Raw genomic sequence first — 45,536 nt, 5'->3', positions numbered from 1 at the left:
CGGCCACCGTTGATGCTCATGCCGCCATCGGCTTTCTTGCTGGTGTTGAGGGTCAGGTCTTTCCCGGCCTCGACCACGGAGGCGATGTTGGTGCTGTGGTAGCTCTCCTGCTGTTTGCTGCTGCTCTGACCAAAGGAGCCTTTGCCCTTCTTGGACATGAAAGAGGCAGTCTCATCCTTTGCCGACAGCACATTGAGATCGCGAGCAGCATCCAGGGCGACGTTCTGCCCCCCTTTAACCCGGCTGGCCACCAATGTCACGTCCTGGCCTGCCTTGATCGACAGATCACCACCCGCCTCTACCCGTGAAGACTGCTGGCGAACCTGATCGTCAGAACTTCTACCGTTACTGGTTTTGAACGAGCTATGACCCGCATTGGCCGCAGACTCGATGGTCACATCTCGCGCTGCAACCATCGACAAGCTTTGCTGGGTAGCAACCTTGCTCGCCACAACTTGAATGTCTTGACCCGCTGTTGCTTTCAGACTGCCGGCTATCTGGACGTCACTGGCATTTTGTGTGGTCTGACTACGCGTCCAGAGATCCTTCTTGAACTGGCCATTGCTGCTGTTCGCCTGTTCGGTGGACGTAATGGACAGGTCACGCCCAGCGCTGAGCACCGCATCACCGCCTGCGGTCAATGCACTGCCGGTATTTTTCAGGTCCCGGCTTGCAGTCAGGGTCAGATTGTTCGTGGCCTCGATGCGCGCTGCACTATCAACAAAATCGCGTTGCTCATTACTGGTGGAAGTGGAGCTCCGATGACGAGTCAAGGTTCGCTCGTTAACCACGTCCCCATCAGTTGCCGTCAAGACCACATCACGCCCAGCGACAACACCACCGGCCTTGTTCAGCAGATCCTTGCCCGCCGTCAGATTCAGGCCTTTGCCCGCCTCCACCAACCCACTATTGACCAGGTTCGCCCCCGCCACCGCCGACAGGTCATTGGCCGCGCGCAGGGTGCCGACGTTGTTCAAGTCCTTGCCGGCAATCAGGCTCACGTCCTTGCCCGCGATCAGGGAGCCGTTGGGCGCCAGGCGGTTGTTGGCCTGGGCCAGGTACAGCACGGGTACCAGCACCTGTTCGCCGTTCACTTCATGGCTTTCCAGCCAGACGATGTCGTGGGTCAGGGCGGCGACTTGCTCGGAGGTCAGGGTCACGCCCACCGAGAGATCAAGCTGTTGCTTGCTCTGGATGGCGTTGTCCATCAGGTGCTTGAAGAGCTTTTCGTTGCTGTCCTGGCCGTCGATAAAGCGCTGGCCGGTGCGGGCCACCATGGCTTGCTGGATGAGTTTCTGTTCGTAGAAACCGTCCCCCAGGCGCTTGGCGCTTTCATCGGGGTTGTAGCCCAGGTTGGACAGCAGGTAGTCCGAGCTCATGAACTGCTTGAGGTTGGTCAGCGCCGGGTTGGTTTCGATCAGGTACTTGTGCGGCCGGGACAGGCTCGCGGCGTCCGGCAGGCCGGCGATCTGCGCAGGCGTCGGGGCCTGGGCCAAAGTGCTGCCCTGGCCGCTGAGGCGGAACAGGCCGTTGCCGCCGGTGGGCAGGGTGAAGCCCGGCAGCTCCAGGGGGTTGACCTGTTGCTGGGCCAGTTCCGGGGGCAGTTGCGGGTTGATCCGGATCGGCGTCGAGTAGCCGTTGCCAACGCCGGTGTCGGTCAGGGTCTTGCCGGCGCCGACGTACTCGTAGAAGGAGCGGATCACGCTGTTGTCGAGGGTCTGGTCAGCCTTGAGGTTGACCTTGCCACCGGCCTGGATGGTGGCGGCGAAGGATTGGTCGCCGTCCACCACCTTGCTGCTGGAGGACAGCATCACCCCGGTCCAGGCAATGAAGGCGCTGAGGTCGGAGGCGAAGCTGCTCGAAGGCGTCGGGTTGTTGCGGGCGTTGAACGCGGCGGCTAGGGCTGCGGCGGTGCCGGTTTCGTTGACGAAGCTCCAGTAGCGCCGCAGGGTGGTGATTTCCTGGGGTTGCAGGCCCTGGTTGTGGACGGTCTCGGCCTTGATGTTGATGTCGCCGGCCGCGGTAATCAGGCTGCTGGTGTTGGTCAGGGTCTGGGTGTCGATCTGCAGGTCGGCGCCGCTGTTGAGGCTGGCGGCGGCGCTGCTGTTGGTCACCCGCAGGCGGTCGGTCTCGGCCACTTCCCACAGGCCGTTGATGCGGCCACCGCCGCGGTCGTCGCAGCCGGCGACGGGAATCAGGGTGCAGGACAGGCGGGTGATGCTGGCGGCACTCTTTTCGTGCTCGGTGTACTGCAACACGTCCATGACGTTGTTGAGGGTGCTGGCGGCGATGGTCAGCTTGCCCAGGCTTTCGATATCCCCGGAGCGGTTGTCCAGCAGGTCGGCCCTGGCTTGCTGGTCGTCCTTGGCGATCAGCGCGGCACCCAGGCTGTACACCTGGGCATAGCGGTTGGTGAAACTGTTGGTCAGCAACTGCATATTGCCGCCGCTGGAGATCAGGCCATGGTCGTTGACCAGGGTGGCGGCGTTGAGGCTCAGGTCTTCGCCGCTGCCCAGGGTGCCGGGGTTGTGGATGCTGGCGGCATTCAGCAGCAGCTTCTGGCTGGCGGTGATACGCCCGGCGCTGTTCAGCGCACCGTCGATCTTCAGGGTGCCGTTGGCGCCACCGGCGATGCTGGCGCTGTCCGCCAGGTCCAGTTGGGCGGCATGCAGGTCCAGTTGACCAATGCTGCTCAGGCGCCCCTTGCCGCTGTAGTTGCCGTTCAGGTCGAGGTTGAGCGCGGCGTCACTGCCGATCAGGCCGTCGTTGTTCCAGTGGCTGCCGCTGCCGGTCAGGCCGGTGCCCGCCAGGAGCTGGCCGTCGGCGGTCTGGGTCAGGTGGTCGACCTTGACCAGTAACTGATCGGCCTGGATCGAGCTACTGTTGGTCCAGCGCTCGGCTTCCAGGGTCAGTTGGCCGGCGGTCTTCAGGCGGCCGCCGACGTCTTCGAGGTTGGCCATGGAGATGCCGAACACGCCACTGCCGCTGTGCAGCAGGCTGCCGCCGCGGTTGTTGAAGCCGCCGGCGTCGAAGGCCAGGTCGTTGTTGGCGGTTTCCAGGGAGCCGTCGCGGTTGTCGAAGGTGCCAGCGATGCTGAACCGGGTCTTGCTGGCCAGGCCCAGGGCCCGCAGTTGCCCGCGCTGGTTGTCCAGGCTGGCAGCAGCGGTGGCCAGGGTACTGCCGCTTTCGATCAGGCCCTGGCGGTTGTTCAGGGCACCAGCGAGCTCCAGCTCGATCTGCCGGGCGCTGATCTGGCCGGCGCTGTTGTCCAGCTCTCTGGCGCTGATATGCAGAGCCTGCTGGGCGAAGAGCGCGCCGTCGCGGTTGTCGAGGCGGCCATCGGCCGCGGTTTCCAGGGTGGCGCCGCCGTTGAGGGCGGACACCTTGCCGGCCCTGTTGTCGAGGTGGCCCGCCTTGAGCGTCAGGTCGCCCTGCTGGGCAATCACTTGTCCGCCTTGGTTACCGGCGTCGGCCGCCACATCGAGGCCCAGGGTGGTCTTGGCCTGCAGCAGGCCTCTGGCGTTATCCAGACGCTCGGCATTGAGTTGCAGGTCGGCTTCGCGGCTGAGGATCTCTCCGCCATCGCTGTTCTGCACTTCGCCACTGGCGCTGATCAACACCGACTCATTGGCCGCGACCCGGCCCTTCTGTCGGTTGTCCAAGTGTTCGGTGAACAGCCGCAGCCACTGCTGGCTGGAGAGTTCGCCGCCCTGGTTCTCAACCTTAGTGCTGCGCTTGAGCAGCAAAGGGCCAGCGGCGGACAGGGTGCCCTGGTTGTTGATCAAGTGTCCCAGCAGGTCGAGGGTAACGCTCTGCTTGCCGGTGAAGGTGCCGTGGCTGTTGTCCAGGTCGCTGCCGATGAACCCCAGGTCGCCAACGGCGTTGACCGTGCCGCCCTGGTTGCCCAGGGTCATGGCCTGCAGGGTCAGGGTGGCGGCGCTGTCGATGGAGCCGCCCTGGCTGTTGTCCAGCCGGTCGCGCAGCTTGAGGCTTTGCTCGCCGGCGCTGGAGATCACCCCCTGGTGGCTGTTGTCGAGGCTGGCGGCCTTGACGTCCAGGGCCTGCTGGCTGACCAGGCCGCCGCCCTGGCTGTTGTTCAAGGCGTCGCTGAGGGTGACCTCGACACCGCCTTTGAGGCTGGAGACGGTGCCCTTGTTGCTGTTGTTCAAGCCCGTGCCGTTGAGGGTCAGGCCCTGCCAGCCCGACAGCAGCCCGCCCTGGTTGTCCAGCTCAGCGCTGCCGGTGATGGTCAGGGTCTGCTGCGCCAGTACCACGCCGGTGAGGTTGTCCATCCCGGCCAGCACCAGGTTGCTGCTGCCCTGGCTGGACAGCTCGCCACCGCTGTTGCCCAGGTGGCCGAGGGTGGCATTGAGGGACTGCTGGCTCTTGATCAGGCCGCCCTGGCCGTTGCGCACTTGCTCGGCATCGAGTTGCAGGCGCTCGGCGCTCAGCAGCTTGCCCTGACGGCTGTTATCCAGAGCCCCGGCACTGACCTTCACCTGGCGCTGCCCGCTCAGGGTGCCGCCCTGGTTGTTCAGGGTCTGGGTGGTCGTGACCGTCAGATCCCGGCTGGCCACCACGCTCTTGCCGCTGTTGTTCAGGGTATGCGCAGTCAGCGTGACATCGCCGTTCGGGTTGCGGCTGTTGTCGAGGTTGACCCCGGCTTCGATGATGCCCTGATTGTTCAGTTGCCCGCCGCTGCCCAGGTTGATGCTGTTGGCCGCCGCCAGGGTGTTGTGGTTGTTCAGGTCGTCTTGAGTTTGCACCTTGAGTTCGCTGCCGGCGTAGATCGCGCCCTGGGCCTCCAGGCTGCCGGCCTTGATCGCCACCGCGCCCTTCTCGGCAGTGACTTCGGCCATGCGCAACTGGCCGTTGGCATCCAGTTGGATATCACCGCCACTGGCGATCAGCTTGCCGTCGAGCTTCACCCCCACCCCGGCCTCGGTGCCCACCAGTTTGATCGCCCCGGCGTACATGCCGCCCAGGGCTGATGAGTCGATGGCCAGTTGCGGTGCATCCGCCGGGTTGGCGGTGCGGGCCGTGGCGTTCAAGGTCTTGGCGTCGACGTCGTTGGCCCCGGCGATCACCGCCAGGTGCCGGGCCTGGATCTCGGCGTTGATCTTGGCGCTGCGGGTGATGATTTCGAACTGGTCGATATTGCTCGCGTTGAGGCCCGCACCCTCGATGGCGACGCTGCCCTGGTCCACCTGGTAACGCTGGACCTGGCCGTTCTCGATCACCGGCTTGCCGGTGGTCAGGGTGGCTTTCGGGGTGTTGATGAAGCCGCAGCCGTTGCAGCTCACGCCATAGGGGTTGGCGACAATGACATGGGCCGACTGCCCGGCCACTTCGGTGTAGCCCTTGAGCTGGCTGGGGCTGCCGCCGTTGACCTCGTTGAGGATCACATTGGCCGCACGGCCGCCCAGGTTGGGGTTGCCGAGGATGATCCCGCCGAGCTGGGTTTCCTGGGTACGACCGGTGGCGTTGTTGAGGATCAGCCCCTGCTGGCCGACGTTGTAGTCGCTGAACTTGTTGTGCGACAGCCCGCCGCCATTGGGCGTGGCAATGTTGACGATGGGCACGCCATTGCCGGCCTGTCCCAGTGTTGTACCGCTGCCGTTGACCACGATGCCGTCGGCTATCGCCACCACGGGCTGCCAGAACATCACGTTAGCCAGGATGAACGCCAGACCGCGTTTGGACAGCCCCCAGAACGAACCCCGCGCTTGCAAGGTGGCGCAAGGCTGGCGGGCCAGAAAGGCGAACTGACGAGCGTCCATGTCGTATATCTCGGGCAAAGAGCGGAGTTAAAGGAACAGGTCCAGGCGGAAATAGATCGGGGCCTCCCGTTCACTCAGGGCTTCGGGCCGTTCGAGGGAATGGGCAAAGGTCACGCTGGTGGCAAGGTGCTTGCCCCGGGCGAAAAATTCGATGGAGTCGCTGGAGACCCGGCCATGCTGCTCGGCGTTGTAGCGGTCGTTGCGGATCGCGCCGAAGTCATAGCCCAGCCCCGTGCCGTATTCGGCGAACACCGGGCGCAGCCAGTCCCAGCCCACCGGACGAGTCCAGCGCAGGTCGTTGCGCCAGTAGTAGCCGCTGTCGCCATTGAGGCTCTGGTCCTTGTAGCCGCGGATCGAGGACTGGCTGCCCAGGCTCATGCGTTGCGAACTGAACAGCAGGTCCTCGCTGCGCTGGCCGGTGACCAGGCTGCTGAACACCAGGGATTCTTCCCCCAGCTTGAACGGCTGCAGGTAGCTGGCGGTGGCGCTGTACTTGCGATAACGGGCGTTGGCCTGGCGGTTGCCGAAACGGTCGCGCTGGTTTTCACGCTGGGCATCGAAGGCGCCGATGCCGTCCTGCAGCCCCAGGTCGAGGTTGAGAAAGCCGCTGCCGATGCGCCGGCCATGGTTGATGCCGAACTGCGCCTCGCTGAGGCGGTTGCTGCTGTTACTCAGCTTGCTGTCTTCGATGTAGTTGTTGGTGCGCAGGTAGCTCAGGCCGCTGTTCAGCGAGGTCTTGCTCAGGGCGTCGCGATGGATCACCCGCTCCAGGCGCAACTGGTGGTTCTGGCTGTCGCCGGTCTGCTTGAAGTTGAAGCCCACGGCCTGGGCCAGGGAACGGTATTCGCTCTGGCTGTAGCTGTAGCTGAGGTTCCACCAGCCAAACGGCAGGTTGTAATAGAGCATGGCGTTGCGCGAGGTTTTCTGGTGGTCGCTGATGGCGTCGTGGCCGCCGCGCAGCACCAGTTGGTCGGCCAGCCCCAGGGGGCTGTCCCATTCGAAGGAGCTGCCCCACTGCTGCTCGCCGGTGCTCTTCTGGCCCTCGTTGCTGCGTGATAGGCCAACGCGCCAGGGCTTTTGCGCGTTGTTCTTGACCAAGACCTCGCTGCCGCCCACGGCCTGGCCCGGGGCCAGTTCCATCTGCGCCTGGTTCGACGGCAGGCGGTTGAGCTGGTCCACCATCTGTTCGATCTGCCGCAGGTTGAGCAGCTCACCGCTACTGCCGGGGAAGGCCATGTTCAGCTCACGGGCACTGAGCTTGCTGCCTTCGGCGGCCTTGAGCCCTTCGAGCTTGCCTTCCACCACCAGCACTTGCAGTTGGCCGCTGGAGAGGTCTTGCTGCGGCAGGTAGGCACGGCTGGTGACCAGGCCTTTTTCGATATAGCGGTCGGTGATGACCTTGAGCAGTTCATTGAGCTGCGCTACCCCCAGGCACTGGCCGATGTAGGGCTGGAGCAGGCGCTCGCGCTCGGCAGCCGACAGCGAGTCGGCGCCCTTGAGCTGGATGTCCTTGATCGGGAAGCAGCGGCTGTCGGCCGGCGCCGTGGGCGCTACAGGCGCGGCGCTCTTGCCGGGCAGGTCCTTGAGTTCTTCGAGGCGCCGCTGCTGTTCTTCCAGCAGGCGGTTCTGGCGGTCGCGGATCAGGTCCTGGTCGCCGGGGTTGAAAGCCGGGCCCGGCAACGGCGCGGCAGTGGCGCTGGGCAGCGCAGTGACCAGCAGCAAGCAGGACAAGGCACAGCACAACCTCATCCCGAGGGTGGAGAGAGACATATTCGGTCCTTCGAAACGGCAGCAAGGGTAGAGAAAGGGCGCGCGATGTTAATGTGCCACCATTCTGACGTCAATTAAGCGCGAGCATCGTCGATGGATGGCTGGTTTTGCGGGGCACGCGCCCTGCTACAAGGCCGGATGCTAGAGCTATCGGCGGCGCCGGCAAATCAGATCCATCTGAATTGCCGAGTAAGAATTCCTGATCAGGCACGGCAATCAAAGCCGCGGCCACCGGCTCAATCCAACTGAACTTTCCCTGCCTCCGCTGCCTCAACCGGATGACTGCCCGTTCCGAATCACGAGGCCTACGCCATGAAGAACCTGAGCATTCTTACCCTCGCCAGCAGCCTGCTGTTCGCCCTGCCCACCTGGGCCTGCACCCCGGACGAAGCCACCGCCAAGCGCGAACAGCTGGCCCAGGAAGTCAGCAAGATCACCGAGCAGAACCCGGCCAAGGCCAAGGAGATCAACGCCGAACTGCAGAAGATGGACCTGAGCACCTCCAGCAAGGACCTGCCGGACAATTGCCAGTTGATCGACCAGCGGCTCAAGGAACTGGCTACTGCCGAGAAAAAGGCCGAGAGCTGACACCCGCAAAGCAAAAAGCCCGGACCAGGTCCGGGCTTTTCATCTGCATCAGGCGCCAGGCTTATTCAGCGGCGGGGGCCTGTGGCTTGCGGCGCTTGAGCGGCGCCAGGCCATCCTGGCTGACCAGGCTGTCGCTCTTGGGCCGGTTGGCGGTCTTGCGCTTGGTCGGGGCCTTGGCCACGGCCTTTTTCTTGTCGCCCTTGGCGTCGGTCTTTTTCTTCTTCACGCCCACCGCCTTGCCGGAGGCCTTGACCTTCTTCGGCCCGCTGTAGGTGCCTTTGACTTCCTTGATGGTGCGGCGCTCGAAGCTCTGCTTGAGGTAGCGCTCGATGCTCGACATCAGGTTCCAGTCGCCGTGGCAGATCAGCGAGATGGCCAGGCCATCGTTGCCGGCACGGCCGGTGCGGCCGATGCGGTGCACGTATTCGTCGCCGCTGCGCGGCATGTCGAAGTTGATCACCAGGTCCAGGCCGTCAACGTCCAGGCCGCGGGCAGCGACGTCAGTGGCCACGAGGATCTTCACCCCGCCCTGCTTCAGGCGGTCGATGGCCAGCTTGCGGTCCTTCTGGTCCTTTTCACCGTGCAGGACGAAAGCCTTGTAGTCCTGGGCCACCAGGCGGCCGTAGATGCGGTCGGCCATGGCTCGGGTGTTGGTGAAGACGATGGCCTTCTGGTAGGTCTCGTTGGCCAGCAGCCAGTTGACGATCTGTTCTTTGTGCTGGTTGTGGTCGGCGGTGATGATCTGCTGACGGGTGGTTTCGTTCAGCTGGCTGACGCTGTTGAGTTGCAGGTGCTCAGGGTTGTTGAGGACCTTGGCGACCATTTCCCGCAGGCCGGAGCCGCCGGTCGTGGCGGAGAACAGCATGGTCTGCTGGCGGTTCGGGCATTCGTCCACCAGGCGCTGCACGTCTTCGGCAAAGCCCATGTCGAGCATGCGGTCGGCTTCGTCGAGCACCAGCACTTCGACTTCCTTCAAATCCAGGTTGCCGGCGTTGAGTTGCTCCAGCATGCGCCCCGGAGTGCCGATGAGGATGTCCGGCACCTTGCGCAGCATGGCAGCCTGGACCTTGAAGTCTTCACCACCGGTGATCAGGCCCGACTTGATGAAGGTGAACTGGGAGAAACGCTCGACTTCCTTGAGGGTCTGCTGGGCCAGTTCCCGAGTCGGCAGCAGGATCAGGGTCTTGATGCTGACGCGGATCTTCGCCGGGCCGATCAGGCGATTGAGGATCGGCAGGACAAAAGCCGCGGTCTTGCCGCTACCGGTTTGTGCCGTCACCCGCAGGTCACGCCCTTGCAGCGCGAGCGGAATAGCCGCTGCTTGCACCGGCGTCGGCTCGACAAATTTAAGCTCGGCCACGGCTTTGAGCAGGCGTTCGTGCAGGGCGAATTGGGAAAACACGGGTGCTACCTCGAAGATATGCAAAAAAACAGCTGCATAGGGTACCGGTTTCGAGCGCGAAGGCCGAGTTTCTTTGTGCAAACGGTGGCAAAGAGTTGGTTTTTTGTTAACCGATTTGTCCTTAACCGTAACTTTCCCAGGGTTAAATGCTCTAATCCCCCTCCTGTGCCTTATAGAAGAATCGTTTTAGCCCATGGATTTCAAACAGCTCTGGCTCAATACCCAGGATCTCTGGGGAGCACTCGACCAACACCCTCTCCTGCACGCCGGCATCGGCCTGGCCCTGTTACTGGTGGTCGCCCTGCTGGTCGGACGAGTGGCACGCTACCTGGTGCTGCACGCGGTCAAGCTGCTGGGCCGCCAGCCGGCCCTGCACTGGCTCAACGACCTGCGCCACAACAAGGTATTCCACCGCCTGGCACAGATGACTCCATCCCTGGTGATCCAGTTCGGCCTGCACCTGGTACCGGAACTGAGCAAGACCAGCCTGCTGTTCCTCGGCAACCTGGCCATGGCCTTCACCATCCTGTTCCAGCTCCTGGCCCTGAGCGCCCTGCTCAATGCCCTGCTGGACATCTACGCGCGCACCGAACACGCCCGCACCCGCTCGATCAAGGGCTATGTGCAGTTGGCGAAAATGGTGTTGTACGTGTTTGGCGCGATCATCATCGTCGCCACCCTGATCGACCGCTCGCCGCTGTTGCTGCTGTCGGGCCTGGGCGCCATGTCGGCGGTGATCCTGTTGGTCTACAAGGACACCCTGCTGTCCTTCGTGGCCAGCGTACAGTTGACCAGCAACGACATGCTGCGGGTCGGCGACTGGATCGAAATGCCCCAGGTCGGCGCTGATGGCGACGTGGTGGACATCACCCTGCACACGGTCAAGGTGCAGAACTTCGACAAGACCATTGTCTCGATCCCCACCTGGCGGTTGATGAGCGAATCGTTCAAGAACTGGCGCGGCATGCAGCAGTCCGGCGGCCGGCGGATCAAGCGCAGCCTGTACATCGACGCCAGCGGCGTGCGCTTCCTGCATGACGACGAAGAAGTGCGCCTGAGCAAGGTGCGCCTGCTCACCGACTACATCGGGCGCAAGCAGTCCGAGCTCAAAAGCTGGAACGAAGCCCAGGGCAACGTCGCCGCGCTGTCGGCCAACCGCCGGCGCATGACCAATATCGGCACCTTTCGCGCCTATGCCCTGGCGTACCTGAAGAGCCACCCGGAAATCCAGCCGAACATGACCTGCATGGTGCGCCAGATGCAGACCACGGCCCAGGGCATTCCCCTGGAGATCTACTGCTTCACCCGCACCACCGCGTGGGTGGATTACGAGCGCATCCAGGGGGATATCTTCGATTACCTGCTGGCGGTGATGCCGGAATTCGGCCTGAACCTGTACCAGCAGCCCAGCGGCACCGACCTGCGGGCCGGCCTGCTGCCCGCGGTGCTGGGTGCCAGCCATGTGCCGACGGTAGAGAAGCAGGCTCTGTAACCCGGTAGGAGCTGGCTTGCCAGCGAAGGCGTTGGCCGGCCAGACGCAACGCTTGCGGGCCCTTTCGCCGGCAAGCCGGCTCCTACAGGTTAGGGCCTCAGGCGCGGCGCCGCGCCGCGGCGGCTGATCCACACCGCCCCCAGAATCACCAACCCGCCCAGCAACAGCCGTCCCAGGTCTTCGTGCTGGTTCCAGATCAGCAGGTTGATCAACAGCCCCACCGGCACATGCAGGTTGTTCATCACCGCCAGGGTGGCGCCGGTCACCAGGCACGCGCCCTTGTTCCACCAGTACATGCCCAGGGCCGTGGACACCAGGCCGAGGAACAGCAGCACCGCCCATTGCAGCGGCGCGTCGGGCAGGTAGTGGGCCTTGCCGAACAGCAGGAACGCCGGCAACACCACCAGCAGCGCCCCCAGGTAGAAGTAGCCGAAGCGCCGGTAGTGCGGCTCGTCGCTGGGGTAGCGCGCTACCAGATGCTTGTACAGCACTTGCCCGGCGGCATAGGTGAAGTTGGCCAGTTGCAGCAGCAAGAAGCCCATGAAGAAGTCCGGGTTGACGCTGTCGTAGCGGATCACCACCGCGCCTGCCACCGCCACCAGCGCCGCCAGCAGGCCCCAGGGGTTGAAGCGCCGGTTCAGGGCGTCTTCGATCAGGGTCACATGCAACGGCGTGAGGATGGTGAACAGCAGTACTTCCGGCACCGTCAGCACGCGAAAGCTCAGGTACAGGCACACGTAGGTGATGCCGAACTGCAGCGCACCGATCAGCAGCATGCCGCGCATGAAGGCCGGGGCCACCCGGCGCCAGCGGGTCAGTGGAATGAACACCAGCCCCGCCAGCAGCACCCGCACCAGCACCGCGAAGTAACTGTCGACATGCCCGGCCAGGTATTCGCCGATCAGGCTGAAGGAAAACGCCTGGATCAGCGTGACAAAAAGTAGATAGCCCATGTTCGCCTCGTCTTGAATGGCGGCGACGATAGCGGTTTTGCCCCCTCAGATGAAATCCCGGACAAAAAAAAGCCCGATCTCGCTAGGCGTGCAATCGGGCGTCGGTACTGAAGGAGCAACCAGTACAAAGGGAGGTTCGATGCGCGAACCGGCTTGAAGGGGGATGCGCAGGCGCTACTTGAACACCGGTGGATTATCTGCGGATTAACGGCGCCGCCCTGCCCTTCGCTGAGCGGCGCCTGGGCTCAAGAATCGCGGCTCAGGCCACCTGGGCCAGCTTGGCATTGGCCTGGTTCAGGCCCTTCTCGTGGAAATCGCCCCCCAGGTTCAGGCCTTCGGCGTGGATGAACTCCACATCGTGGATGCCGATAAAGCCCATCACCTGGCGCAGGTAGGGTTCCTGGTGGTCCGCGGTGCTGCCGGCGTAGATACCGCCGCGGGCAGTAAGCACGTAGGCACGCTTGCCGGTGAGCAGGCCCTGGGGCCCGGTGTCGGTGTACTTGAAGGTCACCCCGGCGCGCAGTACGTGGTCGAGCCAGGCCTTGAGGGTGCTGGGAATGGCGAAGTTGTACATCGGCGCGGCCATGACCAGGACGTCGGCGGCCAGCAATTCCTCGGTCAATTCATTGGAGCGTTGCAGGGAGTCCTGCTCGGCCGCGCTGCGCTGCTCGGCGGGTTTCATCCAGCCCCCCAGCAGGTTGGCATCCAGGTGCGGCACCGGGTTGCGGGCCAGGTCGCGTACCGTGATCGAATCACCCGGGTGGGCGGCTTGCCATTGCTGGATAAAGGTCTGGGTCAACTGGCGGGATACGGAATCCTGCTGGCGGGCACTGCTTTCAATGATCAGGACGCGGGACATGGCACAAATCTCCATCGGGGTATGCGTAAGTCGATGGAGCGCAGATTAAACAGAGTGATATCGATGAAAAAGCGCAAATAACTGCTATAACCAATCAACAAATTCGTTTATAAGCGGAGCCAGCCCTGCAGCAACCGGCCGGGCCGGGCCCACTTCGATCATTTGGCCTGGCAGGTCAGGTCCAGGCGCAGCTTGATGATCTTGCGATTGAACTTGGCGGTAACGTTCTTGCTCTGCCCTGCGGCGACTTCCACCTTGCGGGTGCGCGGCGCTTCGGGGCCATTGCGAAACACCACCGAGCACAGCGCATCGCTCTTGCCGTAGTTGTTCAACTGGATGGAGCCGATGTCTTCATCGGTGTCATAGGCCGTGTAATCGATGCTCTGGCCGTTGAGCTGCTTCTCGACTTCGATGGGATAGGCCCAGGCGCTCAAGGGCAACAGAGCCAGCAACACACAACAGAATTTTCTCATTCGGCAGTCTCCAGTAAGGAGCGCCAGCTTAGGACAAGAGGAGCCCCTCATGAAAGCGCCCCGCGTGACCCTGGATCAATGGCGCACCCTGCAGGCGGTGGTCGACCACGGCGGTTTCGCCCAGGCCGCCGAAGCGCTGCACCGGTCCCAGTCCTCGGTCAGCTACACCGTGGCCCGCATGCAGGACCAGCTCGGCGTGCCGCTGCTGCGCATCGACGGCCGCAAGGCAGTGCTCACCGAAGCCGGCGGCGTATTGCTGCGCCGCTCCCGGCAACTGGTCAAGCAGGCCAGCCAGCTGGAAGACCTGGCCCACCATATGGAACAGGGCTGGGAAGCCGAAGTGCGGCTGGTGGTGGACGCCGCCTACCCCAACGCGCGCCTGGTACGCGCCCTGACCGCCTTCATGCCGCAAAGCCGTGGCTGCCGCGTGCGCCTGCGCGAGGAAGTGCTGTCCGGGGTCGAGGAAGTGCTGCTCGAAGGGGTCGCCGACCTGGCCATCAGCGGCTTCAACATTCCCGGCTACCTGGGTACCGAGATGAGCTCGGTGGAGTTCGTCGCCGTGGCCCACCCGGAACACGCCCTGCACCGCCTGCAGCGGGAACTGCACTTCCAGGACCTGGAAAGCCAGCTGCAAGTGGTGATCCGCGACTCCGGCCGCCAGCAACCGCGCGATGTCGGCTGGCTCGGCGCCGAACAGCGCTGGACCGTGGGCAGCCTGGCCACCGCCGCGACCTTCGTCGGCAGCGGCCTGGGCTTTGCCTGGCTGCCCCGGCACCTGATCGAGCGCGAGCTGCGCGAAGGCCTGCTCAAGGTCCTGCCTCTGGACCAGGGCGGCAGCCGCCACCCGACCTTCTACCTTTACTCCAACAAGGACAAACCCCTGGGCCCGGCGACGCAGATCCTCGTGGAGCTGCTGCGCACCTTCGACACCGCGCCCCTGGATGCGCCCTTTGCCGCCCCCGAGCAAGCCTGACGCCCCACCCACCAGAACAGGAGTTCTGCCATGGCCTATTTCGAGCATGAAGGTTGCACCCTGCACTACGAGGAATACGGCCGGGGCGAACCCCTGCTGCTGGTCCATGGCCTGGGCTCCAGCGCCCTGGACTGGGAAAAACAGATCCCCGCGCTCTCGGCCCGCTATCGGCTGATCGTCCCGGACATCCGCGGCCACGGGCGCTCCGACAAGCCCCGGGAGCGCTACAGCATCAAAGGCTTCACCGCCGACATCGTGGCGCTGATCGAGCACCTGAACCTGGGCCCGGCCCACTACGTCGGGCTGTCCATGGGCGGCATGATCGGCTTCCAGCTGGGGGTGGACCAGCCGCAGTTGCTCAAGAGCCTGTGCATCGTCAACAGCGGCCCCGAGGTCAAGCTGCGCAGCGCCAACGACTACTGGCAGTGGTTCAAGCGCTGGAGCCTGGCCCGGGTGCTGAGCCCGAGCGCCATCGGCAAGGCCCTGGGCCCGCGGCTGTTTCCCAAGCCGGAGCAGGGCGAGCTGCGGCAGAAGATGGCCGAGCGCTGGGCAAAAAACGACAAACGTGCTTATCTCGCCAGCTTCGACGCCATCGTCGGTTGGGGGGTTCAGGAACGTCTGTCACGAATCACCTGTCCAACCCTGGTCGTCAGCGCCGACCGCGACTACACCCCGGTGGCGCTCAAGGAGGCTTATGTCAAACTGCTGCCGGACGCGCGGCTGGTGGTGATCGAGGACTCCCGACACGCCACGCCGCTGGACCAGCCGCAGCGCTTCAACCAAACCCTGCTGGACTTCATGACCACAGTCGACACCACCACCCAGGATCACTGACCCATGCTGAAAAAAATCGCCCTCGTCGCCGGCTCCGTACTCTTCGCGGCCAACCTGATGGCCGCGCAACCGGCCAAGGCGCCCCACGTCCTGCTGGACACCAGCTTCGGCAAGATCGAAGTGGAACTGGACCCGGTCAAGGCACCGATCTCCAGCAAGAACTTCCTCGACTACGTCGACAGCGGCTTCTACACCAACACCATCTTCCACCGGGTGATCCCGGGGTTCATGGTCCAGGGCGGTGGCTTCACCGCGCAGATGGTGCAGAAAGACACCCGCGACCCGATCAAGAACGAAGCCTCCAACGGCCTGCATAACGTGCGTGGCACCCTGTCCATGGCCCGCACCTCCAACCCCAACTCGGCCACCAGCCAGTTCTTCATCAACGTCGCCGACAACGCCTTCCTCGACCCGGGCCGCGATGCCGGCTACGCCGTATTCGCCAAGGTGGTGAGCGGCATGGACGTGGTGGACCAGATCGTCAACTCCCAGACCACCACCAAGCAGGGCATGCAGAACGTGCCGATCGACCCGGTACTGATCAAGTCGGCCAAGCGTATCGACTGATACTTCGCAGCCTGTCCCGACGGCGGCGCCCTACCCGGCGCCCCGTCCGTTTTCTGCACAGGAGAGCCCGTACCCCGGGCTTCAGACCCCATGCTCTTTCGTCGTTTTGAACAACTGATCGACATCTTCCGCGACGCTCCCAGCGCCACCCCGCCCAACCGGGTCCTGCCCTTCTACTTCCACTACATCAAGCAAGTCTGGCCGAGCTTCGTCGCCCTGCTGGTGGTGGGCCTGTTCGTGGCCCTGATCGAGGTGTCGCTGTTCAGCTACCTGAGCACCATCATCGACCTGGCCCAGGGCACCCCCAGCGTCCAGGTGTTCACCGACCACGGCCTGGAACTGGCCTGGATGGCGTTGGTGGCGCTGCTGTTCCGGCCCCTGATGGTGGGCCTGCACGACCTCCTGATGCACCAGACCATCAACCCTGGCATGACCAGCCTGATCCGCTGGCAGAACCACAGCTACGTGCTGCGCCAGAGCCTGAACTTCTTCCAGAACGACTTCGCCGGGCGCATCGCCCAGCGCATCATGCAGACCGGCTATTCGCTGCAGGACTCCTCGGTGCAGGTGATCGATGCCCTGTGGCACGTGACCATCTACGCCATCGGTTCCCTGGTGCTGTTCGCCGACGCCGACTGGCGCCTGATGATCCCGCTGCTGCTGTGGATCGCCGGATTCATCGGTGCCATGCGCTACTTCGTGCCACGCATCCAGAAGCGCTCGGTGGACGCCTCCGACGCCCGCTCCAAGCTGATGGGGCGAATCGTCGACGGCTACACCAACATCACCACCCTCAAGCTCTTCGCCCACACCCACTTCGAGCAGAGCTACGCCCGCGAGGCGATCGCCGAGCAGACCGAAAAGAGCCAGCTGGCCGGGCGCGTGGTCACCGCCATGGACGTGACCATCACCAGCCTCAACGGCCTGCTGATCGCCGGCACCACCGGCCTGGCCCTGTGGTTGTGGAGCCAGTCGCTGATCAGCGCCGGGGCCATTGCCCTGGCCACCGGGCTGGTGATCCGCATCGTCAACATGTCCGGCTGGATCATGTGGGTGATCAACGGCATCTTCGAAAACATCGGCATGGTCGAGGACGGCCTGAAGACCATCGCCCAGCCCCTGCAACTCACCGACCGCGAGCAGGCACCGAAGCTGGCGGTGGCCCAGGGCGGCGTGCGTTTCGAACATGTGGAGTTCCACTACGGCAAGGCCAACCGGGTCATCAGCGACCTCAACCTGGAGATCCGCCCGGGGGAGAAGATCGGCCTGATCGGCCCGTCCGGGGCCGGCAAATCAACCCTGGTCAACCTGCTGCTGCGCCTCTACGACCTGCAGGGCGGCAAGATCCTCATCGACGGCCAGGACATCGCCGGGGTAACCCAGGAAAGCCTGCGCGAACGCATCGGCATGATCACCCAGGACACCTCGCTGCTGCACCGCTCGATCCGCGACAACCTGCTCTACGGCCGCCCCGACGCCACCGACGAGGAACTCTGGGAAGCAGTGCGCAAGGCTCGTGCCGACGAGTTCATCCCGTTGTTGTCCGACGCCCAGGGCCGCACCGGCTTCGACGCCCATGTCGGCGAGCGCGGGGTCAAGTTGTCCGGCGGCCAGCGCCAGCGCATCGCCATTGCCCGGGTGCTGCTCAAGGATGCGCCGATCCTGATCATGGACGAAGCCACCTCGGCCCTGGACTCGGAAGTGGAAGCGGCGATCCAGGAAAGCCTGGAGACCCTGATGCAAGGCAAGACCGTGATCGCCATCGCCCACCGCCTCTCCACCATCGCCCGCATGGACCGCCTGGTGGTCCTGGAACAGGGGCGCATCGCCGAGACCGGTACCCACGCCGAACTGCTGGCCCACGGCGGCCTGTATGCGCGCCTGTGGCAGCACCAGACCGGAGGCTTCGTCGGCATCGACTGAGCCTCTGTAGCCGCTACAGAAAGTTACCGCACAATGCGCCAGAGCCCCCGGTTTCAGGGGGCCCTGGCGTTTTTCATGGGCGAGTGGAATTGCGCCGAAAGCCTGCTGTACTCAGCCTAGGTTCCGGAGCGGAACCTGTAGTTAACCTGCGGGATGCATAACAGTTGTATCGCGTTGATAGGTTGACCTATCAAGGACTCTCTCATGTCTTTGTTCAAACGTTCTGTCACCGAATTGCTCGGTACGTTCTGGCTGGTCCTGGGCGGTTGCGGCAGCGCCGTGCTGGCGGCGGCCTTTCCCAACGTCGGTATCGGCCTGCTCGGGGTCGCCCTGGCCTTCGGCCTGACGGTGCTGACCATGGCCTTCGCCATCGGCCATATCTCCGGTTGCCACTTGAACCCCGCGGTGTCCGTGGGGCTGGTGGTGGGTGGACGCTTTCCGGCCAGGGAACTGCCGGCCTATATCGTCGCGCAGGTGATCGGCGGGGTGATCGCCGCGGCGCTGCTGTACTTCATCGCCAGCGGCAAGCCGGGGTTCGAACTGGCCTCGGGGCTGGCGTCCAACGGCTATGGCGCACACTCCCCCGGCGGCTATTCCATGGCCGCGGGTTTTGTCTGTGAGCTGGTGATGACCTTGATGTTCGTGGTGATCATCCTCGGTGCCACCGACAAACGCGCCCCGGCGGGGCTGGCACCCATCGCCATCGGCCTGGCCCTGACCCTGATCCACCTGATCTCGATCCCGGTCACCAACACCTCGGTCAACCCGGCCCGTAGCACCGGACCGGCGCTGATCGTCGGCGGCTGGGCGTTGCAGCAGCTGTGGATGTTCTGGCTGGCGCCGATCCTGGGCGCAGTGATCGGCGGTGTGGTCTATCGCTGGCTGGGCAAGGAAGACGGCTGAGCAACGCCGGCGAGGGTCACGCCTGCCGATAGGGCAAGGCGTCCCTCGCCTCTTGCGCATAGGCGCGGATTCCGGCCTGTTCCTGTTGCAGGAAATCCTTCACCGCAGCCTTCAGCCCGGGATGGCGCAGGTAGTGCCAGGAGCGGGTGAGCACCGGTTCGAAGCCGCGAATCAGCTTGTGCTCGCCCTGGGCGCCGGCGTCGAAGCGCTGCAGCCCCTGGGCGATGGCGTACTCCATGCCCTGGTAGAAACAGGTCTCGAAATGCAGGCGGTCGAACTCCGCCAGGCAACCCCAGTAGCGCCCATAGAAACTGTCGCCGCCCACCAGGCTGAAGGCCATGGCCACCGGGCGCCCGCCCTGCTTGGCCAGGACCACGCGGATCGCTTCGGGCATGCGCTCGGCCAGCAGGCTGAAAAATGCTCGGGTCAGGTAGGGTGACTGGCGCCGCACCGCGTAGGTGTTGGCGTAGCAGGCATAGACGAAATCCCACTGCGCCTGGTCCAGTTCATGGCCTTCGAGCCACTGGAAATCAATGCCCTGCCCCGCCACCTGCTCGCGCTCCTTGCGCATCTGCTTGCGCTTGCGCGAGCTCAGGGCATCGAGGAAATCCTGAAAGTCCCGGTAGCCACGGTTCTGCCAGTGAAACTGGCAGCCCAGGCGCTGCAGCCAGCCCGGTTGCTGCTCCAGGGCCGCGTCGCTGAAATCGTCGGTGAAGTTGATATGGGCACTGGAAAGCCCTTCGATCTCCAGGTAGCCGGGCAGGCTTTTCAGCAGTTCGAGCGCATCTGCCTGGGTCGCTGCCAGCACTCGGGCGCCGCTCACCGGGCTGAACGGCACCGCCGTCAGCAGCTTGGGGTAGTAGTCGATTCCGGCCCGGTCGCAGGCATCCGCCCAGCCATGATCGAACACGTATTCGCCGTAGGAATGCCATTTGCGATAGCTGGGCAGCGCCGCCAGCAGCCGACCGTCTTCGACATGCAGCAGGTGCTCGGCCTGCCAGCCAGAGCGCGGGCCAAGGCTGCCGCTGTCTTCCAGGGCACTGAGAAAGGCGTGGCGCACAAAGGGCTGCCCGTCCTTGAGCAGGCCATCCCATTGCGCAGGATCGACGGCGGACAGGCTGTTCAAGGATTGCAGCGGCATCGGGGTCCCCGGAATTCAGATCGAACAACCCGGGGAGTATCCTCCATCCCCGGGTTCACCGAAACCGCCGCAGCGCTAGCGCCCCAGGTGCTCCGCCAGAAAGTCGATGAACACCCGGGACTTGCGCGGCAGGTGCGCACTGTTGGGAAACAGCACATGCACCGGCTGCGTGGCCAGCCGGTACTCGGGCAATACCCGCACCAGCCGCCCGTTGCCCAGGTCATCGAGGACCATCCACTCCGGCAGCACCGCCAGCCCCAGGCCGGCCAGGGCCATGGCGCGAATCGCCGTCGCCGAGTTGGACTCGTGCCCGGGGCTGACCCTGACCTCCACCTCGCCACGGCGCAGATGGCTGAAGGTCCAGCCCGGCGGCCCGCCCAGGTTACTGTTGCCAATCCAGGGCCAGGCATCGAGCTCTTCAGGCTGCGTCACCTGCCGGTCCTTGAGCAGCGCCGGGCTGGCCACCAGGGCAATGGCGTAGTCCGCCAGCTGGCGCCCCTTGAACCCCGAGTCCGCCAGGTGCCCGAGGCGGATCACCAGGTCGAGCTTTTCCGCCACCAGATCATTCAACGACGAGTTGAAGTGATAACTCAGGCGCACCTCGGGATAACGCGCGGTGAACAACGGCAGGATCGGCAACACGAACGTCTCGGCATACTCCGCCGTGGAGCTGATGCGCAACTTGCCACTGACCCGGTCGCGCCCGTGCAGCACATTGTCGAAGGCGGTGTCGATATTGGCGACAATCCCCTTGAACTCGTCGTAGAGGGCCTGGCCGGTCTCGGTCAGTGTCACCTGCCGCGTGGTGCGGATCAGCAAGGTGCTCGCCAGCGCTTGCTCCAGGGCCTTTATGTGCAGGCTGGCCATGGCCTTGCTGATGCCCAGGTACTGCGCGGCGCGGGTGTATGAACCGAAGTCCACCACCGCAAGAAAGGTCTGTACCCGGTGCAGCTGGCCGTGAAAATTTTCGCTCACTGTCAAGCTCCATTAAACAATGCGTCAAGTATAGGCACCTCGACACCCTGCCCCCAAGCTCCCTAAGCTGCGCGCCAAAAGGGAGACGGCATGACTTACAGATACAAAGTGGCGGTGGTATTCCTTCTCGGATTCTTCATCGACTGCGTCAACATTTTCATGTCGGCGGTGGCCCTGCCCACTATCGCCGCCCAACTGCAAGTGTCCAGCGCCGCCGTGGCCTGGGTCGCCAATGCCTACATCCTCGGCCTGACCCTGGTGATCGCCATCAGCACCTGGCTCGCGGCGCGTTTCGGCAACCGCCAGGTGCTCTGCGCCTCGATGCTGCTGTTCAGCGTTGCCGGGCTGATGTGCGGGCTGGCCGACAGCTTCATGCCACTGGTGTTCTGGCGGCTGGTCCAGGGCATGGCCGGCGGCCTGCTGATTCCCCTGGGGCAGGCACTGACCTTCAACCTGTTCCAGGGCACGCAACGGGCGCGGATCTCCACCCTGGTGATGGCCGTGGCGCTACTGGCGCCAGCGCTGTCGCCCACGGTGGGTGGGGCCATTGTCGACCACAGTTCCTGGCGCTGGGTGTTCTTCGCCAGCCTGCCGCTGTCGCTGCTGGCGGCGTTGCTGTCCTGGTGCTGGATCAACGCCGAGCGCTCGGCGCCACCGCCGCGCCCGGACCTGCGCGGCCTGCTGCTGGTGACTGCGAGCCTGGGCTGCCTGTTGTTCGGCATGTCGCTGTACGGCAGCGGCTACCCGGCCCATCAGGCCGCACCGGGCCTGGTTGCCGGCCTGCTATTGGCCGAGTGCTACCGGCGTCACTGTCGGGCCTGCGCCCGGCCCATCGTCGAACTGCGGCTGCTGAAAAATCCGCGCCTGGGCCTGTCGGTGGCTATCTATCACGCGATCCCCGGGCTCTTCACCGGGGTCAATCTGCTGAGCCTGTTCTTCCTTCAGGAGAGCTTGCACCTGAGCGCACAGCACAGCGGCATGTTCATGCTGCTGTATGCCGCCGGCGCACTGCTGGCGATGCTCGCCTGCGGACGTTTGTACAATCGCCTGGGCGCCGCACGGCTGTTCGCCATCGCCCTGGTGCTGCACAGCGCCGGCATCGCCAGCCTGTACGGGGTCGACTCGCTGGCCGATCTGCCCCTGATCAGCCTGGCCTACCTGCTGATGGGCCTGGGCGGCGGCGCCGGTGCCAATACCGCGCAGACCACCGCCCTGCTGGACTTCGACGGCGCCGATACGCACAAGGCCAGCGTGATCTGGAACATCAACCGGCAGATGGCCTTCAGCCTCGGCGCGGCCTTGCTGTTGATGCTCTACAACCTGCTGCTGGGTTATCGGGGCGTCACCGGCGCCTACCACCTGAGCCTTTTGCTGGCCGCCGCAGCCGGCCTGCTACCCCTGCTGACCCTGAACCGACTCCCACCACCCGAGGCCTCCCATGCCCAACTCGATCGCTAGACAGGCGCAATACAGCGTGCACTGGATTCACCAACTGATTCACAGCGTCTTCACCAACCAGCGCGGGGATGCCGAGGCCTGCATCGATCCCTTGCTGGGGCTGTTCGCCGAAGACTTCCAGATGGTCACCACCGGCGGCGCCATGGTCGGCCGCGAGCAGGTGGAACAGCTGTTTCGCGAAGGCCTGGGCCAACGCCCCGGTCTGGAAATCAGCATCAGCCAGGTGCGCTGTGTGTGGCAGGAAGGCCAGAGCGCGGCGATCCACTACAAGGAAACCCACCGCCTGGGCCAGGTCGAAAGCGCGCGCCTGTCCCTGGCGATCATTCGCGTGCAGGGCGATGCGGCGCAGTGGCTGTACCTGCACGAAACCGCCTGCCCTTGAGAGGCGCCCGTGCAGCGGGCAAAAAAAACCCCGCCGGGGCGGGGTTAAAAACGAGAGGAGCTATAACGGATGAGAAAGAGCTCTACCTGGGTGTTGCAACAGCCTTAGAACACGTACTGCACACGGGCTACGAGGGCATCGCCGCTGTCATCGCCAACGTTGTTGGTGATCTTGTCGGTGTTGACCTTGATGTAGTTGGCGGAAATCTTGATCGCCTCGTTGGCGTACCAGTTGACCCCGATGGTGTTCATGGTGGCCTTGGCATCGCCGACGTCACGGGTGGCGGTGGCGGCTACGACGTTCTTGTCATCGACCTTGATGTTGTCGTAGCGGTAGAACACTTCCCAGGCACCGTACTGCTTGTTCTCGGGCTTGATGGTGTCGAACTTGGCGCCGTCGAGTTTGTACACCCGGGCCTCGCCGGTCAGGGTATAGGCCAGTTGGCCGTAGAAACCGGTGGCCTTGACGTCCTTGTAGGCGTTGCTGTCGGCCTGCAGCTTGCGGGTCAGGTATTCCGCCTGGGCCGAGAACGGGCCGGTGGCGAAGGCGAATTCACCGCCGAACACCCGGTCATTGTCATAGGCGCCAACGGCCGTCTGGCTCGACGCGTTGAGGCCGGCGCCGCCGCCGAAGGTGGCACGGTTGCCGTTGGTGCCGGCATCGTTGCCGCCGTTGGTGGCGATACCACGCACGCCCAGGCGTGGGCGGATCCGCGAGTCGAAAGCAGTGTCGCTCACATCACGGCTGGCAAAGTCCAGACCGAAGTGCAGGACGTTGCCGGTCTCGTGCATCGGGGCGAACACGGCACGGGCGTTGAACTGCTTGACGCTGTCGCCGTCCTTGTCGTTGATGTCCTTGGCCGCCACGCTGCCGGACAGGTAGGCCATGTCGGCGACCACCGAGCTGGCCTGCAGGCCCATGCCGTTCTCGTGGGAGTTGACCCAGTCGGCCAGCTCGTAGGCGGCGTTACGCTCCATGGCGGTAACCCACTTGGAACTGGTGGCCTTCTCCAGGCCGAAGTCTTCGTCGAAGCGGCCGGCGCGCAGGGTCACCGGCTTGAAGCCGACGTAGGAGATGGACGCCTCGTCGAAGTAACCGTCATCGGCGGTGCCCGAGTTGTGGGAGAAGTCGTAGTTGATCTGGTATTTCCAATCCTTGTAGGCGGTACCGCCCAATTCCAGATAGGCGCGGCGGAAGTACGCGCCGTCGCCGCTGTCACCATTCTTGGTGTAGAACCCGTCGAAACGGCCATAGTCGGCTTGCAGACGACCGCCCAGCTTGAAGCTGAACGCGGAGTCGGTGGTAGCAACCTCAAGGCCGCCCTTGGTTTTGACTACGATATCGGCGCCGTCGGTGGTGACGGTGCCAGCGAAAGCCTGGGCGGTTACTGCCAGGGCCAGGGCGCTGGCGGCAAAACCGGCGAAGTGCTTACGGATCATCGAAGAGTTCCCCTAATTGGTGGTCTGTAGCGTTGGAAAACACGCGGGGTTGGCCCGCTGGTGTTGGGTGGGAATCTTGGCGAGGGGTTATTTCAGCCGGGTTGCTGATAGATAAAGATTTGATTACAGTGGAACTTTTTTACTTCGAAATGAAATAAGGCAAAAAGCCTGTACTAGAGCCTTTGCCCTGGGTTTTGCGGGGGAATAGGGGGACACAAGAACACTGTCACCTTTGATCGGATGACAGTTTCATGTGGTGTCTGTAGCCGTCGAGCCCCGGCGAGGCGGCGAACGGCTCTGTAGGAGACGCCGCGATCCTGAGGGCGCTGGAGGTTCGATAGGAGACCGTCAAGCAAGGCCCTGCGGGCCTTTTCGCAGCCTCGCCGTGGCTCGACAGCGGCTACCGAGCCATGGGGGAGGCAGGATCAGCGGTGGTTCTGGCGCTCGGCGGCCAGACGCTCGGCCAGTTCGTCGAGACCTTCCAGGGGCGGCTCCGGAAGCACCCGCAAGGTGGCCTGGAGCAGGCGCATCTGGCGAATGAAACGCCGGCAATTGGGGCAGAACAACAGATGATGGCGCACCATCAAGCGCTCGCGAAAGCTCAACTGGCCATCGAGATAATCGCTGGATCGTGCCACTTGTTCCTTGCAGGTCAGCATTGGCCGGTTTCCTCAAAATGCTCCACGGTGGCGAAGACCTTCAGACGCGCCCGGTGCAGCAGTACCCGGACATTGGAGAGCGTGAGCCCCAAAAGGTTACAGATCTCTTCCAGCTCCAGGCCCTGGCGTTCGCGCAACAGCAGGACACTGCTCTGCAACTCCGACAGGCTGAGCAAGGTGTGCTCCAGGCAGTCACGCAGTTCGGACTCGGTCAGCAGGGCTTCCGGGGTGTCTTCGTGCCAGGCGAAAGGCGCCACCAGCCAGTGACCATCGCTGGAGGAGAAACGCTCATCACCCACGGTGCCATGGGGCGCCGGCAGATCGTCGAGCAACACTTCCCGGCGGTTCTGCTTGTAGCGGCTCTTGGCCGCGTTGGCGGTGATGGTCAGCAGCCAGGTCTTGAGGCTGGAACGCCCCTGGAAACCCGCCAGGTTGCGCACCACCGACAGCCAGGCGTCCTGTACCACTTCGTCGGCGTGGCGGTTGCCGACAATGGCGTAGGCCACGGCGCGCATGGCGCTCTGGTAGGTGCCGACCAGTTCCTTGTAAGCCTTTTGTTCGCCCGCCAACAGGCGCTCTAGCAGTTGCGTGTCATCAGCAGCGGCCATTCGTGCCTCGTTCAATCATGCAGGTTTGAGGGGGTGTGACGCGCCAATCACGCCCGACGCCACACCCCAACCCTGGATCAACGCTTGCGCAGCAACACGCTACCGATCGAATAACCGGCGCCAAAGGAGCTGAGCACGGCCAGGGAACCGCTGGCCAGGTCGTCCTGGTACTTGTGGAAGGCAATCACCGAACCCGCCGAACTGGTGTTGGCGTAGGTGTCGAGAATCACCGGCGCTTCTTCCACCGAGGCTTCGCGGCCCAGGAGTTTCTTGACGATCAGGTGGTTCATGCTGAGGTTGGCCTGGTGCAGCCAGAAGCGCTTCACGTCGCTGACGTTGAGCTGGTTTTCTTCCAGGTGCGCAGCGATCAGCTCGGCCACCATCGGGCATACATCGCGAAATACCTTGCGGCCTTCCTGGACGAACAGCTTGTCGCGGGCGCCGATACCCTCTTCCGCGGCGCGGTTGAGGAAGCCGAAGTTGTTGCGGATGTTGTTGGAGAACTGGGTCAGCAGCTTGGTGCTGACGATGTCGAACTGGTGCTCGGAGGTGGCCAGGTCGGCTCGCTCGATGACCACCGCGGTGGCGGCGTCGCCGAAGATGAAGTGGCTGTCGCGGTCACGGAAGTTCAGGTGCCCGGTGCAGACTTCCGGGTTGACCATCAGGATCGCCCGGGCCTGGCCCAGTTGCACGCTGTTGCAGGCCGCCTGGATGCCGAAGGTCGCCGAGGAGCAGGCCACGTTCATGTCGAAGCCAAAACCCTGGATCCCCAGTGCGGCCTGGACTTCGATGGCGATGGCCGGGTAGGCGCGCTGCAGGTTGGAGCAGGCGACGATCACCCCGTCGATGTCGGCGGCAGTCTTGCCGGCCCGCTGCAGGGCTTGCTCGGCGGCGGCCACGGCCATCTGGCAGAGTACCGACCATTCGTCGTTGGAGCGTTCCGGCAGGCGTGGAGCCATGCGCTGCGGGTCGAGGATGCCGTCCTTGTCCATGACGAAGCGGCTCTTGATGCCCGAGGCCTTTTCGATGAAGGCAGCGTTGGATTCGGTCAGGGCCTGCACTTCGCCGCGCTCGATGGCGGCAGCGTTGTCGCTGTTGAACTGGTGGACGTAGGTATTGAACGATTCCACCAGCTCTTCGTTGGAGATGCTGTTGGCCGGGGTAAACAGGCCGGTGCCGCTGATGACGACGTTGTGCACGGTCGTTCCTCTAATGTGTTGAGGCAGAAGGTATTGGCACTCACGTGCCAAACCGTAAAGGGACGACTCCCGCCAAGGGAGCCGTTTCTGGCATCGCTTTATTCCGATCCGCCCAGGCTGCCTGCGATGCAGAAAGCCGGGGCCGGCATTTATGACGGCGGAGTTTGCCATAACCTCCGCCATTTCGCCGCAACTGCAAGATCGACGGAGTCAACCCTGTACCGCCCCTGGCGGCGCTTTCGCTGGCACGCCAGCGCCTGCGAAGGGCTTTAGATCAGGCGTCGACCAGGCTCCACTGCTTGCTCAGGCGCTTGTCGGAAATCGGCACCTTGGTCCCCAACTGCTGGGCGAACAGGGACACCCGGTACTCCTCCAGCCACCAGCGGTACAGCTCCAGCTGCGGGTCGCGCTTGCCTTCCTGGGCATGCTTCTGGGCCCGGGTCTGGTACTGGCTCCACAGGCCCGTGAGCTCGCTGCTCCAGACCCGGTCCTTCTGCACCTGGCTGCCGAGTTTCTCGAAGCGCAGTTCCACGGCCTTGAGGTAACGCGGCAGTTCCTTGAGCCACAGGGCCGGGGTTTCCCGGACAAAGCCCGGGTACACCAGGTTCGCCAGCTGGGCCTTGATGTCGTTGAGGGCCACGGCCTGGGCCAGGTCGATCTTGCCCTTGAAGCGCTTTTGCAGGCCGTGCCAGAGCTTGAGGATCTCCAGGGTCAGGCGTGCCAGGCGCTCGGCGTGCTCGGTCCAGGCACCACGCTTGCGCTCGGCCAGGGAGGCCAGGCCCGCGCCATCCCGAGGCAGCACGGCCTCGCCTTCAAGAATGCAACTGTCGAGGCTGGCCAGGAGAATGTCCTCCACCAGCGCATCGACCCGGCCCAGTTCGCGGTACAGCAGGCCCAGCTCGGTAAGGCCCGGCAACTTGCCCCGCAGGAACTTGGCCGGCTCGGCCAGTTGCTGCAACAGCAGGCGCTGCAAGGCCCGGCGATGCTGGAACTCGGCTTCGGCAGCGGTGGAGAAGCGCCCTTCCTTGACCGTACCCGCCTCCTCCACCAGGGCCGGGTACACCGTCATCGACAGCCCGGCGATCTTCTGCTGGGTCTTTTCCGCCACCGCGGCAAATACCTTGGCTTGCACCGGTTGCTGGCTCTTGGCAGTCTGCGGCACCGCCAGGGCAGCCTGGCTGGCTTCGGCGAAACGCGCGGTCAGTTCGGCCAGGTCGCGGCCTTCGCCGAGGAACTTGCCCTGGGCGTCGACGATTTCCAGGTTCATCCGCAGGTGGCTTTCCACCTGTTGTTCGGCTTCGCTCCAGGCCTCGTCGCTGACCCGCGCGCCGGTCATGCGCAGCAGCTCGCGGCCCAGGGCCTGGGGCAAGGAGCCCTCGGCGAAGACCATGCGCTGCAGGGCGGCCTTGACGAAGTCCGGCACCGGCACGAAGTTCTTGCGCAGGGCCTTGGGCAGGTTGCGCACCAGGGCGATGCACTTGGCCTCGATCAGCCCCGGCACCAGCCATTCCAGGCGTTCGGCGGGCAGTGCCGGCAGCAGCGGCGCCGGCACCCGCAGGGTCACGCCGTCCCGGGGATGGTTGGGTTCGAAGTGGTAACTCAGGGCCAGTTCCAGGTCACCGATATGCAGGGTGTCCGGGTACTGCTTGGCGGTGACCTCGCTGGCCTCGCGGGCCAGCACGTCTTCCTCGCGCATGATCAACAACTGCGGGTTCTTCTGGCTGTGCACCCGGTACCAGCTGTCGAAGGTCGCGGTCTGGTGGATCTCCGCTGGCAGGCGCGCGTCGTAGAAGGCGAACAGGGTTTCCTCGTCGGCCAGGATGTCGCGGCGCCGGGCCTTGGCTTCCAGGGCATCGAGCTGTTCCAGCAGTTGGGTGTTGGCGCTCAGGCACTTGGCCTTGGACTGGATTTCGCCACGCACCAGGGCCTCGCGGATGAACAGCTCGCGGGACACCACCGGGTCCACCGGGCCGTAATGCACTGGCCGGCGGCCGACCACGATCAGGCCGAACAGGGTGATCTGCTCATAGGCCACTACCTGGCCGCGCTTCTTCTCCCAATGGGGCTCGAAGTGGTTCTTCTTCACCAGATGGCCGGCCAGGGGCTCGATCCAGTCCGGCTCGATCCTGGCCACCATGCGCGCATAGAGCTTGGTGGTTTCCACCAGCTCGGCGGTCATCAGCCATTGCGGGCGCTTCTTGCCCAGGCCCGAGGACGGGTGGATCCAGAAGCGCCGCTGGCGGGCCCCCAGGTAGTCGCCGTCTTCGGTCTTCTGGCCGATCTGGCTGAGCAGGCCTACCAGCACCGCCTTGTGCAGTTTCGGGTAGTCCGCCGGCTCCTTGTTCAGGCTCAGTTGCAGGTCGCGGCAGATCAGGCTCAATTGCCGGTGCGAATCACGCCACTCGCGCAGGCGCAGGTAGTTCAGGAAATTCTTGCGGCACCAGTTGCGCAGCGGGCTGGCGGTGAGGGCCTGGCGCTGTTCTTCGAAGCCGCGCCACAGGTTGACCAGCCCGGCGAAGTCCGAATCCACGTCCTTCCACTGGGCGTGGGCCTGGTCGGCGGCCTGCTGGCGCTCCGGCGGACGCTCGCGGGGGTCCTGGATCGACATGGCGCTGGCGACGATCAGCACTTCCTGGAGGCTGCCGAGCTTGGCCGCTTCCAGCAGCATGCGGCCCATGCGCGGATCCACCGGCAGGCGCGCCAGTTGCCGGCCCAGTGGTGTCAGCTGGCTGTTGCGGTCGACTGCCGAGAGTTCCTGCAGCAGGTTGAAACCGTCGCTGATGGCCTTGCCATCCGGCGGTTCGATAAACGGGAAGGCGGTGATTTCCCCCAGGCGCAGGTGCAGCATCTGCAGGATCACCGCCGCCAGGTTGGTACGCAGGATCTCCGGGTCGGTGAATTCCGGCCGGCCGAGGAAATCTTCCTCGCTGTACAGGCGTACGCAGATCCCCGGTTCGACCCGGCCGCAACGGCCCTTGCGCTGGTTGGCGCTGGCCTGGGAAATCGCCTCGATGGGCAGGCGCTGGACCTTGGCCCGGTAGCTGTAGCGGCTGATGCGCGCAGTGCCGCTGTCGATCACGTAGCGGATGCCCGGCACGGTCAGCGAGGTTTCGGCGACGTTGGTGGCCAGCACCACGCGGCGGCCCGGGTGGGACTGGAAGATGCGCTGCTGTTCCGCCGGCGACAGGCGCGCGTACAGCGGCAGGATCTCGGTGTGCTTGAGCTGGGCCTTGCGCAGCATCTCCGCGGCGTCGCGGATCTCCCGCTCGCCGGGCAGGAACACCAGCACGTCCCCGGGGCTGCGCCTTTCACTGCGTTCATGGGCGGCGATTTCATCCAGGGTGGCGAGGATCGCCTGGTCCACCGTGAGGTCGTCCTCGACCCGGTTGCCCTCCTCGTCCTGTTCCAGGGTCAACGGGCGATACCAGGTTTCCACCGGGAAGGTACGGCCGGAGACCTCGACGATCGGCGCGTTATCGAAGTGCTTGGAGAAGCGCTCAAGGTCGATGGTCGCCGAGGTGATGATGACCTTCAGGTCCGGGCGCCGCGGCAGCAGGGTCTTGAGGTAGCCGAGGAGGAAGTCGATGTTCAGGCTGCGCTCGTGGGCCTCGTCGACGATGATCGTGTCGTAGCGTTCCAGGTAGCGATCGTTCTGGGTTTCCGCCAGCAGGATGCCGTCGGTCATCAGCTTGATCAGGGTGCTGGAATCGCTCTGGTCCTCGAAGCGCACCTGGTAGCCCACCAGCGAGCCCAGGGGCGTGGCCAGCTCTTCGGCGACCCGGCTGGCCACGCTGCGGGCGGCAATCCGCCGGGGCTGGGTATGGCCGATCAGGCCATGCTGGCCACGACCGATTTCCAGGCAGATCTTCGGCAACTGGGTGGTCTTGCCCGAGCCGGTCTCGCCGGCAATGATCAGCACCTGATGCTTGAGCAGCGCCTCCTTGATCTCGTCGCGCTTGGCGGCAATCGGCAGGCTGTCGTCATAGCGGATCTGCGGCACGCTCTGGCGCCGCGCCGTCACCAGGTTGCAGGAAGCCTGCATGCGCTCCAGCCACTGGGCGAGCTTGGCCTCGTCGGGCTTCTTGCGCAGTTCGAGCAACTGCCGGCGCAACCGGTGACGGTCGCCGAGCATGGCTTGATCGAGGTTTTTCAGCAGTTGGTCGATTGCAGGCGATTCGTCAGTCATCAGGTACGCAAGGGTCGTCTATTTAGGCAGGGCGCGATTGTCGCAGAAAAGTCCATGCAATACGTAGGAGCCGGCTTGTCGGCGAAGGGGCCAGTGAGGGCGCCCTCGCCGGCAAGCCGGCTCCTGCACGTCTACTTATTCGTCTTCCAGGCCTTGGCGCCGGTAAGGGAAGACATCGATCACCTTGCCGGCGCGGATGGCCTCCTGCAGGCCCTTCCAGTAATCGGCGTTGTACAGCTCGCCGTGCAGCTGGTCGAACAGCTTGCGCTGGCCGGCATCGGCGAACAGGAACGGCGGGAACTCCTCGGGAAACACGTCGTGGGGGCCGATGGAGTACCAGGGCTCGGAAGCCATTTCATCTTCCGGGGTACGGGGGGCCGGAATGTGGCGGAAGTTGGCTTCGGTGAGGAAGCAGATTTCGTCGTAGTCATAGAACACCACCCGGCCATGGCGGGTGACGCCGAAGTTCTTCAGCAGCATGTCGCCGGGGAAGATGTTGGCCGCCGCCAGCTGCTTGATCGCCAGGCCGTAGTCCTCCAGGGCCTCGCGCACCTGGGCTTCGTTGGCATGCTCCAGGTAGAGGTTGAGCGGGGTCATGCGCCGCTCGGTCCAGCAGTGGCGGATCAGTACCGTCTGGCCTTCCACCGCCACCGTGGAGGGCGCCACTTCCAGCAGTTCCTCAAGGCACGCCGGGTCGAACTTGCTCAGGGGGAAGCGGAAGTCGGCGAACTCCTGGGTATCGGCCATGCGGCCCACCCGATCCACGCTTTTCACCAGCCGGTATTTCTCGATCACCGTGGCCCGGTCGACGTTCTTCGACGGCGAGAAGCGGTCCTTGATGATCTTGAACACGGTGTTGAAGCCCGGCAGGGTGAACACGCTCATGACCATGCCGCGCACCCCGGGGGCCATGATGAAGCGATCGTCGGTGCTGGCCAGGTGGTTGATCAGGGCACGGTAGAACTCCGACTTGCCGTGCTTGTAGAAACCGATGGAGGTGTACAGCTCGGCGATGTGCTTGCCCGGCAGGATGCGCTTGAGGAAGCCGATGAATTCCGCCGGCACCGGCACGTCCACCATGAAGTAGGAACGGGTGAAGGAAAAGATGATCGAGACGTCCGCCTCGTCGGTGATCAGCGCGTCGATCTGGATCCCCCGACCTTCGCGGTGCAGCAGCGGGATCACCAGCGGCCACTGTTCTTCATGGGTGAAGATGCGCCCCACCAGGTAGGCACCCTTGTTGCGGTAGAGCACCGAGGAAAACAGTTCCAGGGTCAGTTCCGGGTCCTTGCACACCCAGTCCGGCAGGTTCTCCCGCAATTGCGCCTCCAGGCGCCGCAGGTCCCCCGGCAGGTCGGCGTAGTCCTCGCTGAAGCGGTAGTCGGCGAACACCTGTTCGAGCATCGTCGCCAGTTCGCCCTGGGGCTTGTAGCTGCGGGTCTGTGCGGCCCGGGCCCGGCGCAGGCTGGGCCGGGTGGTGTGGATGAACATGCAGCCGTCGCTGATCAGGTCGTGGCTGAACAGGCCGCAGAAGATCGAGTTGTACCAGGTCTCGGACAGCTCATCGTCAAAGCGCAGGTCGATCAGGCTGATGTAGGCGCTTTTCACCAGTGGCCACTGGCTGACATCCATCAGCGACTCGGTGCTGAAGGCCTGATGCAGGCGGGCCACGGTCTCGCCCACCTTCTCTTCATACAGGTTGATCCGCGCTGCCGAGGCCTTTTGCGCTTGCTGCCACTGCGCCTGCTCGAAGCGTTGCCGGGCACCGTCGGTGATCTGGCGAAAGTGCTCGCGGTAATCGTCGAAGCCATCGAGGATCATTCGAGCGATATCGGCGGCGGGCCATGACTGCGACATAAAGAGACCTCTGCGGGAATTTACGATGCCAGAGCTTAGCCAGTGAAACGAGGTGAAGAGAAGCGTATTTTTGTGATGGGACGTACGCCGAAAAATGACCCGGCGGTCGCTCTGTCTCCAGGCCTCTGCAACGCAGGATTGAACGCAACAATCGGGGTGCGGGTTTTCTTCGCCCCGTGCGCCAATAAGGTTTGCCATGCCCGGCCACGCTGGGCAAGATCCCTCGCCCCGAACCCAAGGAACCTCCTGTGAAACCTGTCGATCTGCTGCGCCTGCTGTCGCTGGCCGCCATCTGGGGCGCGAGCTTCTTGTTCATGCGCATCATCGCCCCGGTGCTGGGCAGCGTGCCCACGGCCTTCTTCCGGGTGTCCATCGCCGCGCTCGGGCTGCTGGTGATGCTGGCGTTGATGCGGGTCGACTGGAGCTTTCGCGGCAAGCTCAAGACCGTGCTGCTGCTCGGGGTGATCAACTCCGGGATACCCGCGACGATGTACTCGGTGGCGGCCCAGGTGCTGCCCGCCGGCTACTCGGCGATCTTCAATGCCACCACGCCGTTGATGGGGGTGTTGATCGGCGGCCTGTTTTTCCATGAACGCCTGACCCCGAGCAAATTCGCCGGGGTCTGCCTGGGCCTGCTCGGCGTCGGCATCCTGACCCGCGCCGGCCCCGTGGCCTTCGACCGAGACCTGCTGCTGGGCGCCCTGTCCTGCTTGATGGCCACCACTTGCTACGGCTTCGCCGGGTTCCTCGCCCGACGCTGGCTGGACCAGGCCGGCGGCCTGGACAGCCGCCTGTCGGCCCTGGGCAGCATGCTGGGAGCGACCCTGCTGCTGTTGCCGCTGTTCGCCTACAACGCCATCAACCAGCCGCCCCCCAGCTGGGGTGGCTGGAGCGTATGGCTATCGCTTTTGGGGCTGGGGCTGGGCTGCACCGCGTTTGCCTACGTGCTGTATTTTCGCCTGCTCAGCGCCATCGGCCCGGTGCGCTCGATGACCGTGACCTTCATGATCCCGCCATTCGGCGTACTGTGGGGCGCCTTGCTGCTGGACGAGCCGCTGTCCATGGCCCACCTGTATGGCGGCGCGCTGATTGCCGCCGCGCTGTGGCTGGTGCTCAGGCCGGGACCCCGGGCCATCCCGAGCGAATAACTGACCGATCGCTGATCTCCCCCAAATACCTGCGGTGGTGGAATAACCAGGAAAGTTAAAAACAACTTTCAAGCACTCCCCCCCACCGTCTCATCTAAAACACACTTCCATCCTCGCCACACTCCCCCGCAAAAAATCTGGAAAGATGAAATTCTACTGATCCAGAAATCAAGTATCAGACACTTCCAATCTAAAACAACTTAAACAACCTACAAATAACAAAGACGATTCTGCGCCTTTAATCAGACATTCCTTACTCCCCCAAAATACTCCATCCCCCCTCTGCCCCTGCCTGTAGCACGCCCCTATCCTCTTTGAACCACCGAACCCACTGCAACTTCCCGGACCGTTCCAACACCGCCAGAACTTGCATGAATACAACACTCGAGTCGGACTTTTTTTACAGCACGAGCCTAGGACAACTCACAACCCAATAGTTCTTATTTCGTCTCGAGAGTTAGCCCCTCCAACGCTGTAACTCCCCCCTTGCACAACGCTATTTGCCAACACGCTCAATGTTGTTTTCAAACCCTCGACTGAACAGGCATCGCCTTGAAGAATAAAATGTTGCAAAAGAACCATTTCAAATACGCCAGTACCACGACCGCTGTCGCTCTAGCACTGAGTTCGTTATCCCCCGCGGTCCTTGCCGATACGACCTGGACCGGGGATGCCTACCACCTGGCAGTCGACCCGAACGGCAACGCCTATCGGGTCAACGAAGACAACGCCTGGGAGAGAAATGGCAACTGGAGCAAGGGCGCTCCCGCCAGCAATGAAGTCGTCAACGTTGACAGGCCGCTCAGCAGGGGAACCAACGATGTCGCGCAACTGGATAGCGCACAAATGATCGGTAGTCTCAACGTCGGCACCAGCAGCAATGGCCTGGGCCAGTTGAATGTGGGCGGCAACGGCTGGCTGGAAATCGCCGACGCACTTACCCTGGGCAGCGTACAAGGCGCCGTGGGCAAGGCCTCATTCAACAACGGCGCGAGACTGGGCACAGCCGGCGACTTGATCGTCGGCAAAAGCGGGTCCGGCGAGTTGAACCTGGGCAGCGGCTCGCGAGCCCACACCCAGGGCAATGCTCTGATCAGCGCCGAGCAGGGTGCATCTGGCGCGCTCAACGTCGATGGCGGTGCAACCCTGACCAGCGACAAGACATTGACTGTCGGCGGTGCCGGCAACGGTTCGCTGACCGTCGGCAACGGCGCTCAGGTCAACGCTCGGGACAGCATTGTGGCGGCTGCCCCAGGCGCCACCAGCGCTATCAACATCAGTGGCGCAGGCAGCCAATTGAACGTCTCCGGCAACATGACCCTGGGCCAGAGCGGCAAGGCGGCCCTGACGCTGGCCGATCAAGGCCAGGCCAGGGTCGGCAGCGGCGCCCTGCAGATTGCCCGGGACGCCAGCGCCAGCGCTGCGCTCTATGTGGGGGCGGCCAGCGCCAATGCCGCTGACGCTCGGGCTGCGGGCCAACTGGATGCAACACGGGTGATCTTCGGCCTGGGCCAGGGGCTGGTCCAGTTCAACCATAGCGACAGCGACCACTCGTTCGACGCCGGCTTCGAAGGCCATGGACGCATCAGCCACATCGCCGGACAGACCCTGTTCAACGGTGACTCCAGCACCTTCAGCGGCGAACTGCATGTCCAGGGTGGCGAACTGCTGCTGAACAACGCCATGGCCGGACAGGTGCAGGTTGATCGCAACGCCAGCCTGCACATCGGCGCCCACAACGGCAGTGCCGGCGCAGTACTGAGCGATATCGGCAACGATGGCCAGGTGGTGTTCGATCGCAACAACTCGTACCAGTACGACCAGGTGATTTCCGGTAGCGGCTCAGTCGAGCAACGTGGTACCGGTACCACCGTGCTCACCGCAGAAAACACCTACAGCGGCGGCACGCTGATCAGCAACGGCACCCTGCAACTGGGTGCCGGCACAAGCGGCGGCCGCAGCGGCTCGATTCTCGGTGACGTGCAGATCGATGCGCCCGGCAGCCTGGTGTTGAACCGCGCCGACAGCTACCGCTTCGGGGGCTCAATGGCGGGTAGCGGTACGCTCAACAAGCGCGGTACCGGCCGCACCGAACTGAGCGGCAACAGCTCCAACTTCCACGGCCAGAGCCAGGTCGAAGCCGGTATCCTCGCCGTCAACGGCACCCTCGGTGGCTCCACCGACGTGCATGCGGGCGCGACCCTGGCCGGCAATGGCCAGGTCGGCAATGTCACCCTGCACGACGGTGCCACAGTGGCCCCGGGTAACGACATCGGCACCCTCACCGTGTCTGGCAACCTGGACCAGCACAGCGGCTCGACCTTCTACACCGAACTGCTGAGCACTGGCGCCAACGACCGACTGCAGGTGAACGGGGCAGCGCGGCTGGACGCAGGCAGCATCGTCAACGCCGACAAGCTCGACAGCGCCCGCTATGAGCTGGACAGGCGCTACCTGATCCTCGCGACCCAGCAGGGCCTGAGCGGTCGCTACAACCTGACCGGCGATACCCGAGTCTCGACGTTCTACAATCTGGTGGATAACTACGACAGCCACAACGCCTACCTGGATGTACAGCAGACCCGTCTGTTCCAGGACGCCGCCCTCTCGCGCAACCAGCGCGCCACGGCCACTGCGCTGCAAAGCCTGAAGGGTTCTGCCGTACCGGCTCTGACGCCACCGGTGCACAACAAACTATTCGAGGCCATCGCCTACCTGCCCGACGATCACCAGGCCCGCGCGGCCTTCGAGCAACTGTCCGGGGATTTCCACAGTTCGACCCGTTCGGCGCTGATCCAGGACAGCCGCCTGGTCCGTGACGCGGCAAACAGTCGCCTACGTTCGGTGACCGCCACCCAGGACAGTGGCGCCAGCCGTGACAGCGATTCAGGCCTGACCCCCTGGATCACCACGCTGGGCAACTGGGGGGAGATCAAGGGGGACAGCAATGTCGCCAGATTACGCAGCGACACCCAGGGCGTGCTCGCCGGTGTCGACACCCAGGTCGGTGACAGCGGTCATATCGGCGCGTTAACCGGTTACAGCCGAACGGAACTGAAAAGCTCGTCACGGGATGCTTCCAGCGACAACGACAATATCCACCTGGGGGTCTATGGCGGGGCCCAGGTCAGCAACTTCGACCTGCGTGGCGGCCTGGCCTACACCTGGAGCCGGATCGATGCCAAGCGTTCGGTGAACTTTGCCGGCTACAGCGACCATCTGCAGTCCACCCATCAAGCCGACACCCTGCAGGCGTTCGGTGAAGTGGGCCGGCGCCTGGACTTCGGCCCTTCAGTACAGCTGGAACCCTTTGCCAACCTGACCCACGTGCAGGTCAAGAGCGATGGCTTCAAGGAACATGGAGGCCTCGCGGCCCTGAGCGCCAAACAGGTCTCGGACCAACAAACGTTCGCCACCCTGGGGTTGCGTGCCAGTGCCAGCAAGCCACTGGACAGCGGCAAGTCGCTCAGCCTATTTGCCAGTGCCGGCTGGAAACATGCCTTGGCCGGCGTCACACCGGCCAACACCTATCGTTTCGACGCAAGTGATGCATTCCGTGTCGAAGGCGTGGCCTATTCACGCAACAGTGCAGTACTCGAAGCGGGCGTGGAAACCCGGCTGACCCCTGAGTTGAGCCTGGGCACCGCATACAGCGCGCAACTGGGTGATGCGTCCAGCGAGCACGGCCTGCGCCTGAACGCTAGCTACCAGTTCTGACCCGGCCATGACCACGGTGCGGCGGCTACGCCGCGCCATATCGCTGATCGGGCGGCACTTGGCGTGCTATGGCCAGAGGCTGCAGCCGGTTGCGGCTTCAAGGAACACTCAGGGTGATCAGGTAGGCGCCCGAGGTCACGGCCTTGCCTGCCTGGTCGACAAAGGCATAGTGCTGGTCGTAATAGCGCCCCTCGCGCCCGCTGTCGGCCAGGAGCTTGACCTTGACTACGGAGTTTCCCGGGCCGCTGGCGCTGGCCAGCCGGCCGACCCGCCGAACGTCAATGGATCCCCCACGCGAGCCCTGAGGGCACTGACGCAAGTTCAGCCCATCGCTGGCAGCATTGGAGGAGCAGTTGGACTCTACGATCTTGCCGTAAAAACGGATGATGCCTTGCCCTGAGGGAGTGGCGGCAAGGCAACTGCCCGATAGCCCAAGGAACAGACTCAAAGCAGTGGAAGCAAGCGCTACGTTCATCCTGACTCTCCTTGTGTGTAAGGACTGTATCGTCAGTCTAGGTACGAGCTTTAGCTTTTGAGAAAAGTCTGATGGACTGTTTGGAAGCATTAGAAAAGAAGTCCAATCAATTGGTTATCAAAACCACCTGCAAGCGTTGCTCAGGCGACTCTTCGAGCTGCCCCGCGCGGCGCTGAAGCCCTGTCCCAATGCAGTTGGCGAGTACCTTTTCGACAATGATGCCATATGGCCACCATTCGACATAAAAGTCGACCCTTCATGCCATAAATAGGGAAAACAACCGACCGGGCATTGCACCCGGCCGGTGTCGTCAGCGACGGCGCGCAGAGCTCACGCCGCCCAGGGCGGTCAAGGCTGCTTGCGGAACACGAACACCAGCCCGACGATGATCAGGCCCATGCCCACCAGGCTCAGCAGCCCCAGGCGGTTGCCGAAGAACAGGTAGTCCATCAGCGCGGTCACCGCGGGCACCAGGTAGAACAGGCTGGTGACATTCACCAGGTTGCCCTGGGCAATCAGCCGATACAGCAACAGCGTGGCCAGCACCGACACCACCAGCCCCATCCACAGCAGTGGAATCACGAAACCTGCACTGTGCTCGAAGTGAAACGGCTGGAACGGCACGAACAGCGCGCACAGCAGCAGCCCTGCCAAGTACTGCACCGGCAGCGTGCCCAGGGGATTGTCGGTGATGCGTTTCTGCATGATCGAACCGGCGGTCATGCTGACCAGGGCCAGCAGCCCGCACAACATGCCGGTGATGGACATCCCCGCCAGGCCGATGCTCTGGTAGACCACCATCACCAGCCCGGCAAGCCCCAGGCTCAGGCCAAACAGCCGGCTCCAGGAGCGCTGGCGCTCCACCAGCACCACCGTGAGGATCGGCTGCACCCCCATGATGGTGGCCATGACCCCGGGGGTCACCTTCAGGTCCAGGGCCAGGATGTAGAAGATCTGGTAGGCCCCCAGCAGCACCAGGCCGGTGGCCACGGCAAAGCCCATGGCCCGGCGCCCACGGGGCAACCTGAGCTTGAGCAGGGGCGCCAGCAGCATCAGGCCGATCAGCGCAATGACGAAGCGCAGCAGCAGGAAGGCAAAGGGTGAAGCGTGGGCCAGGCCCCATTTGGAGAAGATGGCGCCACTGCTCCAGAGCAGGACGAACAGGCTCGTGGAAGCGGCCGCGAGCGCGGACTTTTTTGAAATGAGCAACATGAAAACCACCTGTAATCAGGCAAGAAGCCAATTCAGCCGAGGCTGAAGTTCAGTAGTGTTTTTTCAGGCGGGCGCAGGGAACAGCAGCGGTTGCTGATCAGCCCGAGAAGCCAACGCCCGGCGGTGATACGACTGCGTACACCGGCGTGCTACTGACAGGTGGGGGGTAATGACCGATCTGCACAGGCTGCTGATTCCCGCACGGCACGACGCCAGCGTTGACCGCTGAAACCACTACCGCGTTGAGAAGGGAAAAGGCCATGTACTGATGGTTCTCGAGAGAGGAAAAATCTGAGTTGCTGGACTCATCGGACGCCGAATATAACCAGCGCCCGATATTCATTGCAAGATTTATCCGAACAGCCACTTCCACAGGACTACCAGCACCACCACTGCCAGCACCGGGCGCAGGATGCGGTACAGCTTGGGATGGCGGCGCTTCCACTGCTTGACCACGCCACTGAAGCTGTCGCTGAAGCGCTTGCTCCAGGCGTAGGCCTGGTTGATCCCGCCGACACGCTCGTCATCCAGGTTCTGCGGCGCGGTGGCGCGGCCCAATTGGGCGCTGACCCAACGGTTGATGCGGGTCATCAGGCGGCTGCTCAGCGGACGCTCGATGTCACAGAACAGGATCACCCGGGTGATCTCGGTTTCATTCTTCACCCAATGCACGTAGGTCTCGTCGAACATCACGTCTTCACCGTCGCGCCAGGCGTACTCCTGGCCATCGACGAAGATCCGGCAGGCGTCGGAGTTGGGGGTCGACAGGCCCAGGTGATAACGCAGGGAACCGGCGAAGGGATCGCGGTGCGGGTTGAGGTGGCTGCCGCCGGGCAACAGCGCGAACATCGCGCCCTTGACGTTGGGAATCGCGCTCACCAGCTCGACGGTCTTCGGGCACAGGGCCTCGGCCGAGGGCAGCGGCTTGTCGTACCACTTGAGGTAGAAGCGCTTCCAGCCCTTCTTGAAGAAGGAACCGAAACCGGCATCGTTGTTCTTCTCGGCGGCGCGGATGTAACCCTCGTCGAACAGGTGCATGGCCTCTTCGCGGATCACTTCCCAGTTGTCCCGCAGGATGTCCAGCTCGGGAAACTTGCTGCGGTCCAGGTACGGCTTGGAAGGCACCCCGGAGAACAGGTACATCAGGGCGTTATAGGGGGCGAACAGCGCCGAATGGTTGACGAACTGGCGCAGTACCGGCAGACGCGCCTTGCCGCGCAGGTGCACGTAGAGAATGCTGCCGACGAACAGCGACAACACCGCGACCTTGGCGGTAAAGGAAAAGCTCATGCAACGACTCCTTGGAAATAGGCACCTGTAGGGGGAGCGTTCACCCGACCTGGCAGCCGGCAATGATAAACACTCCTGGGCCCTGGAAAAACCCGCACAACCCAACATTCAGCGTTAACGGTTATGCAACAAAGGCGTTAAGTAGCATAAGCAGCCAGGCCCTGGCCTGATATGGGTCAGCATTCGCCGGCAAGCCGGCTCCTGCGGGCGAATGCCTGATCCGTGCTTACTGCTGGTTTTCCTGCTCGGTGAACAGGTCGCTGAAAAGCATGCTCGACAGGTAGCGCTCACCGGAGTCCGGCAGGATCACCACGATGGTCTTGCCCTGCATTTCCGGGGTTTCCGCCAGGCGTACCGCCACCGCCATCGCCGCGCCGCAGGAGATGCCGCAGAGGATGCCCTCTTCCTGCATCAGCCGCAGGGCCATGGCCTTGGACTCTTCATCGGTCACCAGTTCCACCCGGTCGACCATTGCCAGGTCCAGGTTCCTGGGCACGAAACCGGCGCCGATGCCCTGGATCTTGTGGGGGCTGGGCTTGATCTCTTCACCGGCGAGTTTCTGGGTGATCACCGGAGAAGTCGCCGGCTCCACCGCCACCGAGAGAATCGGCTTGCCCTGGGTCTTCTTGATGTAGCGCGACACACCGCTGATGGTGCCCCCTGTGCCAACCCCGGCCACCAGCACGTCCACCGCGCCGTCGGTATCGTTCCAGATTTCCGGACCGGTGGTCTTTTCGTGGATCGCCGGGTTGGCCGGGTTATCGAACTGCTGCGGCATGAAGTACCTGGCCGGGTCGCTGGCAACGATTTCCGCCGCCTTTTCGATCGCCCCCTTCATGCCCTTGGCCGGCTCGGTGAGCACCAGCTCGGCGCCCAGGGCCTTGAGCACCTTGCGCCGCTCGATGCTCATGGACGCCGGCATGGTCAGCATCAGCTTGTAGCCACGGGCGGCGGCGACGAAGGCCAGGCCGATCCCGGTGTTGCCCGACGTGGGCTCGACGATGGTCATGCCCGGCTTGAGCTTGCCGCTGCTTTCGGCGTCCCAGATCATGTTCGCGCCGATCCGGCACTTCACCGAATAGCCCGGGTTGCGCCCTTCGATCTTGGCCAGGATGGTCACCCCGCGCGGGGCGATGCGGTTGATCTGCACCAAGGGCGTATTGCCGATGGAATGGGCGTTATCAGCAAAAATTCGGCTCATGGCTGGGTCCTTATGCAGCAGTGAAGAAGTCCCCAAGGGTATGCCTGGCGCCCTTGAGCGTCCAGTCGCGCAACACCCGGGCCAGCCGGGCCAGTCGTGCCTATGCAAGAGACACATCAGCGACGCCGAGTTCATGGCCCGGCTCCTGCGTTCCCCGAACCTGCGCCCCAGGCCACCCCGGGAACATTGACTCGAACGTCTGCCAACGGACGCAGTCAATGCCTGTATACGGCTGGAGGCTGCTGATCATGAAAGCTCGTTACCGTTGGCCCCTGTGGGTCCTGGCAAGCCTGGTGGTGCTGCTGGTGGCCCTGCATATCGCCCTGCCCTACCTGGTGCGCGACTACTTGAACGACAAGCTGGCGGACATGGGCGACTACCGCGGACGCATCAGCGACATCGACCTGGCCCTGTGGCGCGGCGCCTACCGCATCAACGGGCTGGAGATCGTCAAGGTCAGCGGCAAGGTGCCGGTGCCCTTCGTCAAGGCGCCGCTGATCGACCTCTCGGTGAGCTGGCATTCGCTGTGGTACGACCACGCGGTAGTGGCCAAGGTGCAGTTCATCCAGCCGGAGCTGAACTTCGTCGACGGCGGGGCCGACAAGCAGGCATCGCAGACCGGTGAGGGCACCGACTGGCGAGCCCAACTGGGCAAGCTGCTGCCCATCACCCTCGACGAAGTGCGGATCGATGACGGCAAGATCCACTTCCGCAACTTCAGCTCCAAGCCGCCGGTGAACATCGGCGCGACCCAGGTCAACGCCAGCTTCTACAACCTGACCAACGTGGTGGACACCCAGGGCAAGCGCGATGCGCGCTTCGACGGTAAGGCCCTGCTCCAGGGCCAGGCGCCCATGGAAAGCACCGCCACCTTCGACCCCTTGAGCAACTTCGAGAACTTCGAGTTCCGCCTGCGGGCCCGGGATATCGAGCTCAAGCGCTTCAACGACTTCGCCTCGGCCTACGGCAAGTTCGACTTCAATGCCGGGCACGGTGACGTGGTGATCGAAGCCCAGGCCGAGAAGGGCCAGTTGCACGGCTATATCAAGCCGCTGTTGCGGGACGTGGAAGTCTTCAACTGGCAGCAGGACGTGGAGAACCGCAACAAGAGCATTTTCCGCTCGGTGTGGGAGGCCCTGGTGGGCGCCGGGGAAAACCTCCTGAAGAACCAGCGCAAGAACCAGTTCGCCACCCGGGTCGAGCTCAGTGGCAGCGTGCACCAGCAAGATATCAGCGCGTTCCAGGCGTTTTTGCAGATATTGCGCAACGGTTTCATCCAGGCCTTCAATGCCCGCTACGAGCAGCCCAAGCCGTCGCCTGACTGAGTCACCCCGTGACGCTCCATTCAGAGACTGAATGGGGCGTCCACGTTCACAGTCGACCGGGCAGCGCGTTATAGTCGCGCCATCACTCCCCATTCAATCGACCTGCCCCGGGCAGCTCGCCGTCACCGTTCGAGGAATTGCAGATGAAGTTCGAAGGCACCAGCGCATATGTCGCCACCGATGACCTGAAGCTGGCAGTCAATGCCGCCATCACCCTGGAGCGTCCGCTGCTGGTCAAGGGCGAACCCGGCACCGGCAAGACCATGCTTGCCGAGCAACTGGCCGAATCCTTCGGCGCCAAGCTGATCACCTGGCACATCAAGTCCACCACCAAGGCCCACCAGGGCCTGTACGAGTACGACGCGGTCAGCCGCCTGCGCGATTCGCAACTGGGCGTGGACAAGGTGCACGACATTCGCAACTACCTGAAGAAGGGCAAGCTGTGGGAGGCCTTCGAATCCGAGGAGCGGGTGATCCTGCTGATCGACGAGATCGACAAGGCCGACATCGAGTTCCCCAACGACCTGCTGCAGGAACTGGACAAGATGGAGTTCTACGTCTACGAGATCGACGAGACCATCAAGGCCAAGCAGCGGCCGATCATCATCATTACCTCCAACAACGAGAAAGAGCTGCCGGACGCCTTCCTGCGTCGCTGCTTCTTCCACTACATCGCCTTCCCCGACCGCACCACCCTGCAGAAGATCGTCGATGTGCACTACCCGGACATCAAGAAGGACCTGGTCAGCGAAGCCCTGGACGTGTTCTTCGATGTGCGCAAAGTGCCGGGCCTGAAGAAGAAGCCCTCGACCTCGGAACTGGTGGACTGGCTCAAGCTGCTGATGGCCGACAACATCGGCGAAGCGGTGCTGCGCGAGCGCGATCCGACCAAGGCCATCCCGCCCCTGGCCGGCGCCCTGGTGAAGAACGAGCAGGATGTGCAATTGCTCGAACGCCTGGCGTTCATGAGCCGTCGCGGTAGTCGTTAAGAGGCTGATGCCATGCTGCTCAACCTGTTCAATGAAATGCGCGCGGCCAAGGTGCCGGTGTCGGTGCGCGAGCTGCTGGACCTGATCAACGCGCTCAAGCAGCGCGTGACCTTCGCCGACATGGACGAGTTCTACTACCTCGCCCGGGCGATCCTGGTGAAGGACGAACGGCATTTCGACAAGTTCGACCGGGCCTTCGGCGCCTACTTCAACGGCCTGGAAAAACTCGACGACCACCTGCAGGCGCTGATCCCCGAGGATTGGCTGCGCAAGGAGTTCGAGCGCTCGCTGACGGATGAAGAGCGGGCGCAGATCCAGTCCCTGGGCGGCCTGGACAAACTCATCGAAGAGTTCAAGAAACGCCTGGAAGAACAGAAGGAACGCCATGCCGGCGGCAACAAGTGGATCGGCACCGGCGGCACCAGCCCGTTCGGCTCCGGTGGCTTCAACCCGGAAGGCATCCGCGTCGGCGATGCCGGCAAGCGCCAGGGCAAGGCGGTGAAAGTCTGGGACCAGCGCGAGTACAAGAACCTCGACGACTCGGTGGAACTGGGCACCCGCAACATCAAGGTGGCCCTGCGCCGGCTGCGCAAGTTCGCGCGCCAGGGTGCGGCGGAGGAGCTGGACATCGACGGCACCATCGACCACACCGCCCGGGATGCCGGGCTGCTGAACATCCAGATGCGCCCGGAACGGCGCAACAGCATCAAGTTGCTGTTGCTGTTCGACATCGGCGGTTCCATGGATGCCCACGTGAAGATCTGCGAGGAACTGTTCTCGGCCTGCAAGACCGAGTTCAAGCACCTGGAGTACTACTACTTCCACAACTTCATCTATGAATCGGTGTGGAAGAACAACATGCGCCGCGGCTCCGAGCGCACCTCGACCCAGGACCTGCTGCACAAGTACGGCGCCGACTACAAAGTGATCTTCGTCGGGGATGCCGCCATGGCGCCCTATGAAATCACCCAGGCCGGCGGCAGCGTGGAGCACTGGAACGAAGAAGCCGGCTACGTGTGGATGCAGCGCTTCATGGAGAAGTACAAGAAGCTCATCTGGATCAACCCCTATCCCAAGGACACCTGGGGCTACACCGCTTCAACCAATATCGTTCGCGAGTTGATCGAAGACCAGATGTACCCGCTAACCCTGCGTGGCCTGGAAGAAGGCATGCGCTTCCTGTCCAAATAAACCCGTTCGCCAGCAAGCCGGCTCCTACAGGGTGATGTAGGAGCCGGCTTGCCGGCGAAGCTTTCAGCCCCTCACCCGAACCGGCGCAGGAACGCCACCTGCTGCCGATGCGCCGTTTCCTGCACCACCGGCGCCAGGCGCACCTCGCTGCCCGGCAGGCACTGCGCCAACCGCGCCAGTGATAGCGGCGTCAACGCTCCCAATCGCGGATAGCCGCCAATGGTCTGGCGGTCATTGAGCAGGACGATCGGCTGGCCGTCCGGCGGCACCTGAATCGCCCCCAGGGGAATGCCCTCGGAAATCATCGGCCGGCCCTGATACTGCAAGACCGGCCCGAGCAAGCGCGCGCCCATGCGGTCGGCCCGGCTGTCCAGGCTCCAACTGCTATTGAAGGCATCGAACAGGCTCAGACCGCTGAACTGGCCGATCTGCGCCCCCAGGATCACCTCCAGCGGTGCAGCGGATTGCCAATCCGGCAGTTGTTCCGCCGACAGGCTCTTGAGCGCACCGCCAGCTCCCGAATAACTCAACACCCCACCCTCGCTCAGGGCGCGGCCATAACCATCG

General features: G+C 63.6%; 33 protein-coding genes (1 of these 33 cut by a window edge). 14 read left to right on the top strand and 19 right to left on the bottom strand.

Features of this window, described 5'->3' with window-relative positions; genetic code table 11:
• Positions 1-5,780: two-partner secretion domain-containing protein (locus AC1RL5_RS09900; RefSeq protein WP_493060562.1), on the bottom strand; the 5,780-nt coding region annotated here is incomplete at its 3' end.
• Positions 5,781-5,807: 27 nt separating this feature from the next.
• The gene (locus AC1RL5_RS09895) at positions 5,808-7,550 is read right to left on the bottom strand and encodes a ShlB/FhaC/HecB family hemolysin secretion/activation protein (RefSeq protein WP_492589274.1); all 1,743 of its coding nucleotides are present in this window, start codon (positions 7,548-7,550) and stop codon (positions 5,808-5,810) included.
• 312 nt (positions 7,551-7,862) lie between these two features.
• Between AC1RL5_RS09895 and AC1RL5_RS09890 the strand changes: the two genes are divergently transcribed.
• The gene (locus AC1RL5_RS09890; protein WP_011059888.1) at positions 7,863-8,138 is read left to right on the top strand and encodes a hypothetical protein; all 276 of its coding nucleotides are present in this window, start codon (positions 7,863-7,865) and stop codon (positions 8,136-8,138) included.
• Positions 8,139-8,199: 61 nt separating this feature from the next.
• On the opposite strand, the gene AC1RL5_RS09885 is transcribed toward AC1RL5_RS09890, so the two are convergent.
• Positions 8,200-9,540, bottom strand: coding sequence for a DEAD/DEAH box helicase (locus AC1RL5_RS09885; RefSeq protein WP_011059887.1), 1,341 nt, complete (start codon positions 9,538-9,540; stop codon positions 8,200-8,202).
• A 193-nt stretch (positions 9,541-9,733) separates the two neighbouring features.
• Here AC1RL5_RS09885 and AC1RL5_RS09880 point away from each other — a divergent pair, with 193 nt between their 5' ends.
• Positions 9,734-11,032: a mechanosensitive ion channel family protein gene (locus tag AC1RL5_RS09880; RefSeq protein ID WP_011059886.1), complete on the top strand. Its 1,299-nt coding sequence runs from the start codon at positions 9,734-9,736 to the stop codon at positions 11,030-11,032.
• Between the two features lie 89 nt (positions 11,033-11,121).
• Here AC1RL5_RS09880 and AC1RL5_RS09875 read toward each other — a convergent pair whose 3' ends face one another.
• The 3 genes from AC1RL5_RS09875 to AC1RL5_RS09865 form a co-directional block, all read right to left on the bottom strand.
• Complete coding sequence (locus AC1RL5_RS09875; RefSeq protein ID WP_041116582.1) at positions 11,122-11,985, bottom strand: carboxylate/amino acid/amine transporter; 864 nt, start codon at positions 11,983-11,985, stop codon at positions 11,122-11,124.
• Between the two features lie 259 nt (positions 11,986-12,244).
• Complete coding sequence (locus tag AC1RL5_RS09870) at positions 12,245-12,844, bottom strand: FMN-dependent NADH-azoreductase (RefSeq protein ID WP_011059884.1); 600 nt, start codon at positions 12,842-12,844, stop codon at positions 12,245-12,247.
• A gap of 158 nt (positions 12,845-13,002) precedes the next feature.
• Positions 13,003-13,317 (bottom strand): hypothetical protein, encoded by a 315-nt coding sequence (locus AC1RL5_RS09865; RefSeq protein WP_011059883.1) that lies wholly within the window; start codon positions 13,315-13,317, stop codon positions 13,003-13,005.
• Between the two features lie 49 nt (positions 13,318-13,366).
• Here AC1RL5_RS09865 and AC1RL5_RS09860 point away from each other — a divergent pair, with 49 nt between their 5' ends.
• The 5 genes from AC1RL5_RS09860 (at position 13,367) to aqpZ (ending at position 18,517) form a co-directional block, all read left to right on the top strand.
• The gene (locus AC1RL5_RS09860; protein WP_011059882.1) at positions 13,367-14,290 is read left to right on the top strand and encodes a PA3225 family LysR-type transcriptional regulator; all 924 of its coding nucleotides are present in this window, start codon (positions 13,367-13,369) and stop codon (positions 14,288-14,290) included.
• A 30-nt stretch (positions 14,291-14,320) separates the two neighbouring features.
• A complete protein-coding gene (locus AC1RL5_RS09855; protein WP_011059881.1) occupies positions 14,321-15,124 on the top strand; it encodes an alpha/beta fold hydrolase in 804 nt (267 codons plus the stop codon).
• Between the two features lie 3 nt (positions 15,125-15,127).
• Positions 15,128-15,691, top strand: a complete 564-nt coding sequence (locus AC1RL5_RS09850; protein ID WP_011059880.1) for a peptidylprolyl isomerase A — start codon at positions 15,128-15,130, stop codon at positions 15,689-15,691.
• Positions 15,692-15,781: 90 nt separating this feature from the next.
• On the top strand, positions 15,782-17,614 hold the full coding sequence (locus tag AC1RL5_RS09845; RefSeq protein ID WP_410036324.1) for an ABC transporter ATP-binding protein: 1,833 nt from the start codon (positions 15,782-15,784) through the stop codon (positions 17,612-17,614).
• Between the two features lie 204 nt (positions 17,615-17,818).
• Positions 17,819-18,517 (top strand): aquaporin Z, encoded by a 699-nt coding sequence (gene aqpZ / locus AC1RL5_RS09840; protein WP_011059878.1) that lies wholly within the window; start codon positions 17,819-17,821, stop codon positions 18,515-18,517.
• Between the two features lie 16 nt (positions 18,518-18,533).
• Here the strand turns inward: aqpZ and AC1RL5_RS09835 are convergent, their stop codons facing one another.
• Both AC1RL5_RS09835 and AC1RL5_RS09830 read right to left on the bottom strand, forming a co-directional pair.
• Positions 18,534-19,658: a GNAT family N-acetyltransferase gene (locus AC1RL5_RS09835; RefSeq protein ID WP_011059877.1), complete on the bottom strand. Its 1,125-nt coding sequence runs from the start codon at positions 19,656-19,658 to the stop codon at positions 18,534-18,536.
• A gap of 75 nt (positions 19,659-19,733) precedes the next feature.
• Positions 19,734-20,639, bottom strand: a complete 906-nt coding sequence (locus AC1RL5_RS09830) for a LysR family transcriptional regulator (protein ID WP_093404102.1) — start codon at positions 20,637-20,639, stop codon at positions 19,734-19,736.
• A gap of 84 nt (positions 20,640-20,723) precedes the next feature.
• On the opposite strand from AC1RL5_RS09830, the gene AC1RL5_RS09825 reads away from it, so the two are divergent.
• Complete coding sequence (locus tag AC1RL5_RS09825) at positions 20,724-22,091, top strand: MFS transporter (RefSeq protein WP_123577542.1); 1,368 nt, start codon at positions 20,724-20,726, stop codon at positions 22,089-22,091.
• The gene (locus AC1RL5_RS09820; protein ID WP_026019998.1) at positions 22,072-22,473 is read left to right on the top strand and encodes a nuclear transport factor 2 family protein; all 402 of its coding nucleotides are present in this window, start codon (positions 22,072-22,074) and stop codon (positions 22,471-22,473) included. Before AC1RL5_RS09825 ends, AC1RL5_RS09820 begins: the two co-directional genes overlap by 20 nt.
• Positions 22,474-22,577: 104 nt before the next feature.
• Here the strand turns inward: AC1RL5_RS09820 and AC1RL5_RS09815 are convergent, their stop codons facing one another.
• The 6 genes from AC1RL5_RS09815 to aceK form a co-directional block, all read right to left on the bottom strand.
• On the bottom strand, positions 22,578-23,912 hold the full coding sequence (locus AC1RL5_RS09815; RefSeq protein ID WP_011059873.1) for an OprO/OprP family phosphate-selective porin: 1,335 nt from the start codon (positions 23,910-23,912) through the stop codon (positions 22,578-22,580).
• Positions 23,913-24,337: 425 nt separating this feature from the next.
• Positions 24,338-24,571 carry an anti-sigma factor family protein gene (locus AC1RL5_RS09810; RefSeq protein ID WP_011059872.1) on the bottom strand — a complete coding sequence of 78 codons (234 nt, stop codon included), beginning with the start codon at positions 24,569-24,571 and terminating at the stop codon, positions 24,338-24,340.
• Entirely contained in the window at positions 24,565-25,179 is a 615-nt protein-coding gene (locus AC1RL5_RS09805; protein ID WP_011059871.1) for an RNA polymerase sigma factor, read from the bottom strand. The genes AC1RL5_RS09810 and AC1RL5_RS09805 overlap by 7 nt, the downstream gene beginning before the upstream one ends.
• A gap of 77 nt (positions 25,180-25,256) precedes the next feature.
• Positions 25,257-26,378, bottom strand: a complete 1,122-nt coding sequence (locus AC1RL5_RS09800; RefSeq protein WP_019093329.1) for a beta-ketoacyl-ACP synthase III — start codon at positions 26,376-26,378, stop codon at positions 25,257-25,259.
• A 274-nt stretch (positions 26,379-26,652) separates the two neighbouring features.
• Complete coding sequence (gene hrpA, locus AC1RL5_RS09795; protein WP_019093328.1) at positions 26,653-30,564, bottom strand: ATP-dependent RNA helicase HrpA; 3,912 nt, start codon at positions 30,562-30,564, stop codon at positions 26,653-26,655.
• A 135-nt stretch (positions 30,565-30,699) separates the two neighbouring features.
• The gene (gene aceK, locus AC1RL5_RS09790) at positions 30,700-32,421 is read right to left on the bottom strand and encodes a bifunctional isocitrate dehydrogenase kinase/phosphatase (protein ID WP_011059868.1); all 1,722 of its coding nucleotides are present in this window, start codon (positions 32,419-32,421) and stop codon (positions 30,700-30,702) included.
• Positions 32,422-32,669: 248 nt separating this feature from the next.
• Here aceK and AC1RL5_RS09785 point away from each other — a divergent pair, with 248 nt between their 5' ends.
• Together AC1RL5_RS09785 and AC1RL5_RS09780 are read left to right on the top strand one after the other, a co-directional pair.
• On the top strand, positions 32,670-33,569 hold the full coding sequence (locus tag AC1RL5_RS09785; protein WP_072451000.1) for a DMT family transporter: 900 nt from the start codon (positions 32,670-32,672) through the stop codon (positions 33,567-33,569).
• A gap of 564 nt (positions 33,570-34,133) precedes the next feature.
• Entirely contained in the window at positions 34,134-37,286 is a 3,153-nt protein-coding gene (locus tag AC1RL5_RS09780) for an autotransporter outer membrane beta-barrel domain-containing protein (protein ID WP_259699775.1), read from the top strand.
• 97 nt (positions 37,287-37,383) lie between these two features.
• Here the strand turns inward: AC1RL5_RS09780 and AC1RL5_RS09775 are convergent, their stop codons facing one another.
• The 4 genes from AC1RL5_RS09775 to cysK all read right to left on the bottom strand — a co-directional run bounded on the left by AC1RL5_RS09775 (position 37,384) and on the right by cysK (position 41,464).
• Positions 37,384-37,761, bottom strand: coding sequence for a hypothetical protein (locus AC1RL5_RS09775; protein ID WP_072451002.1), 378 nt, complete (start codon positions 37,759-37,761; stop codon positions 37,384-37,386).
• A gap of 348 nt (positions 37,762-38,109) precedes the next feature.
• Complete coding sequence (locus AC1RL5_RS09770) at positions 38,110-38,973, bottom strand: DMT family transporter (RefSeq protein WP_072451003.1); 864 nt, start codon at positions 38,971-38,973, stop codon at positions 38,110-38,112.
• 351 nt (positions 38,974-39,324) lie between these two features.
• Entirely contained in the window at positions 39,325-40,263 is a 939-nt protein-coding gene (locus AC1RL5_RS09765; RefSeq protein ID WP_011059858.1) for an aspartyl/asparaginyl beta-hydroxylase domain-containing protein, read from the bottom strand.
• A gap of 226 nt (positions 40,264-40,489) precedes the next feature.
• On the bottom strand, positions 40,490-41,464 hold the full coding sequence (gene cysK, locus AC1RL5_RS09760; protein WP_011059857.1) for a cysteine synthase A: 975 nt from the start codon (positions 41,462-41,464) through the stop codon (positions 40,490-40,492).
• A gap of 248 nt (positions 41,465-41,712) precedes the next feature.
• Here cysK and AC1RL5_RS09755 point away from each other — a divergent pair, with 248 nt between their 5' ends.
• The 3 genes from AC1RL5_RS09755 (at position 41,713) to AC1RL5_RS09745 (ending at position 44,969) form a co-directional block, all read left to right on the top strand.
• A complete protein-coding gene (locus AC1RL5_RS09755) occupies positions 41,713-42,789 on the top strand; it encodes a DUF748 domain-containing protein (protein WP_053156838.1) in 1,077 nt (358 codons plus the stop codon).
• A 143-nt stretch (positions 42,790-42,932) separates the two neighbouring features.
• A complete protein-coding gene (locus tag AC1RL5_RS09750; protein ID WP_011059855.1) occupies positions 42,933-43,778 on the top strand; it encodes an AAA family ATPase in 846 nt (281 codons plus the stop codon).
• A gap of 12 nt (positions 43,779-43,790) precedes the next feature.
• Positions 43,791-44,969: a vWA domain-containing protein gene (locus AC1RL5_RS09745; protein WP_011059854.1), complete on the top strand. Its 1,179-nt coding sequence runs from the start codon at positions 43,791-43,793 to the stop codon at positions 44,967-44,969.
• A gap of 71 nt (positions 44,970-45,040) precedes the next feature.
• On the opposite strand, the gene AC1RL5_RS09740 is transcribed toward AC1RL5_RS09745, so the two are convergent.
• Positions 45,041-45,536, bottom strand: the 3' portion of a protein-coding gene (locus AC1RL5_RS09740; RefSeq protein WP_072451006.1) for a 5-oxoprolinase subunit C family protein. Its footprint extends 422 nt past the window's final position; only the last 496 of its 918 coding nucleotides appear in the window; its start codon lies off the right edge, out of view — the gene reads right to left on this strand; it ends in the stop codon at positions 45,041-45,043.

It is taken from the genome of Pseudomonas sp. GW822-FHT06D10 (genome assembly GCF_058799535.1).
The sequence above is the reverse complement of the archived record's forward strand: the minus strand, read 5'-3'. Positions and strand labels throughout refer to the sequence as shown.

What these genes read in the sequence shown, in the direction of transcription:
- AC1RL5_RS09895 (WP_492589274.1), bottom strand. Translation starts at nt 7,550, where the DNA reads ATGTCTCTCTCCACCCTCGGGATGAGGTTGTGCTGTGCCTTGTCCTGC.
- AC1RL5_RS09890 (WP_011059888.1), top strand. Translation starts at nt 7,863, where the DNA reads ATGAAGAACCTGAGCATTCTTACCCTCGCCAGCAGCCTGCTGTTCGCC.
- AC1RL5_RS09880 (WP_011059886.1), top strand. Translation starts at nt 9,734, where the DNA reads ATGGATTTCAAACAGCTCTGGCTCAATACCCAGGATCTCTGGGGAGCA.
- AC1RL5_RS09875 (WP_041116582.1), bottom strand. Translation starts at nt 11,985, where the DNA reads ATGGGCTATCTACTTTTTGTCACGCTGATCCAGGCGTTTTCCTTCAGC.
- AC1RL5_RS09870 (WP_011059884.1), bottom strand. Translation starts at nt 12,844, where the DNA reads ATGTCCCGCGTCCTGATCATTGAAAGCAGTGCCCGCCAGCAGGATTCC.
- AC1RL5_RS09865 (WP_011059883.1), bottom strand. Translation starts at nt 13,317, where the DNA reads ATGAGAAAATTCTGTTGTGTGTTGCTGGCTCTGTTGCCCTTGAGCGCC.
- AC1RL5_RS09860 (WP_011059882.1), top strand. Translation starts at nt 13,367, where the DNA reads ATGAAAGCGCCCCGCGTGACCCTGGATCAATGGCGCACCCTGCAGGCG.
- AC1RL5_RS09855 (WP_011059881.1), top strand. Translation starts at nt 14,321, where the DNA reads ATGGCCTATTTCGAGCATGAAGGTTGCACCCTGCACTACGAGGAATAC.
- AC1RL5_RS09850 (WP_011059880.1), top strand. Translation starts at nt 15,128, where the DNA reads ATGCTGAAAAAAATCGCCCTCGTCGCCGGCTCCGTACTCTTCGCGGCC.
- AC1RL5_RS09845 (WP_410036324.1), top strand. Translation starts at nt 15,782, where the DNA reads ATGCTCTTTCGTCGTTTTGAACAACTGATCGACATCTTCCGCGACGCT.
- aqpZ (WP_011059878.1), top strand. Translation starts at nt 17,819, where the DNA reads ATGTCTTTGTTCAAACGTTCTGTCACCGAATTGCTCGGTACGTTCTGG.
- AC1RL5_RS09835 (WP_011059877.1), bottom strand. Translation starts at nt 19,658, where the DNA reads ATGCCGCTGCAATCCTTGAACAGCCTGTCCGCCGTCGATCCTGCGCAA.
- AC1RL5_RS09825 (WP_123577542.1), top strand. Translation starts at nt 20,724, where the DNA reads ATGACTTACAGATACAAAGTGGCGGTGGTATTCCTTCTCGGATTCTTC.
- AC1RL5_RS09820 (WP_026019998.1), top strand. Translation starts at nt 22,072, where the DNA reads ATGCCCAACTCGATCGCTAGACAGGCGCAATACAGCGTGCACTGGATT.
- AC1RL5_RS09815 (WP_011059873.1), bottom strand. Translation starts at nt 23,912, where the DNA reads ATGATCCGTAAGCACTTCGCCGGTTTTGCCGCCAGCGCCCTGGCCCTG.
- AC1RL5_RS09810 (WP_011059872.1), bottom strand. Translation starts at nt 24,571, where the DNA reads ATGCTGACCTGCAAGGAACAAGTGGCACGATCCAGCGATTATCTCGAT.
- AC1RL5_RS09805 (WP_011059871.1), bottom strand. Translation starts at nt 25,179, where the DNA reads ATGGCCGCTGCTGATGACACGCAACTGCTAGAGCGCCTGTTGGCGGGC.
- hrpA (WP_019093328.1), bottom strand. Translation starts at nt 30,564, where the DNA reads ATGACTGACGAATCGCCTGCAATCGACCAACTGCTGAAAAACCTCGAT.
- aceK (WP_011059868.1), bottom strand. Translation starts at nt 32,421, where the DNA reads ATGTCGCAGTCATGGCCCGCCGCCGATATCGCTCGAATGATCCTCGAT.
- AC1RL5_RS09780 (WP_259699775.1), top strand. Translation starts at nt 34,134, where the DNA reads ATGTTGCAAAAGAACCATTTCAAATACGCCAGTACCACGACCGCTGTC.
- AC1RL5_RS09775 (WP_072451002.1), bottom strand. Translation starts at nt 37,761, where the DNA reads ATGAACGTAGCGCTTGCTTCCACTGCTTTGAGTCTGTTCCTTGGGCTA.
- AC1RL5_RS09770 (WP_072451003.1), bottom strand. Translation starts at nt 38,973, where the DNA reads ATGTTGCTCATTTCAAAAAAGTCCGCGCTCGCGGCCGCTTCCACGAGC.
- AC1RL5_RS09765 (WP_011059858.1), bottom strand. Translation starts at nt 40,263, where the DNA reads ATGAGCTTTTCCTTTACCGCCAAGGTCGCGGTGTTGTCGCTGTTCGTC.
- cysK (WP_011059857.1), bottom strand. Translation starts at nt 41,464, where the DNA reads ATGAGCCGAATTTTTGCTGATAACGCCCATTCCATCGGCAATACGCCC.
- AC1RL5_RS09755 (WP_053156838.1), top strand. Translation starts at nt 41,713, where the DNA reads ATGAAAGCTCGTTACCGTTGGCCCCTGTGGGTCCTGGCAAGCCTGGTG.
- AC1RL5_RS09750 (WP_011059855.1), top strand. Translation starts at nt 42,933, where the DNA reads ATGAAGTTCGAAGGCACCAGCGCATATGTCGCCACCGATGACCTGAAG.
- AC1RL5_RS09745 (WP_011059854.1), top strand. Translation starts at nt 43,791, where the DNA reads ATGCTGCTCAACCTGTTCAATGAAATGCGCGCGGCCAAGGTGCCGGTG.